The sequence below is a fragment of the Streptomyces sp. NPDC088810 genome (assembly GCF_044750305.1).
GTDB lineage: Bacteria > Actinomycetota > Actinomycetes > Streptomycetales > Streptomycetaceae > Streptomyces.
On sequence record NZ_JBIVJQ010000006.1, the window covers coordinates 280,044 to 336,628 of the forward strand.

The 56,585-nt window shown below is 73.5% G+C and carries 46 protein-coding genes and 2 pseudogenes (2 of these 48 cut by a window edge); 22 read left to right on the forward strand and 26 right to left on the reverse strand.

Annotation, left to right across the window (positions count from 1 at the left end; all coding sequences use genetic code 11):
- Positions 1–160, forward strand: partial view of a hypothetical protein gene (locus ACIP4Y_RS21505; RefSeq protein WP_401395739.1) — the 3' portion only. 101 nt of this gene lie to the left of the window's left edge; 160 of the gene's 261 nt are visible here — the last part of the coding sequence; the start codon falls outside the window, past its left edge; its stop codon occupies positions 158–160.
- 7 nt (positions 161–167) lie between these two features.
- On the opposite strand, the gene ACIP4Y_RS21510 is transcribed toward ACIP4Y_RS21505, so the two are convergent.
- Together ACIP4Y_RS21510 and ACIP4Y_RS21515 are read right to left on the reverse strand one after the other, a co-directional pair.
- The gene (locus ACIP4Y_RS21510; RefSeq protein WP_401395742.1) at positions 168–1,790 is read right to left on the reverse strand and encodes a peroxidase family protein; all 1,623 of its coding nucleotides are present in this window, start codon (positions 1,788–1,790) and stop codon (positions 168–170) included.
- Positions 1,791–1,940: 150 nt separating this feature from the next.
- The gene (locus ACIP4Y_RS21515; protein ID WP_401395745.1) at positions 1,941–3,224 is read right to left on the reverse strand and encodes a cytochrome P450; all 1,284 of its coding nucleotides are present in this window, start codon (positions 3,222–3,224) and stop codon (positions 1,941–1,943) included.
- Positions 3,225–3,359: 135 nt separating this feature from the next.
- Here ACIP4Y_RS21515 and ACIP4Y_RS21520 point away from each other — a divergent pair, with 135 nt between their 5' ends.
- From ACIP4Y_RS21520 to ACIP4Y_RS21530, 3 genes are all read left to right on the forward strand, one after another.
- Positions 3,360–4,025 carry a lysophospholipid acyltransferase family protein gene (locus ACIP4Y_RS21520; RefSeq protein ID WP_401395748.1) on the forward strand — a complete coding sequence of 222 codons (666 nt, stop codon included), beginning with the start codon at positions 3,360–3,362 and terminating at the stop codon, positions 4,023–4,025.
- A 122-nt stretch (positions 4,026–4,147) separates the two neighbouring features.
- Positions 4,148–5,395 (forward strand): beta-ketoacyl-[acyl-carrier-protein] synthase family protein, encoded by a 1,248-nt coding sequence (locus tag ACIP4Y_RS21525; protein WP_401395751.1) that lies wholly within the window; start codon positions 4,148–4,150, stop codon positions 5,393–5,395.
- A gap of 27 nt (positions 5,396–5,422) precedes the next feature.
- Positions 5,423–6,358 (forward strand): acyl-CoA desaturase, encoded by a 936-nt coding sequence (locus ACIP4Y_RS21530; RefSeq protein WP_401395754.1) that lies wholly within the window; start codon positions 5,423–5,425, stop codon positions 6,356–6,358.
- Between the two features lie 163 nt (positions 6,359–6,521).
- On the opposite strand, the gene ACIP4Y_RS21535 is transcribed toward ACIP4Y_RS21530, so the two are convergent.
- Positions 6,522–7,178 carry a GNAT family N-acetyltransferase gene (locus ACIP4Y_RS21535; RefSeq protein ID WP_401395757.1) on the reverse strand — a complete coding sequence of 219 codons (657 nt, stop codon included), beginning with the start codon at positions 7,176–7,178 and terminating at the stop codon, positions 6,522–6,524.
- Between the two features lie 891 nt (positions 7,179–8,069).
- Between ACIP4Y_RS21535 and ACIP4Y_RS21540 the strand changes: the two genes are divergently transcribed.
- The 4 genes from ACIP4Y_RS21540 to ACIP4Y_RS21555 all read left to right on the forward strand — a co-directional run bounded on the left by ACIP4Y_RS21540 (position 8,070) and on the right by ACIP4Y_RS21555 (position 11,007).
- Entirely contained in the window at positions 8,070–8,945 is an 876-nt protein-coding gene (locus tag ACIP4Y_RS21540) for a helix-turn-helix domain-containing protein (RefSeq protein WP_401395760.1), read from the forward strand.
- 62 nt (positions 8,946–9,007) lie between these two features.
- Positions 9,008–9,823: an SAM-dependent methyltransferase gene (locus ACIP4Y_RS21545; protein ID WP_401395763.1), complete on the forward strand. Its 816-nt coding sequence runs from the start codon at positions 9,008–9,010 to the stop codon at positions 9,821–9,823.
- A gap of 97 nt (positions 9,824–9,920) precedes the next feature.
- Positions 9,921–10,397, forward strand: coding sequence for an SRPBCC domain-containing protein (locus ACIP4Y_RS21550; RefSeq protein ID WP_401395766.1), 477 nt, complete (start codon positions 9,921–9,923; stop codon positions 10,395–10,397).
- Between the two features lie 100 nt (positions 10,398–10,497).
- A complete protein-coding gene (locus ACIP4Y_RS21555) occupies positions 10,498–11,007 on the forward strand; it encodes a hypothetical protein (protein ID WP_401395769.1) in 510 nt (169 codons plus the stop codon).
- A 65-nt stretch (positions 11,008–11,072) separates the two neighbouring features.
- Here ACIP4Y_RS21555 and ACIP4Y_RS21560 read toward each other — a convergent pair whose 3' ends face one another.
- The gene (locus ACIP4Y_RS21560; RefSeq protein WP_401395772.1) at positions 11,073–12,140 is read right to left on the reverse strand and encodes a glycerophosphodiester phosphodiesterase family protein; all 1,068 of its coding nucleotides are present in this window, start codon (positions 12,138–12,140) and stop codon (positions 11,073–11,075) included.
- Between the two features lie 380 nt (positions 12,141–12,520).
- Positions 12,521–13,666, reverse strand: coding sequence for a PP2C family protein-serine/threonine phosphatase (locus ACIP4Y_RS21565; RefSeq protein ID WP_401395775.1), 1,146 nt, complete (start codon positions 13,664–13,666; stop codon positions 12,521–12,523).
- A 175-nt stretch (positions 13,667–13,841) separates the two neighbouring features.
- Here ACIP4Y_RS21565 and ACIP4Y_RS21570 point away from each other — a divergent pair, with 175 nt between their 5' ends.
- From ACIP4Y_RS21570 to ACIP4Y_RS21580, 3 genes are read left to right on the forward strand one after another with little or no spacing between them, the layout of a single operon-like run.
- Positions 13,842–14,522, forward strand: coding sequence for a hypothetical protein (locus tag ACIP4Y_RS21570; protein ID WP_358645651.1), 681 nt, complete (start codon positions 13,842–13,844; stop codon positions 14,520–14,522).
- On the forward strand, positions 14,519–14,797 hold the full coding sequence (locus tag ACIP4Y_RS21575; RefSeq protein WP_358645653.1) for a BON domain-containing protein: 279 nt from the start codon (positions 14,519–14,521) through the stop codon (positions 14,795–14,797). The genes ACIP4Y_RS21570 and ACIP4Y_RS21575 overlap by 4 nt, the downstream gene beginning before the upstream one ends.
- Positions 14,794–15,525 carry a metallophosphoesterase gene (locus tag ACIP4Y_RS21580; RefSeq protein ID WP_401395779.1) on the forward strand — a complete coding sequence of 244 codons (732 nt, stop codon included), beginning with the start codon at positions 14,794–14,796 and terminating at the stop codon, positions 15,523–15,525. Before ACIP4Y_RS21575 ends, ACIP4Y_RS21580 begins: the two co-directional genes overlap by 4 nt.
- A 28-nt stretch (positions 15,526–15,553) precedes the next feature.
- Here ACIP4Y_RS21580 and ACIP4Y_RS21585 read toward each other — a convergent pair whose 3' ends face one another.
- Positions 15,554–16,801, reverse strand: a complete 1,248-nt coding sequence (locus ACIP4Y_RS21585) for an MFS transporter (protein WP_401395782.1) — start codon at positions 16,799–16,801, stop codon at positions 15,554–15,556.
- Between the two features lie 401 nt (positions 16,802–17,202).
- Positions 17,203–18,192 carry an aldo/keto reductase gene (locus ACIP4Y_RS21590; RefSeq protein ID WP_401395785.1) on the reverse strand — a complete coding sequence of 330 codons (990 nt, stop codon included), beginning with the start codon at positions 18,190–18,192 and terminating at the stop codon, positions 17,203–17,205.
- A 450-nt stretch (positions 18,193–18,642) separates the two neighbouring features.
- Between ACIP4Y_RS21590 and ACIP4Y_RS21595 the strand changes: the two genes are divergently transcribed.
- Positions 18,643–22,017, forward strand: coding sequence for a pyruvate carboxylase (locus ACIP4Y_RS21595; protein ID WP_401395788.1), 3,375 nt, complete (start codon positions 18,643–18,645; stop codon positions 22,015–22,017).
- A 62-nt stretch (positions 22,018–22,079) separates the two neighbouring features.
- On the opposite strand, the gene ACIP4Y_RS21600 is transcribed toward ACIP4Y_RS21595, so the two are convergent.
- From ACIP4Y_RS21600 to ACIP4Y_RS21630, 7 genes are all read right to left on the reverse strand, one after another.
- Positions 22,080–23,060 (reverse strand): SMP-30/gluconolactonase/LRE family protein, encoded by a 981-nt coding sequence (locus ACIP4Y_RS21600; RefSeq protein ID WP_401395791.1) that lies wholly within the window; start codon positions 23,058–23,060, stop codon positions 22,080–22,082.
- Positions 23,061–23,249: 189 nt separating this feature from the next.
- Complete coding sequence (locus ACIP4Y_RS21605) at positions 23,250–23,714, reverse strand: hypothetical protein (RefSeq protein WP_401395794.1); 465 nt, start codon at positions 23,712–23,714, stop codon at positions 23,250–23,252.
- Positions 23,715–23,808: 94 nt separating this feature from the next.
- Positions 23,809–24,585, reverse strand: a complete 777-nt coding sequence (locus tag ACIP4Y_RS21610) for a polysaccharide lyase family 7 protein (RefSeq protein WP_401395797.1) — start codon at positions 24,583–24,585, stop codon at positions 23,809–23,811.
- A gap of 122 nt (positions 24,586–24,707) precedes the next feature.
- Positions 24,708–25,916: a carbohydrate-binding protein gene (locus ACIP4Y_RS21615; RefSeq protein WP_401395800.1), complete on the reverse strand. Its 1,209-nt coding sequence runs from the start codon at positions 25,914–25,916 to the stop codon at positions 24,708–24,710.
- A gap of 120 nt (positions 25,917–26,036) precedes the next feature.
- Positions 26,037–28,208 carry a TIM-barrel domain-containing protein gene (locus ACIP4Y_RS21620; RefSeq protein ID WP_401396152.1) on the reverse strand — a complete coding sequence of 724 codons (2,172 nt, stop codon included), beginning with the start codon at positions 28,206–28,208 and terminating at the stop codon, positions 26,037–26,039.
- A gap of 626 nt (positions 28,209–28,834) precedes the next feature.
- The gene (locus ACIP4Y_RS21625; protein WP_401395803.1) at positions 28,835–29,743 is read right to left on the reverse strand and encodes an SDR family oxidoreductase; all 909 of its coding nucleotides are present in this window, start codon (positions 29,741–29,743) and stop codon (positions 28,835–28,837) included.
- A gap of 47 nt (positions 29,744–29,790) precedes the next feature.
- Positions 29,791–30,543, reverse strand: coding sequence for an SDR family oxidoreductase (locus ACIP4Y_RS21630; protein ID WP_401395806.1), 753 nt, complete (start codon positions 30,541–30,543; stop codon positions 29,791–29,793).
- Positions 30,544–30,680: 137 nt separating this feature from the next.
- Between ACIP4Y_RS21630 and ACIP4Y_RS21635 the strand changes: the two genes are divergently transcribed.
- From ACIP4Y_RS21635 to ACIP4Y_RS21645, 3 genes and pseudogenes are all read left to right on the forward strand, one after another.
- Positions 30,681–31,550, forward strand: coding sequence for a helix-turn-helix transcriptional regulator (locus tag ACIP4Y_RS21635; RefSeq protein ID WP_401395809.1), 870 nt, complete (start codon positions 30,681–30,683; stop codon positions 31,548–31,550).
- Between the two features lie 81 nt (positions 31,551–31,631).
- Positions 31,632–32,753, forward strand: a complete 1,122-nt coding sequence (locus ACIP4Y_RS21640) for a GNAT family N-acetyltransferase (RefSeq protein ID WP_401395812.1) — start codon at positions 31,632–31,634, stop codon at positions 32,751–32,753.
- Between the two features lie 116 nt (positions 32,754–32,869).
- Positions 32,870–33,208, forward strand: a pseudogene (locus ACIP4Y_RS21645) (SpoIIE family protein phosphatase); the annotation flags it as partial.
- A gap of 60 nt (positions 33,209–33,268) precedes the next feature.
- Here the strand turns inward: ACIP4Y_RS21645 and ACIP4Y_RS21650 are convergent.
- Together ACIP4Y_RS21650 and ACIP4Y_RS21655 are read right to left on the reverse strand one after the other, a co-directional pair.
- Positions 33,269–34,468: an MFS transporter gene (locus ACIP4Y_RS21650; protein WP_401395815.1), complete on the reverse strand. Its 1,200-nt coding sequence runs from the start codon at positions 34,466–34,468 to the stop codon at positions 33,269–33,271.
- Positions 34,469–34,554: 86 nt separating this feature from the next.
- The gene (locus ACIP4Y_RS21655; RefSeq protein WP_401395818.1) at positions 34,555–35,562 is read right to left on the reverse strand and encodes a Ppx/GppA family phosphatase; all 1,008 of its coding nucleotides are present in this window, start codon (positions 35,560–35,562) and stop codon (positions 34,555–34,557) included.
- Positions 35,563–35,872: 310 nt separating this feature from the next.
- Between ACIP4Y_RS21655 and ACIP4Y_RS21660 the strand changes: the two genes are divergently transcribed.
- From ACIP4Y_RS21660 to ACIP4Y_RS21670, 3 genes are all read left to right on the forward strand, one after another.
- The gene (locus ACIP4Y_RS21660) at positions 35,873–37,051 is read left to right on the forward strand and encodes an FAD-dependent oxidoreductase (RefSeq protein ID WP_401395821.1); all 1,179 of its coding nucleotides are present in this window, start codon (positions 35,873–35,875) and stop codon (positions 37,049–37,051) included.
- A 467-nt stretch (positions 37,052–37,518) separates the two neighbouring features.
- Entirely contained in the window at positions 37,519–38,334 is an 816-nt protein-coding gene (locus ACIP4Y_RS21665) for an inositol monophosphatase family protein (RefSeq protein WP_401395824.1), read from the forward strand.
- Positions 38,335–38,551: 217 nt separating this feature from the next.
- Positions 38,552–41,092, forward strand: a complete 2,541-nt coding sequence (locus ACIP4Y_RS21670) for a discoidin domain-containing protein (RefSeq protein WP_401395827.1) — start codon at positions 38,552–38,554, stop codon at positions 41,090–41,092.
- A gap of 19 nt (positions 41,093–41,111) precedes the next feature.
- Here ACIP4Y_RS21670 and ACIP4Y_RS21675 read toward each other — a convergent pair whose 3' ends face one another.
- A complete protein-coding gene (locus ACIP4Y_RS21675; protein WP_401395830.1) occupies positions 41,112–42,062 on the reverse strand; it encodes a helix-turn-helix transcriptional regulator in 951 nt (316 codons plus the stop codon).
- Between the two features lie 134 nt (positions 42,063–42,196).
- Here ACIP4Y_RS21675 and ACIP4Y_RS21680 point away from each other — a divergent pair, with 134 nt between their 5' ends.
- On the forward strand, positions 42,197–42,553 hold the full coding sequence (locus ACIP4Y_RS21680; RefSeq protein ID WP_401395833.1) for an ANTAR domain-containing protein: 357 nt from the start codon (positions 42,197–42,199) through the stop codon (positions 42,551–42,553).
- 21 nt (positions 42,554–42,574) lie between these two features.
- Here the strand turns inward: ACIP4Y_RS21680 and ACIP4Y_RS21685 are convergent, their stop codons facing one another.
- Positions 42,575–43,741 carry an amidohydrolase gene (locus ACIP4Y_RS21685; RefSeq protein WP_401395835.1) on the reverse strand — a complete coding sequence of 389 codons (1,167 nt, stop codon included), beginning with the start codon at positions 43,739–43,741 and terminating at the stop codon, positions 42,575–42,577.
- 142 nt (positions 43,742–43,883) lie between these two features.
- On the opposite strand from ACIP4Y_RS21685, the gene ACIP4Y_RS21690 reads away from it, so the two are divergent.
- On the forward strand, positions 43,884–45,347 hold the full coding sequence (locus ACIP4Y_RS21690; RefSeq protein WP_401395838.1) for an aminotransferase class I/II-fold pyridoxal phosphate-dependent enzyme: 1,464 nt from the start codon (positions 43,884–43,886) through the stop codon (positions 45,345–45,347).
- 447 nt (positions 45,348–45,794) lie between these two features.
- Positions 45,795–48,077, forward strand: coding sequence for a catalase (locus tag ACIP4Y_RS21695; RefSeq protein WP_401395841.1), 2,283 nt, complete (start codon positions 45,795–45,797; stop codon positions 48,075–48,077).
- Between the two features lie 74 nt (positions 48,078–48,151).
- Here the strand turns inward: ACIP4Y_RS21695 and ACIP4Y_RS21700 are convergent, their stop codons facing one another.
- The 7 genes and pseudogenes from ACIP4Y_RS21700 to ACIP4Y_RS21730 form a co-directional block, all read right to left on the reverse strand.
- The gene (locus tag ACIP4Y_RS21700) at positions 48,152–49,819 is read right to left on the reverse strand and encodes a PP2C family protein-serine/threonine phosphatase (RefSeq protein ID WP_401395844.1); all 1,668 of its coding nucleotides are present in this window, start codon (positions 49,817–49,819) and stop codon (positions 48,152–48,154) included.
- On the reverse strand, positions 49,803–50,855 hold the full coding sequence (locus ACIP4Y_RS21705) for a SpoIIE family protein phosphatase (RefSeq protein WP_401396155.1): 1,053 nt from the start codon (positions 50,853–50,855) through the stop codon (positions 49,803–49,805). Before ACIP4Y_RS21705 ends, ACIP4Y_RS21700 begins: the two co-directional genes overlap by 17 nt.
- Positions 50,856–50,860: 5 nt before the next feature.
- Entirely contained in the window at positions 50,861–51,307 is a 447-nt protein-coding gene (locus ACIP4Y_RS21710; protein WP_358648315.1) for an anti-sigma regulatory factor, read from the reverse strand.
- Complete coding sequence (locus ACIP4Y_RS21715; RefSeq protein WP_358648316.1) at positions 51,307–51,687, reverse strand: STAS domain-containing protein; 381 nt, start codon at positions 51,685–51,687, stop codon at positions 51,307–51,309. Before ACIP4Y_RS21715 ends, ACIP4Y_RS21710 begins: the two co-directional genes overlap by 1 nt.
- Complete coding sequence (locus ACIP4Y_RS21720; protein ID WP_401395848.1) at positions 51,684–52,577, reverse strand: STAS domain-containing protein; 894 nt, start codon at positions 52,575–52,577, stop codon at positions 51,684–51,686. Before ACIP4Y_RS21720 ends, ACIP4Y_RS21715 begins: the two co-directional genes overlap by 4 nt.
- A gap of 523 nt (positions 52,578–53,100) precedes the next feature.
- Positions 53,101–54,276, reverse strand: coding sequence for an acyltransferase family protein (locus ACIP4Y_RS21725; RefSeq protein WP_401395851.1), 1,176 nt, complete (start codon positions 54,274–54,276; stop codon positions 53,101–53,103).
- A gap of 267 nt (positions 54,277–54,543) precedes the next feature.
- Positions 54,544–54,684 (reverse strand): annotated as a pseudogene (locus ACIP4Y_RS21730) (HAD-IA family hydrolase); the annotation flags it as partial.
- A 193-nt stretch (positions 54,685–54,877) separates the two neighbouring features.
- Between ACIP4Y_RS21730 and ACIP4Y_RS21735 the strand changes: the two are divergent.
- Positions 54,878–55,588: a hypothetical protein gene (locus tag ACIP4Y_RS21735; protein WP_401395854.1), complete on the forward strand. Its 711-nt coding sequence runs from the start codon at positions 54,878–54,880 to the stop codon at positions 55,586–55,588.
- A gap of 295 nt (positions 55,589–55,883) precedes the next feature.
- On the opposite strand, the gene ACIP4Y_RS21740 is transcribed toward ACIP4Y_RS21735, so the two are convergent.
- A protein-coding gene (locus tag ACIP4Y_RS21740) for a hypothetical protein (RefSeq protein WP_401395857.1) crosses the window boundary here: on the reverse strand, positions 55,884–56,585 show its 3' portion. It continues 18 nt past the right edge of the window; 702 of the gene's 720 nt are visible here — the last part of the coding sequence; the start codon falls outside the window, past its right edge; it ends in the stop codon at positions 55,884–55,886.

A 56,585-nucleotide genomic window follows, 5' to 3' on the forward strand; every position in this document is an offset into this window, starting at 1 on the left:
GCGGCTGCGCGCCACCGCGGTCACCCTGGACCGCTGCCCGGCGGGCCCCGCGTGGAGCCGGCCGGCACTGGAGCGGCAGGCCGCCTCCTGCGTCACGGCGGCGGACCAACTGCGCACCGCCGCCGAGGCGTTGCTCGCCCACGCACGAGCCCAGGACTGAGCCGGGTTCAGCGGGCCGCGGCGGCCCGGGCGTCGGCCGCGCTCCGGCCGAGCGAGACGTCGTAACGCGCCGTGTCCTCCGGCAGGTTGCGGTGCACCAGGTCGGAGAAGCTGCGCGTCTCGCGGACGACGCGCAGACCCTCGGGGGAGAAGGTGGCCGGCCCGAACAGGCGGGGCGAAAGCAGCGGGTTGTTCAGCGCCTCGGAGAAGGCGTCGACGGAGATGATGCGTTCGAGCAGCCGCCCGAAGATCGCGCCGGGCTCCGGCTCCTCCGCGAACAGCCCGACGTACAGGTCGATCGCGTCGACGTCGCCGTACACGTCCAGCAGCGCCTCCTGGACCCGCGGGTCGCCGGAGATCTGCCGCGGGTCGGTCACCCGGGGGAAGCCGTAGTAGGCGCGGTAGTCGTTGTACGAGGCCAGCCGCAGCTCCCGGCCGACGGCGACGCTGTGCGCCTCGATCGGCATCAGCAGCTCGTCGGTGTTGAACAGGCCGGACAGACCGGCGGGCTGACGGGACAGGTCCTCGAAGAGCGGGCCGAGCCCCCGCTCCACGACCAGCTGCCCGTTGGCGATCGTCCGCGCGAGCGGCACCGGACGGCCTGCGATGGTGTACGTCGACGGGATCAGACTGTGCCAGCGGTAGACGAGGCTGAACTCGATCGTCGACCAGTTCTCCCGGTGCCACACCCCCCGGTCGGTGCGCACCGGATCGAGGACGAAACCGAAGTGGTACGGCGTGATGTGGTTGATGTACTCCTCCAGCATCACCCGGATCATCAACACGATCAGCGTGTTGCGGGTGGTCTGGAAGATCCGCTCGTCGTCCCAGTCCGGATGGGCGGCGGCGAGGATGCCGGCGACCCGGTTGTGCTCGCGCAGGAACAGCACGTTCAGCGCCATCGGCCCGATGTGCGCGTGCACGCGTTCCCCGCCGCACGCGAACAGCGTGTCCAGGAACTCCTCGGGCACCTCGTCGAACCGGACCGGCCGGATCGCCCGGAACTCGTCCGTGATCTTCCCGTCCGCGCACAGGCCGGGCGGGAACTCGGCCCCGTCGATGATCCGGCTCTTCAGCCGCCCGCCCTCGAAGGTGCGCAGACAGGCGGTGACCTCCTCGCGGTCGCCGTACAGCTGGCACATGTCCAGGGTGTGCGGCGAGTCGGTGCGGCGCGGGTCGCCGGTGGCCGCGTGGCCGCGCAGGAAACCGTCGGTGAACCACTGCGCGAACGCCGGCAGCAGCGCGCTGGACCGGGTGCAGGAGCGGCCCTCACCCTCCCGGCGGAACAGCTCGGCGACCTTCTCCGGGGCGGGCAGGGCCTTCGGCGGCGCGGCCACCGGCGGCAGATGCCGGCCCACCCAGGAACGGTCGGTCAGCGAGTCCCAGGAGGTGTACGGGGCCTTGGTGCTGAGCGGGTTGGGGCGCGTCGGCGCCTTCAGCACGGCCAGGTCGGTCAGCTTTGAGCTGAGCCTGCGCTGCAGCCACCGGCTGCGCTGGGCCGCCTTCCATGCCGGGCCGTAATGGGTCAGCAGATGCGTCTCGAAGCGGTTGCGCAGGCCGTCCCGGGACCTGTCCCGGGCCCCGGTCCACGGCACGGTCCCGGTCTGGGACGGACGAGTGGTGACGGTCATGGGTCCTCCGGTCGGTTCGCGGTCGGATCCCGGTGCCGCGACGCGGGTCACGGCCGGGCCGCACGCGCAGGCGGGTCGTGGTCGCGCTCGTCGGGGTTCGCGGTCGGGTCGGGGTCTCGGCCGGGCAGCGGTCGCTGTCCTGCCGGGTGGTCAGCTCGTGGCTACGGCGGGACGGCCCGAGCGCACCGCGTAGTGCTGCGGGAACGGGGTGCCCGCGTAGTCCAGGGCGCGTTCGGCGCCGGGCAGCGGGCGCACACCGGGGCGGAGCAGCACGCGCCGCACCAGCTCGGGCACGATCACCTGGGCCGCGTACCTGCCGACGCAGTCGTGGGCGCCGTAGCCGAGGACGAGATTGTGCGCGGGCGGCCGGCCGGGCCGGAACTCGGCCGGCGCGTCGAGCACCTCCTCGTCGAACATCGCCGACGCGAAGCAGGCCAGCACCACGCTCTTGGCCGGGATCACCGTCTGCCGCGGGGTGCCCGCGGCCAGCACGTGGTCGCGCAGGCACAGGCGGGGCGTGACCGGCACGAACGGGTGGAAGCGCAGCGCCTCCCACACATAGGCGTCGAAGCGCGCCGGGTCGCCCTCGCGCGCCGTGCGCACCGCCTCGGCCAGCACCTCGGGACGCACCGCGAGTTCCTTGAGGGCGGTGGCCGTGCACTGGGTGGCATTCTGCTGGTAACCCGTCAGGTACCCCACCAGGTTGGCGTTGATCCGCTCGTCGTCGAAGCCGTACTCGGCGGGCAGCCGGGTGCGCAGCATCCTGCCCAGGACGTCGTCGGGGCCGCCGTCGTGGGCCGTGTCCCGACGGCGTTCGATCAACTCGGCCACCTCGTCGTGCAGTTCACGGCCCGCCGCGACGCCCGCCGCGTGGATCTCCGGGTCGCGGTCGGGGTTGACGGCGAACGCCCACTGCATCCGGCGGGTGCACGAGTGCAGCGTCTCCTCCTCGATGCCGGTGAACCCCAGATAGGCGACGGCGACCCGGGCGGCGGCCACGCGGGCGTAGTCCTGGATGAGGTCGAAGGTGTCGGCACCCCGGCCGGTCACCTCGTCCAGCACCTCGTCGGCGATCCGCCCGGTCAGCTCCCGCACCCGGGGCGCGTCCTCGGCGGCGAGCATCAACTGCCCGTACCCGCGCTCCCGCCAGTGCACGTCGGCGCCGTCCCGGGCCAGGATGAACGGTGCGCCGAGCACGTCCTCCAGCGCAGGACCGAACACCCCCACGGTGAACGTCCCGGGCGCCGACAGCACCTCCAGGACGTCGGGGTGCCGGGTGACGAACACGCCGACGGGCGTGCTGAACACCGGCCGGCGGGCGCGCAGCTCGGCGAAGAGGGCCGCCCTGCCGGCCGCCATGCTCGTGCGCAGCAGGGCCACCCGCTGCGGGACGTCGTCCTCCGGGATCGCGTCGTACGCGGCGAGAAAGTCCATGACGGCCATTCAGCCACCGGCCCGCGGACACCGCACGTCAAACAGGCATCCGGGGCAGAATGGGCGTGCGTGTGTGCGAGCGCGCCGCCGGTGACGACCGGCACCCGGGGCCGACACGGCGGAGAGGAGTGCCCGATGCTGTCCGCATGGGCCGGGGTCCTGGTGCCCGTCTTCAGCGACACGAGCGTGAGCGGCACCGGCCACCTGGCGCAACCGCCCGGCACCGGCTACGTCCTCGCCGCCAACCACACCTCGTTCTTCGACCCGGTGCTGCTCATCGGCACCCTGCACCGGCTCGGCCTGCGCCCCGCCGTGCTCGCCGCCGCCGGGCTGTGGCGGGTGCCCTTGCTGGGCCGGGCCCTGACCCGGGAGGGGTACGTGCCCGTCCACCGGGGCAGCCGCCGTGCCCCGGACGCCCTCCGGCACGCCGCCGACGCCCTCGCCGCCGGGCGCGGTGTGCTCATCTACCCCGAGGGCGGCCTGCCCCGCTACTACGCCTCCCACGACCGCCCGCCCGGGCGCCTGAAGTCGGGCGTGGTCCGGCTCGCCCTGTCCACCGGCGCCCCGGTGATCCCGGTCGGCCACGCGGGCGCCCGCCGGGTCTCCTCCGGCAGCCGCGCCAAGCAGCTCGCCGGCTGGGCCACCGCCCCCGTGCGCCGCCCCCGCGTCCACGTGCACATCGGCCCCGCCCTCAGGCTGGACACCTCCGACCGGCCGCTGGACGACCTGGAGGCCGCGCTCGCGGGAGCCTGGTCCAGCGCGGTCCACGCGCTGGAGGACAGGCCCGACGGGCGGCACTGACCTCCTCCGGTCCGCATGCACGCGTCCCGATTCACGCATCCGGGTGGTAGCACCCGCCGACCTGGGCCGAATGAGTTGCGGCGGCCCGGAACCGCTCCCTGCGGCCCGGATAATCACGCCTCATGCAGCAGGTGAGAGCAGGCGCGCGGCGGGCCCCGGTCGCGGTCACCGGACTGGGCATGGTCACCCCGGCCGGCGTCGGCCGGGACGCGGCCTGGGCGGGCCTGTGCGCCGGGCGGTCCACCGCCACCGCCGACCCCGCCCTGGACGGGCTGCCCGTGGCCTTCTCCTGCCAGGTGCCCGGCCTGGACGCGGTCGGCCGGCTCGGGCACCGGCTGGCCCGCCGGCTCGACCGGTTCACGACCTTCGCGCTGCTCGCCGCCCGCGAGGCCGTCGCCGGCGCCCGACTCGCCCCCGACGGCTGGGACGGCGCCCGGGTCGGCGTGGTGATGGGCGTCGGCACCGGGTCCATGCAGGGCTGGCAGGCCGAGTTCGACCGGCTCGCCGCCCACACCCCCGACCGCGTCTCCCCGCTCGCGCTGCCCCGCAGCGTGCCCAACATGGCCGCCGCCGAGATCGCCCTGGACCTCGGCGCGCTCGGCCCCAACATGGTGGTCAGCACAGCCTGCGCCTCCGGCACCAGCGCGCTCGGCCTGGCCCGGGACTGGCTGTTGTCCGGCCGCTGCGACCTGGTCCTGGCCGGCGGCAGCGAGTCGGCGCGGCTGCGCATGACCGCCGCCTGCTTCGCCCAGATGCGCGCCCTGTCCCGCCGCGCGGACACCCCGGACGCGGCCTCCCGCCCGTTCGACCGGGACCGTGACGGCTTCGTCCTCGGCGAGGGCGCCGCCGTCCTCGTCCTGGAACGCACCGAGGACGCCCGCGCCCGGGGCGTACGGCCCGAGGCCCTGCTCGCCGGTTTCGGCGCCTCCTGCGACGCCCACCACTTCACCGCCCCGCACCCCGACGGCGACGGCGCCGCCCGCGCGCTGAGCGGCGCCCTTGCCGACGCCGGCCTGGCCCCCGAGGACATCGACCACGTCAACGCGCACGGCACCGCCACCCCGCAGGGCGATGCCGCCGAGCACAACGCCCTGCACCGGGTCTTCCGCCGGCCGCCGCCCGTCACCGCGGTCAAGGGCACCATCGGGCACGCCATCGGCGGCGCCGGGGCCATCGAGGCGGCCTGCACGGTGCTCACCCTGCGCCACCAGCTGATCCCGCCCACCGCCAACCTGGACACCCTCGATCCGGCGATGGACCTGGACGTCGTCACCAAGGTGCCCCGTTCGCACCGGATACGGGCCGCCGTCAGCAACTCCTTCGGCTTCGGCGGCCAGAACGCCGTGCTCGCCTTCACCGCCGTCGGCTAGCCCGGCCCCGGCCGAGAAAGGGTCGCCATGTCCTCCGACTTCTCCGGATCCACCCCGCTGGCGGCCGGCAGGCGGTTCTGGCCCACCGGCGAGCAGCTGATGACCGGAGTCTTCGTCGCCGTACCGTTCCTCGCCCTGCTCGCCGCCGTGCCACTGGCCTGGCGGCACGGGCTCAGCCCCACGGACCTCGCGCTGGCCGTCGCCTTCTACCTGGTCAGCGGACTCGGCATCACGGTCGGCTTCCACCGGCACTTCACCCACGGCTCGTTCAAGGCCAGGAGGCCGCTGCGGATCGCCCTCGCACTGGCCGGCAGCCTCGCCGTGCAGGGCCCGCTCCTCACCTGGGTGGCCGACCACCGCAAGCACCACAAGTACTCCGACCGGGACGGCGACCCGCACTCGCCCTGGCGGTACGGCCACTCGGCCCGCGCCCTCGCCAAGGGCATGCTCTACGCCCACCTGGGCTGGCTCTTCGACACCGAGCACGCCTCGCCGCGGACGTACGCGCCCGACCTCGTCCGCGACCGCACCCTGATGGTGATCTCCCGACGCTTCGGCGTCCTGGTCCTCGCCTCCCTCGCCCTGCCCGCCCTGCTGGGCGCGGCACTGACCCGGTCCTGGCAGGGCGCGCTCACCGCGTTCTTCTGGGCCGGACTGGTCCGCATCTGCCTGGTCCACCACGTGACCTGGTCCATCAACTCCATCTGCCACTCGGCCGGTTCCCGCCCCTTCCGCAGCCGCGACCGTTCGGGCAACGTGTGGTGGCTGGCCCCGCTCTCCTTCGGCGAGTCCTGGCACAACCTCCACCACGCCGACCCCACCAGCGCCCGACACGGCGTGCTCACCGGCCAACTCGACGCCAGCGCCCGCCTGATCCGCTGGTTCGAACACCTCGGCTGGGTCTACGACGTCCGCTGGCCGGCCCACCACCGGGTGACCGGCCGCCGCAGTAACGCCGACTGACACGCAGTGGCGCCCAGACGAGGCCGCGCGTCGGCAACCGGCACCGGGCGGCCGCACGTGGAGGGGGTGTCGGCGGATCGGGTGGGAGTCCCACGCCGGTGGCCGGCGCCGAGGCCGACGCTGGCGTGCACCCCAGGGGTGAGGTGTCGGCAGCCGCGCCGCGTCAGTCGCAGCGGGTGGTTGTCGGGGTGTCGTGGCGGTGCCAGACCGCGTCGATCACGCGGCCGTCGGGCAGGGTGTGCCGCAGCGGGCCCCGGTCGGGGAGGAAGCCCGCGCGGGCCAGGGACCGCCGGCTCGCGGTGTTGGCGGGCTCGGCCCCGGCGCGGATCGTGGACAGGCCGAGATGGGTGTGGGCCAGCTCCACGCCCGCGCGGAACAGCTCGGCGCCCAGGCCCTGACCGCGGCAGTCCGGCGCCAGCCAGCCGCCCATCTCGCCCAGCCGGTGCTGCAGTTCGAGGGCGCCGGCGTAACTGAGGTCGGACCTGCGCACGCAGACCAGCAGGAGCGGGTCGTCGGGGCCGGGGGTGAACGGCTCGGCCAGGCCGGGCGGGATCCGGCGGCCGTCGTCGCCCGCGGGCCGCCAGGCCAGCAGGGCCCGGCGGGTGCGGGGGTCGGGCAGCACCTCGTCCGCCTTGGTGCCGAGCCACCGCTGGGCCTCGGCGTCCGCGCTCGCGGCCAGCGCCGCCACCACGTCCAGCCGGGTCCGCGGGGTGAACAGCAGCAGCCGTTCGGTGGCCAGCACATGCCGGCCGGGCGCGCACCGCCCCGGCACCGGAAGTCCGGACGCGGACCGGCCGCGGCGGAACAGCGACCAGACCATGGCACCCCCGGCGGGAACGGCAGGCGCGGCGGACACGGTGTCCGCACGAGAGCCGGGCCGCCGACGGGTGCGGACGCTCCGCACCGGCGGTGAATCTAGCGCGTCGCGGGCCGGATGCCGTAACGCTGCACGGCCGGGCTCAGCCGGGCTGTGGCCGCGAGCCGGGCTTGGGGTGGGTGCGGGTCCAGGACGGGTCGGCGGCGGGAGCGGGGGTGGGGGTGGTGTGGTGCATGGCTGTCCTTCGGACGAGTGGGGTGGTCCGGGGTGTGACGGTGGGGGAGCCGAGGCGGGCGAGGCCTCTCCCGTGTCGCTGTGGAAGAGGCCTCACCCGTACCGGAGTTCTTCAGGCCGCAGCACCGTCCGGGCCCGCCGGCCGCCTGCGGCCCGGGTCCCCGGAGGCGAGCCGGTCGGGGCCGTGGGGCCCAGGGAGTCGACCGGGACGCTCGCCTCCGGGTGGTCCGGAAACGCCGGCCGGAGCCGGCACTGCAGCCCGGAACAACCCGCCCCGCATCAGGCGCGGTCGGTCCGGTCCGTTGTCGTGGGGCGGTCGGGGGAGGGAGGGCGGAGCCATCGCCGTGCGCCTTTCGTCCGGCCTCGCGGGTGGGGCTGCGGGCATCGGGCCGGCCGCTCGGGCAGCAGACGTCACACCGTCCGACAGCAGGCCGTGCCGGCGGCTGTCGCCCCCGAACCGGCCGCGCCGCCTGCTCCGGGGTGGGCCGGAGCAGTGAGTCCACTTTGGCACCAGCCAACCACGCATCGCAACCAGCAAGTTGAAATTTGCAAGTGGCGAAGTGCATGCTGCATCCGCCAGAACGTGATCGAATGGGCTCGCAAGCCCGATCGCGTGCGAGGGTGACGTGCGGGACCTGGGATCTGACGAGGGGGTGGGGCGTGACCGCGGAGACCGACTGGGGCGGCGCCCCTTCCGTGCTGCGCATGATCCTCGGCCGTCAGCTGGAGGAACTGCGCACCCGCGCCGGCCTCAGCTACGCCGAGGCGGGCGCCGCCATCGGCGTCAGCCACTCCACGATCCGGCGTATGGAGGCCGCCAAGGTGGCCCGGCTGCGGCTCGCGGACGCCGAGAAACTCCTGCAGGTCTACGGCGTCACCGACCGGCAGGAGATCGACACCTTCCTGCAGTCCGTTCGCGAGGCCAACAAACGCGGCTGGTGGCACAGCTACCGCGACGTCATGCCCGACTGGTTCGCCGCCTACCTCAGCCTGGAGCAGGCGGCCCTGCAGATCCGCGCCTACGAGGACCAGTTCGTGCACGGCCTGCTGCAGACCGAGGACTACGCCCGCGCCCTGCTCACCGCGGACAACCCGCACGCCTCCGCCGAGGCCACCGAACGCCGCGTCGCGCTGCGCATGCGCCGCCAGGAACTGCTGTCCCGGCCGGCACCGCCACGCCTGTGGGTGGTGATGGACGAGACCGCGCTGCGCTGGCCGGTCGGCGGCCCGGAGGTGATGCGGGCGCAGATCGACCACCTCATCGAGGTCAACCGGCTTCCCCAGGTCACCGTGCAGCTCATGCCGTTCGCCAACGGGCCGCACCCCGCCCTGCGGGCCGGCGCCTTCCACCTCTTCCGGTTCCAGGCTCGCGAACTGCCCGACATCGCCTACCTCAGCGGCCTCGTCGGTGCCGTCTACCTCGACAAGGCGGAGGACGTCGTGGTCTACCGGGAGGCCCTGGACCGGCTGAGCGCCCAGGCCGCCTCCCCCCGAAGAACCGAGACCCTGCTCGGCACGCTGCGCAAGGAGTTGTGACCCGCACCCGCCCCCCTGTGACGCGAAGCCCCCGACCCCTCGACCGAATGGGAGACACGGCGTTGCCCGACAACGGATGGCCGGCCGACCGGATCGACACCGAGAACGCCCACTCCGCCCGCATCTACGACTACATACTCGGCGGCAAGGACTACTACCCCGCCGACAAGGAGGCGGGCGACGCGATGGCGAGGGAGTGGCCCGCGCTCCCGGTGCACATGCGCGCCAACCGCGACTTCATGAACCGTGCCGTGCGCTGGCTCGCCGAGGAGGCGGGCATGCGCCAGTTCCTGGACATCGGCACCGGCATCCCGACCTCGCCCAACCTGCACGAGATCGCCCAGGCCGTGGCCCCCGAGTCCCGGGTCGTCTACGTCGACAACGACCCGATCGTGCTCACCCTCTCCCAGGGCCTGCTGGCCAGCGCCCCCGAGGGCCGCACCGCCTACCTCGAGGCCGACTTCCGGGACCCCGCGGCCATCCTGGACGCCCCCGAGCTGCGCGAGACCCTGGACCTGAGCCGGCCCGTCGCGCTCACCGTCATCGCGATCGTCCACTTCATGCTGGACGCGGACGACGCGGTGGGCGTCGTACGGAGGCTGCTGGAGCCGCTGCCCTCCGGCAGCCACCTGGCGATGTCCATCGGCACCGCCGAGTTCGCGCCGGAGGAGGTGGGCCGGGTCGCCCGCGAGTACGCGGCCCGCAACATGCCGATGCGGCTGCGCACCCTGGACGAGGCCCACGCGTTCTTCACGGGCCTTGACCTGGTCGAGCCCGGCATCGTCCAGGTGCACAAGTGGCGCCCCGACGGCAGCGGCGAGCAGGGCATCCGCGACGAGGACATCGCGATGTACGGCGCGGTCGCCCGCAAGCCGTGACAGACCCGGGGCCGGGGTCCGACCCACCTCCCGGACCCCGGCCCCGCCTCCCGTCGTACGACGGCCGGGGCGGTCGCCGGGCGGCTACCGTGAGCCCATGTACACCACCCGAGTCACCCGGCACGTGGAGGCGCCGCCGCACGCCGTCTACCGGGCCCTGACCGACCCGGAAGCGGTCGCGGCCTGGCGGGTCCCGGCCGGCATGACCGCCCGCGTGCACACCTTCGACGCCCGCGAGGGCGGAGCCTTCAGGATCTCCCTCACCCACGACGATCCGGCCGGCGCCGGGAAGTCACGCGGGCGCACCGACACCTACCAGGGCCACTTCGCCCGGCTCGTGCCCGACGCCCTCGTCGTCGAGGTCTTCGCCTTCGAGACCGGTGACGACGCCCTGCGCTCCACGATGACCATGACGACGGCGCTCGCCGAGGCCGACGGCGGCACGGACGTGGAGATCCGGCACGAGGGTGTCCCCGACGCGATTCCGCCCCGGGACAACGAACGAGGCACCCGGATGGCCCTGGACAACCTCGCCCGACTCGTCGAAGGGCGGGAGCGGTCCGCTCCGGAATGACCGAAAAGAACAGGAGCGGAGGCGGAACCAGGCCGAGGGAAACGCGGTCTTAAGGTCCGTCGACGGCCGGGATCGGACCGGTCGCGAAGAAACCGGGGGAATGACACATATGCCCGTCCGCAAGCGCAAGGCCCTGCTCACCGCAACGGCCCTCACCGTCGGCCTCACCCTGGCCGCCGTCACGCCCGCCCTGGCGGGTGTCTCCGCGAGCCACACCACCCGCGCCGCCGCCGTGTCGTCCGCCCAGGGCGACCCGCGCAACGCCACCCAGCACGTGGCCGACTTCTACGGCGCCTACATCGACGCCACCTGGGCCACCGACGACGCCACGGCCGCGCCCGCCGCCAAGGCGCTGCGCGGTTTCTACCTCTCGGCCGCCGCCCGGAAGCAGGTAGCCGCCTACGAGAAGAAGGAGCACGCCGACGGCATCCTGTTCGCGCAGAACGTGCCGGTGAAGTGGAAGGTGACCTACACCGGTTCCGGGATGGGCCACGCCACCAGCCGGGTCACGCTCACCTGGGGCGACGGCCCGCACCCGCAGGTCAGCCGGATCGACGTCCAGTCCGACCTGAAGACCCTGAAGATCACCGGCCTGAAGCCGGCCGGCTGACGAAGGGCCCGGACGTGGGTCCCGCCCCGCCCCATTCGGAGCGGGGCTCACGCCCGCCGAGCCGGTCAGCCGCGGCCGTGCGGGCGGTAGGGCCGGGGCAGCGGCATACCGCGGTCGGCCATGATCCGCCGGACGCGGTCGGGATAGTCGGTGATGATCCCGTCGACGCCCAGCTCCATCAGCGCCGCCACGGTCGCCGGGTCGTCACAGGTCCACGGCACCACCTTCAGCCCCCGGGCGTGTGCCTGAGCGACCATCGCCGCGTCGGAGTAGAAGCGGAACCCGGGGTCGCCGACCTTGCCGCTCTGCGGGAAGCCGTAGTTGGGGGAGAGGGTGGCGACCCCGGGCAGGATCGCGGCCGCCCGGACGAAGTCCCCGTCGTAGTCGTCGGCGTCGATCCCGCCCAGCCACGGGGACGCGCCTGGCTTGCCGACCTCCAGGAAGTCGTAGTTCGTCAGCGCCACCAGCGGCCACCTCGGCGCCAGCCGGTGCATCGCCCTGAGCGCGCCCCAGTCGAAGGACTGGATGGTGACCTGCCGCTCGATGCCCGACCGGTGGATCTCCTCGTAGACGCGTCGGACGAACACCTCGCGCGGCGCGGTCTGTTCGGGCGCGGCCGCCTCCACCTTGGTCTCGATGTTCAGCCTCACGCCCCGGGCGTGGTAGCTCTTGACCAGGTTCAGGACGTCCTTCAGCTCCACCATCCGGAAGCCCCTGACGACCTCCTGCTCGGGGAAGCCGGGCAGCTGCCGGTAGCCGCAGTCGAGGGTCCTGACCTGAGCGAACGTCAGGTCCTTGATGTACTTGCCGACGTACGGGTACACCGGATCGCCGGGCGTGACGGGGCCGGTGTCCCGGCACTTGACGGCGCTGACCTGCCGGTCGTGGTTGACGACCACCCGCAGGTCCTTGGTGACCTGGGTGTCCAGCTCCAGCGTGGACACCCCGAGCCGCAGCGCCTTGCCGAACCCCTCCAGGGACTCCTCGGTCGTCAGGCCGAGGCCGCCGCGGTGTGCCTGGAGGTCGAAGCGGCCCTTCACGGGACCGCCGGGCGCCGCCTGCGCGGCCACGGGGGACAGCAGCGCCGGCAGCAGGGCCAGACCGGCGAGCAGACGTCGTACGGGTGCAGACATCGGGAACCTCTCGGGTCGGAGCGGGCGCACGCGCGAGTAGGGGTTGGCGTTGGCGGGCTGCGCGGAGTCGTGGCAGTGACCGTTGACGTCACCGCCCGGCCTGAGGCCGGGGTCGATCGCGCGGGCGGGAAGGTCTGTTCCGGGCCGTCGGCGCTCCGCGGCAGCATCAGCCGCAGCACGCTCGCGCCGGCGCTACCGGGCGCGGGGAGGACGAGGGCGAGCGCGGAGGCCGACTGACGCACGGGGGCTCCCAGTTGTCGAGGCGCCGCAGATTCTCGCAACGCCCCGGCGGGAGGGGCCACCCTCTGAACTGAACTTTGCCGCACAGACAGTCGAACACGAGCACGGGAGCGGGCGCGGGGGCGCCTCCGGCCGCTCGCTCAGCCGCCGCGGCCCAGGTCCCCGCGGCCGAGGTGCCGGCGGCGTTCGACGTGGGTGCGGTGGACCGCGATCAGCGCGGCGTCGTCGCCGAGCCGGCCGCCGGCGTGGGCGAGCAGATCGCGCCGCAGGTGGTGCATGAGCGCCTCGGGGCTGTCCTCGGCCCACCGCAGGACCCGGTCCGGCAGCGGATAGAACCGGCCGCGCTCGTCCCGGGCCTCCACGACCCCGTCCGTGTAGAGAAGCAGCGTGTCACCCGGTTCGAAGGAGAACACGTCCAGCGTGTGCTCGCTGCTGTCGTGCACCCCGAGCGGCGGCGAGGGGTGCAGGCTCGGGACCGTCACGCCGTGCTCGGGGCTCAGCAGCAGCGGCGGTGGATGACCGCAGCTGGTCATCCGGGTGACCGGGTCGCGGTCCGGGATCTCCACGAGGAGGGCGGTGGCGAACCGCTCGCCCTCCTCCTCCGGGGTCTCCAGATCGGCCGCGTAGCGGGTGACGCTCTGGTTCAGCCGGTTCGCCAGCTCGGCCAGCGGGATGTGCCGGTGGGCGCTCTCGCGGAAGGCGCCGAGCAGCAGCGCCGCCTCGCCGATGGCGGGCAGCCCCTTGCCGCGGACGTCACCGATCAGGAGACGGATCGCGCCGTCGCTCACGGTCGCCGCGTACAGGTCGCCGCCGATCTGCGCCTCGTCCTCCGCGGCCAGGTACAGCGAGGCGATCCGCAGCGGGCCGATCTGCTCGGGCAGCGGCCACATCAGGACGTGCTGAGCGGCCTCGGCGACGGTGCGGACCTGGGCCAGCTGGGCCTGCCGGCGCTGCCGCAGCGCGCTGTAGACGACGGTGAGCACCACGAGGATGCTGAGGGTGATGATCTGCACGATGTGGTTGGTGGTGCCGATCCCGCCGTGGTGGAAGCCGATGAGGGTCTGGGCGGCCACCGCGAGCGCCCCGATGCCGGCCGTGGTCCGGGGCCCGGCGAAGGAGGGGGTGAGCGCGGGCGCGATCACCAGGGCCGGCCCGAGATGGACGTCGGTCGGGGACCGCAGGTCCACCACCGTGATCACCGCGATGAGCGCGACCGGAAGCACCAGCAGCGCGTGCGCCGACTGCCACGGCTGCCGCGGGCCCGGGCGCCCGAGCGGGGGTGCCATGCCTCCCAGCGTGCGCCCCGGGCGGGTGCCGCGCACGTCACACCCGACCGGCGATGCGCGGTGGCGGACTGAACCTTTCCGGCGACGCCGTGTCGCGGGCGGCGCGCCGGGTACCCGTACGACCCCCGGGACCGACCCGCCACCCCGGGGTGCAAGGGTGCCGAATGGAGAGGTCATGACGCACAACGGGGAGGACACCGCGCCCCTGACGCGACCGGAGGTCACCGAACTCCGTCTCGCCTCGGGGCCGGACCCGCTCACGCCCACGCCCGAGCCGTCGGAACTGCCGCAGGACCGCAGCCAGGCGATTCTGGAGGCCACCAAGGCGATCGGTGCGCTGCTCAAACGCGCCGGCCATCCCTTCGCGCTGGCCGGCAGCGTGGCCGTCTACGCCCACGGCGGCAGCCGCTACCTCCAGCACGACGCCGACTTCGCCATCCTGCCCGAGGACGCGGAAGCGGTGGCCGCCACGCTGCGCGAGGCAGGTCTCGGCGTGCGGATCCCGCCGGAGGACTGGCTGCTGAAGACCACCTGCCACGGGCAGAACATCGACATCATCTTCGCGCTGGCACACCAGCCCGTCACCCGGGACATGCTCGACCGGGCGCACGTCCTGCCGGTCGACTCGGTACTCATGCCCGTGCTCTCCCCGACCGACCTGATCCGCAGCCTGATCAGCGCGTTCTCCGAGCACTACTGCGACTTCGGGTCGGTGCTGCCGGTGGCCCGCGCGGTCCGCGAGAAGGTCGACTGGGACACGGTCCGCGCGTCCTGCGGTGACCAGCCCATGCCCGCCGCATTCCTCTTCCTGCTCGAACGGCTGAGCGTGATCGACCCCCAGGAGGGGCAGCCATGACCGACACCAGCCCGCCGCCCCCGCCGGCGGCAGGGAGCCTGGACTACCGCGTCGCCCACCTCGCCGAGCACCTGGCCTGCGGAGACCTCGCCGAACTCGGCGTACGGCTCGAACTGCGCGGCGACGCCGTCCTGCTCACCGGCACGGTGCCGTCCACCCAGTGCCGGGACGACATCCTGCGCATGGCCCGCGAGGAACTGGCGGGGCACCCGGTCCACAGTGACCTGCTCGTCGCCGGGACTTCCTCGCCCGACCACGGAGAGGACCTGACATGATCCGCGTCGCGGCCGTCGGGGACATCCACATGGGCCCCGAGAGCCAGGGCACGCTGCGGCCCTCCTTCGAGACCCTGCCCGGGTGTGCCGACGTCCTGCTGCTCGCCGGCGACCTCACCCGGCACGGCACACCGGAGGAGGCCGCGATCGTCGCCCGGGAGATCAAGGACCTCGGGGTGCCCGTCGTCGCCGTACTCGGCAACCACGACCACCACGACGAGCGGCCCGAGGAGGTGACCGCGATCCTCCGGGACGCCGGCGCGCACGTTCTCGAAGGACAGGCCGCCGTCGTCACCGCCGACGGCGCCCGGATCGGGGTCGCCGGGACGAAGGGCTTCGGCGGCGGTTTCGTCGGCCGCTGCGCCGGTGAGTTCGGCGAACCGCTCATGAAAGAGTTCGTGCGCTACACCCGCCGGTGCGCCGACGGCCTGCACAGCGCCCTGAAGGAGCTGGACGAGCAGGACTGCGACGCACGGATCGCGCTGACCCACTTCTCGCCGGTGCCGGACACGCTGGCAGGGGAGCCGCCGGAGATCTATCCGTTCCTCGGCAGCTATCTGCTCGCGGAGGCCATCGACACCGGCGGCGCCGACCTCGCGGTGCACGGCCACGCCCACGCCGGCACCGAGCACGGCATGACCAGCGGGGGCGTCCGCGTGCGCAATGTGGCCCAGCCGGTGATCGGGCAGGCCTTCCACGTGTACCACCTGCCCGGCCGGCACGGCTGACGCCGGCCGACCTCGGGGCCGGGGGGTGTCAGGCCGCTGTCTGGAGGGCCTCGCGGCCGGTCACGTCGCCGTCCTTCGCGCGCACCGTCAGCGGTACCGGTCCGCCGCGGCGGCGCACCAGCAGGCCCGCGCCGACCGACCCGGCGATGAGCAGCCCGCCGGCCACCAGGGCGCCGCGCGCCCCGGCCCACTCCATCAGCAGGCCCAGCAGCGGCGGCCCGCCGAGGCTCCACACCGTGCCGACACTGCTCCACACCCCGAGCACCCGGCCCCGCAGGTGCGGCGGCGGGTCGGTCTGCAGGACGGCCGTACCGGCGGTGTCGGAGACGGACTCCACGATCGCCATCGGCAGGACCAGCACCAGCAGCACGGCCAGCGACGGGGACAGACCCGCCACCACCTGCAGCAGCGCGCCCGCCGCCGCGAGCAGACCCACGGTCCGCACGGACGGCCTGCGCAGCCGGGCGCCGAGGACCGCGCCGAGGATGCCGCCGACGGCCAGCACCGTGGAGACCGTGCCGAACGCTCCGGCGCCACCGGCCAGCGGCCCGGTGACGAGGACGGCGAGGGTCAGGCCGTAGTTGCGGCCGAAGACGGAGCTGAGCCCGGTGATGCCCGCGAGCGCGACCAGGCGGGGCCGGCGGGCGAAGAAGGACAGACCCTCCCGCACGGTCATCCGCGCCGGAGCCGGAACCGCCCGCGGCCCGGCCGCCGGATCCGTGGCGGCCCCGGGAGCCGGCCGCAGGAACGGCACCACCGCGGCCACGAACAGGAACGACAGCCCGTTGGCGGCGTAGGCGGCACCCGTGCCGAGGAAGCCGACGGTCACGCCGGCCAGGGCGGTGCCCGCCAGCCGGCCGGCGCTGTGCACGAGTGCGCCCACGCCGATCGCGGACGGCACGTCCGCCACCGGCACCAGGTCGTTGCCGAGCAGCGCGCAGGCGGGCCCGTCGACGGTGGCGATGACGCCGGTCACCGCGGCCAGCACCAGCAGGGCCGGCATGTCGATCCGGTCCAGGGCCACCAGCAGCGCCGTCGTGAAGGCGACCGCGCCGAGCAGGGCCTGGCTCACGGTGACCGTCAGCTTCCGGGGCCAGCGGTCCACGGCCGCGCCGCCGAGCAGGCTCACGAACAGTGCCGGAGCCGCCTGGACCGACATGGACAGACCGGTCGCCGCCGCAGAGCCCGTGATGTGCAGGACCAGCAGGTTCTGCACCGTGAGCTGCATCCAGGTACCGGCGTTGGAGACGAAGTTCGCGGCCGACCACCAGCGCATGCTCCGGTACCGCAGGGAACGCCACGGCGAACGGGAGGCCGGAGCGGTGGAGGTGGACACGGGCAGGGCAGACGCAGAGGGCACGGCGGGGTACTCGACAACCAGGCGGCGGGACAGACCGGCGGTTCCCGTCGGTCCGGCGGCGTTGCACGGCCGGGCCGCCTGGTCAGGGCGCCGACCATCGTGGCAGACGGGACACCGGGGTCGACGCCGCCCCGACCGCCCGCCCCGGCCGATGTCCTCCAACCGCCCATGTGTGTCGGCGATTTGGACCCCGCGTGGGGTTCCTCACAGCCGTGCCGCCGACCCTGCCCGATCCGAACCTGCTGTGCCCTCGGCCACACCGGACCAGAACCTGCCGTGCCCTCGGGCACAGCGGACCCGCCCCTCCCACGCGCCGGCTAGCGATTGACCGTCCGCATCCCCGCCTCGTCGTACCGCTCACCCGACGCCTGCGGCAGCTCGGCGTCGATGCGGGCCAGGTCGTCCGCGGTCAGCTCGATGGTGGCCGCGGCGGCGTTCTGCTCCAGGTAGGTGCGGCGCTTGGTGCCGGGGATCGGCACCAGGTCCTCGCCCCGCGCCAGCACCCAGGCGATCGCCAGCTGGGCCGGGGTCACGTCCTTCTCGGCGGCGATCTCCTTCACCTTCTCCGCCAGCCGCAGGTTGGCCTGCAGATGGGCGTCCGTGAAGCGGGGGTTCTCGCGACGCCAGTCGTTCGCGTCCAGCTCGTCCGGGGAGCTGAACCGGCCCGCGAGGAAGCCGCGGCCGAGCGGCGAGTACGGTACGAAGCCGATGCCCAGCTCCCGGCAGACGGGCAGCACCTCGGCCTCCACGTCCCGGGACCACAGCGAGTACTCGCTCTGCACCGCGGTCACCGGGTGCACGGCATGGGCCCGCCGGATGGTCTCCGCGCTGGCCTCGCTCAGCCCGATGTACCGCACCTTGCCCTCGGCGACCAGCTCGCCCAGCGCGCCGACCGTCTCCTCGATGGGCACGTCCGGGTCGACCCGGTGCTGGTAGTACAGGTCGATGCGGTCGGTGCCGAGCCGCTGGAGCGAGCCGTGCACCGAGGCGCGCACATGCTCGGCCGAGCCGTCCTGCCGGCCGACCGTGCTCATGTCGCCGGGTACGGCGTCGTCCATCCGGTAGTTGAACTTCGTCGCGATCACGTACTCGTCGCGATGCCCCTTGATCGCCTCGCCCACCAGAGACTCGTTGGTGAGCGGCCCGTAGACCTGCGCGGTGTCGAGGAAGTCGATGCCGAGTTCGAGGGCGCGCCGGATGGTCGCGATGCCCTCGCCCTGGTCGGCGGAGCCGTAGAAGGCGGACATCCCCATGCATCCGAGCCCGATGGCCGATACCTGGAGGTCCCGCAGCCTGCGCTTCTGCATGGGGAATCCCTTCCTGCGTACTCGATCGTCGTTCCGGCGCGGCACATGGCCTCTCTCCATCTAGCGACGGATCGCGGCACCCGGCATCCCGTGGGGAAGGCCGTGCGCGCCGTCCGGAACGCTATGAGTTGGAGCGCTCTCGAAGTCAAGGCGTGCCAGGGCCCGCGACCCCGGCATGATCCAAACGACATCTCCAGCCGGGACAGCGGGGTCGGCGGAGGGGGCGCGGGATCAGCGCGACCACCTCGATGCCGGTCCGCGCGATCACCTCGGCGGGTCCCCGCGCCCGCCCATCGGATCGGCGTGCCCCTGTGGCGCTGCCCACCTCGTCAATGTGATGGTTTTCGCACCTCGACCCGTGCGGGCACCCCCTAAGGTGGCCGCGAGTACGGCAGGGCGTGGCTGACACCAGGGTGTTCGTCGCCGGCAGGCAGCTGAAGGGAATCCAGGATGTTCCGCAAGGTGCTGGTCGCCAACCGTGGAGAGATCGCGATCCGCGCGTTCCGGGCGGGCTACGAACTCGGCGCGCGTACCGTCGCCGTGTTCCCGCACGAGGACCGCAACTCGCTGCACCGGCTGAAGGCCGACGAGGCGTACGAGATCGGGGAGCCGGGGCACCCGGTGCGGGCCTACCTCTCCGTCGAGGAGATCGTGGGCGCCGCCCGCAGGGCGGGCGCCGACGCCGTCTACCCGGGCTACGGCTTCCTGTCGGAGAACCCGGAACTGGCCCGCGCCTGCGAGGAGGCGGGCATCACCTTCGTCGGGCCGAGCGCGGCCACGCTGGAGCTGACCGGCAACAAGGCCCGCGCGGTCGCCGCCGCCCGCGCCGCCGGCGTACCCGTGCTCGGCTCCTCCCAGCCCTCGACGGACGTGGACGAACTGGTGCGGGCCGCCGAGGAGATCGGTTTCCCCGTCTTCGTCAAGGCGGTCGCGGGCGGCGGCGGGCGCGGCATGCGCCGCGTGGAGGACCCCGCCCAGCTGCGCGAGTCCATCGAGGCCGCCTCCCGCGAGGCCGCGTCCGCGTTCGGCGACCCGACCGTCTTCCTGGAGAAGGCCGTCGTCGAGCCCCGCCACATCGAGGTGCAGATCCTCGCCGACGGCGAGGGCAACGTCATCCACCTCTTCGAGCGCGACTGCTCGGTGCAGCGCCGCCACCAGAAGGTCATCGAGCTGGCCCCCGCGCCCAACCTGGACCCGGAGCTGCGCGACCGGATCTGCGCCGACGCCGTCCGCTTCGCCCGCGAGATCGGCTACCGCAACGCCGGCACCGTGGAGTTCCTGCTCGACCGCGACGGCAACCACGTGTTCATCGAGATGAACCCGCGCATCCAGGTCGAGCACACCGTGACCGAGGAGGTCACCGACGTCGACCTGGTCCAGGCCCAGATGCGGATCGCCTCCGGCGAGACCCTCGCCGACCTCGGCCTGTCCCAGGACACGGTCACCCTGCGCGGCGCCGCCCTCCAGTGCCGGATCACCACCGAAGACCCCGCCAACGGCTTCCGCCCGGACACCGGCCGGATCAGCGCCTACCGCTCCCCGGGCGGCTCCGGCATCCGGCTCGACGGCGGCACCACCCACGCCGGAACGGAGATCAGCGCCCACTTCGACTCCATGCTGGTCAAGCTCACCTGCCGGGGCCGCGACTTCCACGCCGCGATCGGCCGGGCCCGGCGTGCCGTGGCCGAGTTCCGCATCCGCGGTGTCGCCACCAACATCCCGTTCCTCCAGGCGGTCCTGGACGACCCCGACTTCCAGGCCGGCCGGGTCACCACCTCCTTCATCGAGCAGCGCCCGCACCTGCTGACCGCCCGCTCCTCCGCCGACCGCGGCACCAAGCTGCTCACCTTCCTCGCCGACGTCACCGTCAACAAGCCGCACGGTCAGCGGCCCGACCTGCTCGACCCACTGACCAAGCTGCCGCCGCTGCCCGCCGGCGAGCCGCCCGCCGGCTCCCGTCAGCTCCTCGTCGACCTCGGCCCCGAGGGCTTCGCCCGGCACCTGCGCGAGTCGCCGACCATCGGCGTCACCGACACCACCTTCCGCGACGCCCACCAGTCCCTGCTCGCCACCCGGGTGCGCACCAAGGACCTGCTCGCCGTCGCCCCGGTCGTCGCCCGCACCCTGCCGCAGCTGCTGTCCCTGGAGTGCTGGGGCGGCGCCACCTACGACGTCGCCCTGCGCTTCCTCGCCGAGGACCCCTGGGAGCGGCTGGCCGCCCTGCGCGAGGCGGTCCCCAACATCTGTCTGCAGATGCTGCTGCGCGGCCGCAACACCGTCGGCTACACCCCGTACCCGACCGAGGTGACCGACGCCTTCGTGCAGGAGGCCGCCGCCACCGGCATCGACATCTTCCGCATCTTCGACGCCCTCAACGACGTCGGCCAGATGCGGCCCGCCATCGAGGCCGTACGCGAGACCGGCACGGCGATCGCCGAGGTCGCCCTCTGCTACACCGCCGACCTCAACGACCCGAACGAGCGGCTCTACACCCTCGACTACTACCTGCGCCTGGCCGAACAGATCGTGGAGGCCGGCGCGCACGTCCTCGCGATCAAGGACATGGCCGGCCTGCTGCGCGCCCCGGCCGCCGCCAGGCTGGTCTCCGCGCTGCGCCGCGAGTTCGACCTGCCCGTGCATCTGCACACGCACGACACGGCCGGCGGCCAGCTCGCCACCTACCTCGCCGCGATCCAGGCCGGCGCCGACGCGGTCGACGGCGCGGTGGCCTCCATGGCCGGTACGACCTCCCAGCCGTCGCTGTCCGCGATCGTCGCCGCCACCGACCACTCCGAGCGGCCCACCGGCCTCGACCTCCAGGCGGTCGGCGACCTGGAGCCGTACTGGGAGGGCGTCCGCAAGATCTACGCCCCGTTCGAGGCGGGCCTCGCCTCGCCGACCGGCCGGGTCTACCACCACGAGATCCCCGGCGGCCAGCTGTCCAACCTGCGCACCCAGGCCGTCGCCCTCGGCCTCGGCGACCGCTTCGAGGACATCGAGGCGATGTACGCCGCCGCCGACCGCATCCTCGGCCGGCTGGTCAAGGTCACCCCGTCCTCCAAGGTGGTGGGCGACCTGGCCCTGCACCTCGTCGGCGCCGGTGTCTCCCCGGAGGCCTTCGAGGCGACGCCCGACAAGTTCGACCTCCCGGACTCGGTGATCGGCTTCCTGCGGGGCGAGCTGGGCACCCCGCCCGGCGGCTGGCCGGAGCCGTTCCGCACCAAGGCGCTCCAGGGCCGCGCGGCGTCCAAGCCCGCGCCCGAGCTGTCCGCCGAGGACCGCGAGGGACTGGCCAAGGAACGGCGGGCCACCCTCAACCGGCTGCTGTTCCCCGGCCCGACCCGCGAGTTCGACACGCACCGGCAGAGCTTCGGCGACACCAGCGTGCTGGACAGCAAGGCCTTCTTCTACGGCCTGCGCCCGGGCAAGGAGTACGCCGTCGACCTGGAGCCCGGCGTCCGGCTGCTGATCGAGCTGCAGGCCATCGGCGAGGCCGACGAGCGCGGCATGCGCACCGTGATGTCCACGCTCAACGGCCAGCTCCGCCCGATCCAGGTCCGTGACCGCGCGGCGGCCTCGGACATCCCGGTGACGGAGAAGGCCGACCGGTCCAACCCCGGTCATGTCGCGGCTCCCTTCGCCGGTGTGGTGACCCTCGCCGTCGCCGAGGGCGACGAGGTGGCGGCCGGCGCCACGATCGCCACCATCGAGGCGATGAAGATGGAAGCCACGATCACCGCTCCCAAGGCGGGCCGCGTCTCCCGGCTGGCCATCACCCGCATCCAGCAGGTGGAGGGCGGCGACCTCCTGGCGGAACTCGTCTGACGGCCGGACGCGCGCTGCCGGCCGGTCCGTCCGGCCGGCAGCGCGCGTCCGGTGCAGGACGCCTACCCCCGGCCGATGAGGTGGCGCAGGCGGGCGAGCAGGAGGTTGGGGTCGCGCCGGGTGGTGAAGGCGGCGCTCGGCACGTACACGGTCCGGCCGCGGGCGGCCACGGAGGTCGGGTTGGACAGGCCGTCCCGCGCGGTGAGCACGTCCGTGACGGTGCCGTCCGGTTGGATCAGGACGACCTTGCCGGCGGAGTTGAGCGCGGCCAGCACGCTCTTGCCGTACCCGGGGAAGCTGAAATCGTCGATGCCGGTGAGCGCGTCGGCCCGGGTCTCGACGGGGCCGGCGGAGCCGTCCGGGCCGACGGGGATGCGCAGCAGCGTGCCCCGGTCGCTGTTGGACACCCACACGGAGTCCCGGCGGACCTTGATGCCGTTGGCGCCGAAGCCGTGCGCGGGCGGCGCCGGGAGCGGGGCGAGTGCCCGGCCCGTCGCCCACGCCGTGGCCGTGCCGCCCGTCTGCGGGACGCGCCAGATCGTGCCGCGCACCGAGTCGGCCGCGTAGAGCACGCCCCGCCGCTCGTCGAGGGCCAGCCCGTTGGGCAGCCCGTCGGCCGGCAGTGCGGCGATCCGCTGCGGTGCGCCGCCGTCGGGGGAGAGGCGCCAGATGCCGGTCGCGTCGGTGCCGGTGGCGTACCCGACGTACAGCGTGCCGTCGTGGGCGCGGGCGATGCCGGTGACGGCGGCGCTGTGCAGGAGCGGGGTGGCCGGGTGCGCCACGGCGGGCAGGGTCGCGCGGATGCCGATGTGGCCGTCGGGGGTGACGTGGGCGACCTGCCGGGCGAAGGCGAAGGTCAGGTCGGCGGAGCCGTCGCGGTCGACCACGATGTTCTCGGGTGTCTGCCCGGCGGCCAGGTCGAAGTGGGCGAGGACGCGTGCGTCCGTGACGAGCGGCTCATGGCCGGTGGCGGGCGCGGCGGCGACGAGGCCGAGCGCGAGCGCGGCCGTTGCGGCGCCGGTCAGGCGGGGGAGTCGGGGCATGTGACCTCTTTCCGGTCGGCGCGCGAGGCGCCGGCGTGCGGGGCCACACCAAGATGACGGGGGACGGGTCGCCGGTGGCGGGAGCCGGGCCGCGGAATCGCCCGCGCGGCCCACCGCCGCGCACCCCACCGGGCGCGCCCGGGTGACACCCGGGCCCGGACCACCGGCCCCAGCCGTCGAACCCCGCCGTCAGTCCCAGAGCGGATACGTCATGACCTGCTGGAAGCCCTCCGGACGGTCCTGGTCGTAGGTCAGGCTCATCCGGGTGTAGTGCTGGACGCCCGGATGCTTCTTCCAGGGCTTGGCGTCCTCGAGCCGGACGGTCACCGGATACGCGTGGAAGCTGCCGGCCGCACAGTACGGCTTGCAGTCGTTGACCATGTTCACGCCCACGGCGGTCGCGCCGCCCGGACCCCACTGCGACCAGTGGAGTCCGGTCAGCCGGCTGTTGCCGTCGCCGCAGGCCAAGATGAAGTCGCCGGGACGGACCGTGCGGTGCCAGAAGCAGTCGACCAGGACGGGCTGCGTCGCGTCGGCGCGGGCGGGAGGTGCGGTGGCGGTGGCCGGCGGACTGGCCGTGGCCGTGGTCATGGCCGCTGTGAGCAGGGCTCCGGCCGCGAGGGTGACCGCCGTTCCCACCACTGATCCGCGCATGGTCGCTCCCACCCGTCGTACTGTGTCCGACCGCGTGCACCCGACGCTACGACCGTCCCGCCGATTGCACCAGTCGCGCAGGTCGGGCCGCGTGTTAGCCGTGGGAGACGGTCAGCCCGTAGAACGCCACGCGGGCGCCGTCGGTGGTGCTGTCGGAGGAGGACTGGTTGTAGGAGCCGGCCTTGAAGTACTGCTTGTACGGCTTGAAGGCGGACGGGATGGCGTAGCGGCTGGTGGTGCCGTTCACGGTCAGCTCGACGGTGTTCCCGCCGGAGACGGCGATGGTGTAGTTCCAGGTCTTGCCGAGGGGGACGTGCCCGACGGGGTGCTGGGTCTGGCCGCCGGACGGCGAGTCCTCGGTGCCGAGAACGACGTCCCCGTTCGCGTGGTAGTACAGCTCCACCAGCGGCTTGGTGGAGGAGCCGCCCGAGCCGAGGTGGATCTGGCCGACGCACACGTTCCTGGTCACGGACACCACCCGCAGGGTCGCGCTCATCCGGTGGCTGCCGGCGAGCGCCCAGTCGGCGGGGGAGCCGTTGCGGTTCATCTCGCGCAGCTCGGAGCGGGCGTACTTGGAGTTCGGCGTGGTGACGCCCTTCTCCGGCGCCCAGAAGGTCATCGCGCCGTCGCGGGTGTCGGTGTAGAAGTACGCGTCCTGGTAGCCGTCGGGGCCCTGGAGCCGGGACGAGGGGATGGTGGTGGGCTTGCCGGGGGAGCCGACGGGCTCCTGGAGCTGCCAGACGGACAGGTCGAAGTTGCCGCCGGGCGCGACACGCGGATCGGCCGCGTCCGCGCCGCCGGTGCCGAGCGCGGTGAGGGCGAGGGCGAGGGCCGCCGGGGCCGTCGCCGTGACAAGCCGTGATCGGGTCATGTGGGGGGTCCCTCCGTCGGACCGGGATGCGTTCAGCATGGTGAACGCCGAACGCATCCTTGGTCGTCGATGACCCGAGAAGCTAAAGGTCTGAACCAGGCACGTCAAGAGGGGCGGCAGCGTCAGCAGGCGCCCTCGTCCTGCCAGGGCCCCCACTCCGAGGCGCCGGGCACCTCGTTCTGGGTCCACCACTTGGCCTTCCAGTTGTGCCGGTTGTACGAGACCTCGTTGCCCTGGGTGTACACCGCGCTCGCACTCCAGGCCGGCTTGCAGGAGGCCGGCGTGGGCGTCGGCGTCGGCGTGGGCGTCGTGCTCGGCGGGGTGGCTCCGGCGAACTTCACCGAGTACTTGGCGAAGTCCCACGCGTTCTGGGCCACGCTCGAACAGGTGCCGGAGGTGCGGCCGCCGTTGTCGGCCGGCGTGCACTGCCGGTCGCGGTTCAGCGACCAGAAGGTGAACCGGTCCATGTGGTGGCTCGTGGCGTAGTCGAGCACGGTCTGGAAGTCGGCCTGCGTGAAGTACTCGCCGGTGTCGCTGCGGCCGTTCATGCCGGAGAAGCCTTCGTGGGCGTAGGCGGTCGCCTGGTCCCAGCCGAACGTGGACTGGAGGACGGAGTTGAAGTTGGTGAGCGCGCCGGTCTGGCTCGCCGCGCTGTTGAAGCCGCCGTCGAACGGCATGATGGAGAAGTTGTTCGGGGTGAAGCCCTGCGACTTGGCCTCCAGCAGCATCTGCTTGCCGAACCAGCCCGTGCCGTCCGCCGTGCCGGCCGTGGTCACGGAAACGTACAGCCCCGGGTTGTTCCGCTGGAGGATCTTGGCGGCGCCGATCTCGTTCCGGATCGCCGCGCTGTTCTCGTACTCCGGTTCCTCCAGGTCGAAGTCGATGGCGTGCAGCCCGTACTTGGTGATGACCTGCTGGTAGGCCGCCGCCGTGGACGCCGGGTCGGCGCAGGCCTGGCCGAGCTTGGTGCCGCCGTAGCCGCCGATGGAGACGGAGACGTCGCCACCCTTGGCACGGATGGCGCCGATCGCCGACTGGACCGCGGTGTCCGAGGCGACCGGCGCCGTGCCGCCCCAGGTCGGCGTGCAGCCGCCGCCGTTGGGGGCCAGGACGAACGCCAGCTGGAACGCCTTCAGGCCGGTGGCGTCCATGATGGCGGCCGGGTCCGGCGGGTCGTTGTCCAGCGGCATCAGATAAGGGGCGGCGGCGTACCAGCGGTCGCTCAGCGCGGTGGTCGCGCCCGAGGCGTTGCCCGCGACGAGCGCGGTGCTGCCGGCGGCGGCGAGGGTGACGGCCGCCGCCGCGCCCAGGCATGCCCGAAGACGTCTCACGTGTGCCTCCAGAGGGTGGGGACCCCAGAGCGGGGAACCCCACCCTCCGAGAGCTGTTGCGGTCACGTCAATAACTTGGACTAGACCAAATCCCACTTTGGACTAGACCATGCGATTCCTTTACCTGGGATCGGCCAGCCGCACGGTGAATTCGCGGTCGAGCGGCAGACTCCGCGTGCTGACGGTGGTCACCCGCGTGCCGGCGTCGTACGACCATGCACGGTCCGGCAGTCGGTGGCCGTCGAGCAGGACCCGCGCGGGGGCGGTGCCGCCGTGCACGGTGAACCGGTAGGTCCGGGCGTCCGGCTTGCCCGCGTAGTCACCCCTGCTCGCGCCGACCGTCACGGTCGTACCCCGGGCGTCGGCCCGCACCGACACCCGCTGCGTGGCCGCCGCGCCCTTGGCGAAGTCACGGGTCACGCCGTCGTCCTCGTACAGCGTGTAACGACCGGTGCCGTGCGCCGCCGGGTACAGGTCCCAGTCCAGCTCGTGCCGGTCGCGGGTCTGCCAACTCGTCGTACCCTTCGGCCACATGGGCACGATCGCGCCCTCGCGCACGAACAACGGCAGGGTGTCCAGCGGGGCCTGGTAGCCGTTCAGCGTGGTCGGGCCCTGGTAGGTGCGACCGGTCCAGTAGTCCGTCCAGGTGCCCTTGGGCAGATAGATGCCGTCGCGGGTGTCCGAGTCCTGGTAGACCGGGGCGACGAGGAAGTCGGGACCGGACAGGAACTCGTACTTCGCCTGCGCCCCCAGGGTGTCGGGGTCGTCCGGGTACTCCAGCCACAGCGGGCGCACCGCGCCCACGCCCGTCTGCGCGGCCCGAGCGGACAGGGTGTACATGTACGGCAGCAGCCGCTCCTTCAGCTGGAGGTACCTGCGGTTGACCGAGGTGTACGGCTCACCGTCCCGCCACGGCTGCTGGTCGGCGGGCTTGCCGGTGGTGAGGTCGGTGGCCCAGCCGTCCATCGTCATGACGGCCGGCAGGAACGCCTTCCACTGGAGGTCGCGGGTGTACATCTCGGCGTCGTGGCGGTAGATGCTGCCGACGTCACCGGTGTTGTAGGCGATGCCGGACATCGTCGCCCCGGCGTACGTCGGGATCTGCCAGCGGACGTAGTCCCAGGACAGCTTCTGGTCGCCGCTCCACAGCACCCCGCAGCGCTGGGCGCCCGCCCAGGACACCGGCAGCCACACGAAACCGCGGGCGTCGCTGTTGTCCTCGATCCCCTTCTTGGCGGCGTCGCAGGCGTCCAGCGCGAACTTGTAGCCGTTGCCGACCCAGGCCACGTCCAGCTTGGCCACCCGCTGACCGGCCTTGACCTGGTCGGCGAGCTTGCCGATGCCGTCCTGGGTCCACAGACCGAGCTGGGCGTGGTGGTCCTGGAGGCCCTTGGCGGCCTGCTCCAGGTTCTCGTACCCGCAGCCGTACCCGTCGTTGACCAGCATCCAGCCGAGCGGCATCTGGTGCTCGGTGTAGCCGTCGGCGATCTTCAGCGCGTCCAGGGTGTGCCGCTCGCCCCGGTTGGCGTTGTGCAGGTAGCAGTCGGAGTCGCCCGGTTCGAGGCCGTACACCGGCGGCATGAAGGGCCGGCCCACCAACGCGGTGTACTTGCCTATCACTTGCTTGGCGTCGCCGATGAAGTAGTAGGCGTCCAGGCGCCGTTCCTGCTGCCCGGTGGTCACCGGCGAGCCGAAGGTGTACACGCCCGGCGCGAAGGTGTTGCGGAAGACGCCGTAACCCGCGCTGGAGAGGTAGAACGGCTGCGAGTTGTTGTAGCCGCCCTCGTTCCAGTCGAAGCTGTTGGCCACGTACATGGTCCGGCCGCGGTGCGAGAAGCTGCCGTTCTGCTCGCCCCCGCCGAAGAACTGCTCGTCCGCGCCCCGCGTGAGGCTCTGCCGCATCCCGCCGGTCGACCAGCGCAGCGGCTTGTCCTCCTGCCAGATCCGGGTGCGGTTGTCGGGCCGGTACAGGCCGAACCGCAGCGGCTTCTTGTACACCCGCAGCACGGCCTCCGGGGACCGGATGCCGTAGTAGTCCCCGGCGTCGAAGGACGAAGTGTGCCGCTGGAGCGCGGGCTGCTCGCGCACGATGGCGGTGCCCGCCGGATCGCTCGGCGCACCGGACGGATCGGCCCGGAGCCGCAGCTGACCGCCCTTCAGGAAGTCGGCCCGTGCGGTCAGTCGCCCGGCGGCGACGGTGTAGCTGCCGTCGCCCCCGGAGAACGACGTGAGGTCGCCTGCGTCCGTTGTCGCGGGCAGGTAGGCGGTGCCGGTGAAGGAGTTGTCGTGCACGTCGTACGGCACCACGAGCACGTGGTAGCTGCCCGAGGCCCGCGGGATCACCGTGGCCTCGGGGTCCGCGGTGCCCGCGCTGGAGGCCACCTGCTTGCCGTGGTCGTCGTAGACGTACAGGTCGAAGTCGTCCGAGGGGCGCTCCCACTTGACGGACAGCGGGATGCCGCCCTCGGGGTTGTCGTCCCAGTAGCCGTCCGGCACCGAGACCGTCAGGTCGAAGCGGGCGCAGACCGCGCCGCCGGGGTCGGTGGCGGCGTCCGGGCAGGTCTCGGGGCCGCCGCCGGTGCCCTTGGCGTAGACCGGGCTCTGCCAGCTCACGCTGCTGTGTGCCGGGTCCAGTACGGCGCCGGCCGCGGGGGCGGCGGCCCTGGCCGGGGCGGCGAGCGCGGTCCCGGCCAGGATGCTCGCCAGCCCCAGCGGTATCCAGGCCGGCCACGGCACACGGTGTCGGAGTCTTCGCACGGCGGAACAGCTCCCCTCGCACCTTCGCGGACTGACTGTTCTTACGGCTGCATTGCTCGGAAACGCTTGAAACGAGCGCCAATCAAGCAACTTCACGCACGAAGCCTCGGGGTTGATGCAGGTTCATGTCAATACCGTGCTCGCCGCCGACCGGCCCCGGCTCAGAGCGAACTACCTGCCGTGAGCAGGTCGTCCAGCCCCGCCCGGCGGAAGAAGTCGGCCCGGATGCGGTCGGCGACCACGGAGACCACCTCGCTGCCGTCGCGGCTCGGGTCGACGTGCGTGCGCAGCGGGCGGGCACCGGCGGGCAGGTCCACCAGGCGTACGACGGCCTCGGCGACCTCGGCCACGTCCGCCTCGGGCGGGACGAGCGCCGCCAGCCGCTGGTCGAGACCGGCGAGCAGCCCGCCGTAGCGCTCGTCGTAGGCGGCCGCCCGCCCGGTGTCCGCGGGGGCGCCCGCGTGCGCGAAGTGCCGGGTGCCGGAGGTGAACGCGCCGGGCACCACGATCGCGGTGTCGATGCCGAACCGGATCAGCTCGGCGGCGTAACTCACCGCCAATGCGTCCATCGCGGCCTTCGCGGCGAAGTACGGTGCCAGGAACGGCGGGCAGCCGCCGCGGGTGCTGGAACTGCCGATCCACACCAGCAGCCCCTCGCCCCGCTCCCGCAGGTGGGGCAGCGCGGCCCGGTTGACCCGCTGGGTGCCGAGCACGTTGACGTCGTACAGCTCGGCCAGCTGTTCGGGAGTGAACGCCTCGGCGGGGCCGGTGACCATGTGGCCCGCGTTGTGCACCACCACGTCCAGGCGGCCCTCCGCGGCCAGCACCCGGGCGACGGCCGCGTCCGCGGAGTCCTGGCTCTGCACGTCGAGCTCCACCGCGTGCAGGGACACACCGTGCTCGGCCGCGTAACGGTCGAGGCCGGCCACGGCGGGCGCGTTGCGGGCGGCCGGCTGCCGGATGCCCGCGTAGACGGTGTGACCGGCGTCGGCGAGCGCGCGCACGGTCAGCGCGCCGAAACCGCTGGAGGCACCGGTGACCAGGACGGTCCTGGGGGTGTCGGTAGGCATGGTTCCTCGCAGAAGGGGAGTGGGCGGAAGGTTTCTCGCGGCGGAGGTCAGACGATGCCGCCGTTGGCGCGGACCACCTGGCCGTTGACCCAGTGACCGGCCGGGGAGGCGAGGAACGCCACCACCTCGGCGATGTCGGCCGGCGTGCCGAGGCGCTCCAACGGCGGCTGGGCGGCCAGGCGGGCGACGGTCTCCTCGTCCTTGCCCTCCAGGAACAGCTCGGTGGCCGTCGGACCGGGCGCCACGGCGTTCACGGTGACGTCCCGGCCGCGCAGCTCGCGCGCCAGCACCAGGGTCAGCGCCTCGACCGCGCCCTTGCTCGCGCTGTAGGCGCCGTAGCCCGGGAACGCCAGGCCCACCACGGACGTGGAGAAGGTGATCAGCGCTCCGCCCCGGCGCAGCCTCCGGGCGGCCTCCCGGGCCACCACGAAGGTGCCGCGGACGTTGGTGCGGTGCAGGGCGTCCAGTTCCGCGAGGTCCAGCTCGGCGATCGGCGCCAGGTGCATCCGGCCCGCCGTGTGCACGACGACGTCGACACCGCCGTACTCGGCCGTCGCGGCCTCGAACAGCGCGGCGACCTGCTGCTCGTCGGCCACGTCGGCGCGCACGGCGAGCGTGCGGCCGCCCGCCGCGGTGACCTCCTCGACGGCGGCCCCGGCCCCTTCGCGGTTGCCCGCGTAGCCGACCACCAGGGCGTAGCCGTCGGCGGCGAGCCGCGTCACCGTCTCGCGGCCGATCCCGCGGGAACCGCCGGTGACGACGGCGACGCGGGGCTGTGCGGGGTGTGCCTGAGCGGACATGGAAGCTCCTGTGATCAGAGGCAGCGGGAAGTCGTGCCTTCAGCCTCGCCCCCGGCCCGGGCGCCGACCAGGGCTGTCCTCACCCTGGGGTCGGCAACCCCTGGCTCCGCACGGCCGCAGGCGTGACCATGGAGGGCGTGAACCACTCGGAGCTGGCTGCATTCCTGAGGTCCCGGCGCGACCGGGTCCGCCCCGCCGACGTCGGCCTGACCGCGGGCCCCCGCCGCCGGGTGCCGGGCCTCAGGCGCGAGGAGGTCGCCCAGCTGGCCGGGCTGTCCGCCGACTACTACACGGAACTCGAACGCGGACGGGGCGCCCAGCCCTCCGCGCAGGTCCTGGCCGCCCTCGCCCGCGCGCTCCGGCTGAGCGGCGACGAACGCGACCACCTCTTCCACCTCGCCGAGCGCCCGCTCCCGGCCGTCGCCCACGGCCCCGCCGCGCACGCCCAGCCCGCCCTGGCCGGCCTGCTGGACCGGCTCGTCACCACCCCGGCCCAGATCATCACCGACCTGCACGAACCCCTCGCGCAGAACCCCCTCGCCATCGCGCTCCTGGGCCCGGCACCGGTCGGGCGCGGACTCGAAACGAGCTTCGCCTACCGCTGGTTCACCGACCCCGCCGCCCGCGCGCTGTACCCGGCCGAGGACCACCCCCACCACTCCCGGGTGTTCACCGCCGATCTCCGGGCCGTCGCCGCCCGGCGCGCCAAGGATCCCGACGTCACCAGGATGGTGGCCACGCTGCGCCGGCGCAGCGAGGAGTTCGCCGCGCTGTGGGAGCAGCGGGACGTGGCCCTGCGCCGCAGCGACCACAAGCGGATCGTCCACCCCTCGCTCGGCGTCATCGAACTCGACTGCCACAACCTGTTCAGCGAGGACGGCCGGCAGCGCCTGCTGTGGTTCAGCGCCCCGCCGGGTACCGAGGGAGCCGCCCAGCTGGAACTGCTGTCGGTGATCGGCACCCAGGACCTCGCACCGGGCACGGACCGGCTGGGGCGGCACCCTTGACAGGGTGCGTGCTGTTTCGCGAGTTTTGAGCCTTGTTCTACGGTTCGGGGCGCGCCCGGCGCGTCATGGGGGGAGACTGGTGTGGAGATCACCGTCCACAGACCGGATGAACTGACGCCGGCGCTCCGCGCGGCCTGGCACGGCGCGATGGACGAGTCGCCCGAGTACGCCAACCCCTTCCTGGCACCGGAGTTCGCGTCCGGCGTCGGCCGGTTCCGGGGCGGGGCGCGGGTGGCGGTCCTCAGGGAGGGCGGGGAACCGGTGGGCTTCCTCCCGTACGAGCGGGGGCCGTTCGGCACCGGTCGGGCCATCGGGCTCGGCCTGTCCGACTGCCAGGCACTCGTGCACCGGCCCGGGGTCACCTGGAACACGCGGGAACTGCTGCGGGCCTGCGGGCTGAGCGTCTTCGAGTTCGACCATCTGGTGTGCGAGCAGCGGCCGTTCGGCCCCCATGTCACCGGCACCTTCGCCTCACCGGTCATCGATGTGAAACCCGGCGACGGCACGTACGCGGAGTGGCTGCGCAGCACCTACCCGGGGCTGGCCAAGACGACGCTGAAGAAGGAGCGCCGGCTCGGCCGGGACATCGGCGAGGTGCGGTTCGTGTTCGACGAGCGCGACCCGCGGGCGCTGCGCACCCTCATGCGGTGGAAGTCCGCGCAGTACCGCAGGACCGGCCGCATGGACCGGTTCTCCCGGCCGTGGATCGTCGGCCTCGTCGACCATCTCTTCGGCGTCCGCGAGGAGCACTGCACCGGGGTGCTCTCCGTGCTGTACGCGGGCGACCGCCCGGTCGCTGCCCACTTCGGCCCCCGGTCGAGGACGGTGCTGGCGGCCTGGTTCACCGCCTACGACCCCGAACTCCCCTCGTACTCGCCCGGGTTGATGATGCACCTGCGGACCGCCGAGGCCGCCGCCCGGCACGGGGTGACCCTGGTGGACCTCGGACGCGGCGACAAGGAGTACAAGGACTGGCTGAAGACCCGCGAACTCCGGGTCGCCGAGGGCTTCGCGGCCCGCCCGCACCCGGTGGCACTGGCCCACCGGCTGTGGCGGCGGCCGGTGCGCGGCCTGCGGAACACGGTGCTGGCCCACCCAGGGCTGCGCGAGCCGGCCGACCGGCTGCTGCGGACGGCGGGCACCTTGCGCACACGCGGCCGCGACTCCGCCGCCACCGTCCGGCCGGGGCCGCGAGCGGGCTGAGGTCCCGGCGACCGGCCGTCCATGTGCCGTGGCGGCTGTGCCCGGGTGCGCGGCCTCCGCCGACCCGTACATTGAGAGGTGGGACTTCCCAGGGGCCCGGGACGGCGGGCAGCAGCCTGCTGCACGCCGACGGCACGTACGAGCTGCTCGACCGGGCCACCGATCCGCCGCTCGGGGCACACGCCGAACACGTCCCCCGGAGCGAGGCACGGCTGCCCTACGCCGTCGGCGACACCCTCGTGCTGTACAGCGACGGGCTCATCGAGCGCCGGGGCGAGGACATCGACGCGGGCCTGCGCCACCTGTGCGACGCCCTCTCCCACTCCGCCCACCTCGGCCCCGAGCGCCTCACGGACGCGCTGCTGGCCCGCCTGGGGGTCAGCGGCGGCGCGCGGGACGACATCGCGCTGATCGCCGTCCGGCTCGACGAGCGCGCTCCTGCCGCAGGCGGATGAGACGTCAGGTGCCGGCGGTGACGTCGGGGGGAGTTCCGCACCGGTGGGGGAGGCTCGTCCTCACGGCCGTTGCTTCTCCCCGCGGCTGCGGGCCGGCCGGCCGCGGGCGACCAGGCACGCCGGTACCGCCACACCGGCGCCGAGGTAGAGCAGCGCGGGATAGCCCAGGGCGTGCACGATCTGCCCGCCGACCGCGCCGGCCAGGGACAGGCCCACGAACAGGGCGCTGTTGTTCCACGACAGCAGGGCGGTCGTCCGCTCGGGGAACAGGTCGACCAGGTGGCGCTGCTGGGCGGGGAAGAAGGCGTAGGCGGCCAGCGCGAACAGGGTCAGGGCGCCGGCCAGCGCCCCGGTGAGCGGGAAGACCAGGGCCACGACGGCTTCCAGCACCGCCGTCAGCGCCAGCGCCGACCTGGTGACCCGCACGGGATCGGCCCGGTCCGCGCACCGGCCGCCCACCTGCCCGCCGACGACGGCGCCGATGCCGTAGGCGACCAGCAGCCACGGCACGGTGGCGGCCCTGCCGTCGGAGTGCAGCGCGACGGCCAGGAAGGTGTAGAGGCTGTACACGGAGAAGGCCCACAGGGTCGTCACCGCCACGGCGGACACCGCGACGCCCGTACCGGGCCGCCCGGCCCGCTCCGGAGCCGCGGCGGCCACCTGTTCCGGACGGGCCCGCCAGACGAACGCGTGGGGGAGGGCCAGCAGGAACGTGCCCGCGGCCAGGATGACGAAGGCGGGCCGCCAGCCCACGTACCGCCCCAGCAGCGACCCGGCCGGCGCGCCCACCCACAGGGCGGTGAGCAGGCCCGACCCCACCACGGCCAGCAGCTGCGCCCGGGCCTGGGACCGGGCGCGCGTGCTGACCAGGGCGTACACCGTGGGGCCGGTCGCGGCGGCCGCGAGGCCGGCCACCACGCGGGCCACCAGCAGCACACCGAAACCCGGCGCCAGAGCGGTGCCGACGTTGGCCGCGGAGAACAGCACCAGCGCCACCACCAGCACCGACGCGCGGTCCCAGCGGTCGCAGACCCAGCCGGCGAACGGCGACGCCACCACGTACGCGATCGAGAAGGCCGTGACGAGCAGGCCGGTGCCGGCCACGGAGACGGCGAACGACGCCGCGATGTGGGGGAGCAGCGGCGCCACCACGAAGAGGTCGGTTCCCACCAGGAACTGCGTCAGCCAGGCCAGCGCGACGGGCCCGGCGGACAGGCCGGGCACCGTGTCCACGGCCGGCTCGCCGCGGGGCGACTGCATGGTCCGACGCTAGGGCCTCCGCCGGGGCGCGGCCATCGGGGACGGACAGCGGGCGGAAAGCGGGGCGGCCGCCCGGGCCGTCCCGGTCAGGCGGGCGGACCGGCGACGCGCAGGGCGGCCGCCAGGGCCGGTGCGGGGGTGCCGGTCTCGCCCGTGGCGTCCGTCCACCAGTCGCTGCCGTCCTCGGCATAGCGCAAGAGCACGCCCTCGCGGATCGCCCAGGGGCAGACGACGGCCCGGCGCAGGCCCATCAGCTTCAGTGCCGTGTGCCCGACGACCGCTCCGGCCAGGCTCTGGGCGGCGCGCGGTGCGGAGATCCCGGGCAGCCGGGCGCGTTCGGCGGCGGGCAGTCCGGCGAGGGAGCGCATCGCCTCGCGCAGGTCCCGGCAGGCCAGCTGCCGCTCCACGAAGGGGCCGTACCGCCCCGGTGCGGCCCCGCACAACCGGGCCAGCTGCTGGAACGTCCGGGAGGTGACGGCGGCGGTACGCGGACGCTCCCAGCGGATCCGCGAGGCCACGTCCCGCAGTTCGTGGCGGATACGGCGGCGCAGCTCCTTCAGCTCGCCCGGCGCGGGCGGGTCCTGGACGCCCAGGTACTCCCGGGTCAGCCGGTTCGCGCCCAGCGGCAGCGACGCGGCGAAGTCGGGCAGCCGGCCCCGGCCGAAGGCCACCTCCAGCGAGCCGCCGCCGATGTCGAGCAGCGCGAGGGGGCCCGCCTTCCAGCCGAGCCAGCGGCGGGCCGCCAGGAAGGTCAGCTCGGCCTCCGTCTCGCCGGGCAGGGTGCACATGCGGATCCCGGTACCGGACGCCACCCGCTGCAGCACCTCGTGGCGGTTCGGGGCGCTGCGGACGACGGCGGTCGCGAAGGCCAGCGGGCCCGCCGCATGCCACCGCCGGGCCGTGGCGCCCGCCGCTGCCACCGCCTTCACCAGCTGTTCCACCGCCTCGTCGGCGATGGTGCCGTCCGGGCCGACCTGCTCGGACAGGCGGAGCTTCCACTTGACGGTGTGCACCGGCAGCGGAACACCCCCCTCCACGTCTGCGATCACCAGCCGGACCGTGTTCGAACCCGCATCCACCACGCTCACCCGCATGAGCTGGGGAGTACCCACTCCACCGGCGGCGACCCGTGACACAGGGGGCGTGCCGGTGCACGCCGCGCCGTCGCCGCGCCTCAGCACAGGCTCGCGCGGCAGCCCGACGCGGACCGGTAGCGCGAGGCGCACGGACCCGGGGGCCGGCGGACGCCCGCCGCGCGGCAGTCCCTCCCACCGGTCCGCAGCCTCTCCGCCGCCCCTGTCCGAATCCCGCCCCCCACCAGCACCGGCACGCGCCGCGCTGCCCTTAGATGATGGTCGTGACCACTGTCGGTACGGGAAGCGGCAGGTGACCGGAGCGGGTGCGATGAGGGTACTGGTGATCGGCGGTGGCATCGCGGGGACCGCGACCGCCCTGGGCCTGCACAAGGCCGGAATCGACGTGACCGTGTTCGAGGCACACCCGGACACGGCGGAGGACATCGGCGCCTTCCTCACCCTGGCGAGCAACGGCATGCGGGCGCTGGCCGAGCTGGGCGCCACCCACGCCGTCACGGCCGTCGGTTTTCCGCTGACTTCGCTGCGGCTCCTCGACAGCCGGGGCACCGAGGTCGCCCACCAGCCGCTGGGCGAGGCCGACGACCCCGCCCTGCGCTACCGCTGTCTGCGCCGCGGCGAACTGAACGCGGCCCTCCAGGGCGAGGCGGTCCGGCGCGGCATCCGGCTGCGCCACGGCGCCCGCCTGGTGGCCGTGGCGGACGGACCGGACGCCGTCACCGCCGGCTTCGCCGACGGCACCACCGCCACCGGGGACCTGCTCGTCGGCGCCGATGGACTGAACTCGACCGTACGCCGGCTGCTCCGGCCCGAGGTGCGCCCCGGGTACGCCGGCCAGCGGGTCTACTACGGCTACACCGGCGCCGCACCCGCCCCCGGCCCGGAGGGCGCCATCACCATGGTGCGGGGCAGCGCCACCGCGTTCGGCTACGCGGTGTCCCCGGCGGGGGAGACGTACTGGTTCGCCCGCGCGGGCGGCGACCCGCTGCCCGCCGGGGCGTCCGCCGCGACCTCCGCCGCGTCCTCCGCCGAACTGCGCGCCCGGCTGCTGCCGCTGCTGCGCGAGGACGCGACGCCCGCCGCCGGTCTGGTCGAGGCCGCCGACGGAGCGATCATGGTCACGAACGCCACGGAGCTGCCGCTCGGCACCGCCTGGCACACCGGACGGGTCCTGCTCGTCGGGGACGCGGCCCACGCCGCCTCCCCGGCGACCGGCCAGGGCGCCTCGATGGCCCTGGAGGACGCCGTCGTCCTGGCCAAGGCGCTGCGCGACCTGCCCGACACGGAGACCGCGTTCACCGCGTACCAGCGGTACCGCCGCCCGCGGGTCGAGCACAACATCACGGTCAGCGGCGGCCTCTCCCGCGGCACCCGCACGCCGTCCGGCCCGGCACCCGTCACGGCCCGTCCCGCCGGGCCGGACGAGCGGCTGCTGCGCCAACTGGCCTGGGACACCCCGCTGTCCGCGGTCCCGCCCGAGCCGCACTGAATCACGCCCCGTGCGCGAATGCGGTCACAGCGACCGCCCCGCGCGCACGAAAGTGTCAAGAGGCGGAGCGCGGGAGTCCATTGCCGGGGCGTCGCCGGGGCCGGATCGTTCCGTGCAACCGGCCCTTCGGCAACAAGGAGCGCTCGTGCGACGATTGAGCAGAGCAGGCGGCACCGTCGCCGCGGCCGTCCCCCTCGTGACGCCGGCTACACCGTGACCGTCGGGACCCCGGTGCCGTTCCCCCACCCCACGGACGCCCCCGCCACCCCCTGCCTCGACAAGGACGGCACCTTCCACTCCCAGCAGTCCGCCGCCCTCCACGGCGCCGACGGCCCCCAGCGCCTGCCCCGTGGGCGGCGGACGCACCGCGGCCGAACAGATTCTGACCTTCACCGCGACCACCGCCTGACCCGACGGCCGCGCCCCCGCACCCCCCGCCGGTGCGGGGACCGCCTATCGTGCACACCGTGACGATTACCAACGGGGAGTACGACGGCCGACTGGCCGTGGCGGCGGCCCAGGCGGGCGCGGCGGTGGTGCGCGACCTGTACGGCCGGCACCTGGACCGCTACGAGAAGTCCGCCGGCGACTTCGCCACGGCAGCGGACCTGGCCGCCGAGCGGGCCGTCCTGGACGTCCTGCGTGCCGCCCGCCCCGAGGACGCGGTGACGGCCGAGGAGAGCGGCCGCACCGGCGCTGCCGGCGCCCGCCGCCGCTGGCTGGTCGACCCGCTGTGCGGCACCCTCAACTACGCCGTGCAGACCATGCTCGTCGGCGTGAACGTCGCGCTGTGGGCGGACTCGGAGGTGACCGCGGCCGCGACGGCCGATCCGTTCGCCGGTGAGGTGTTCTGGACCGACGGCGAGCGGGCGTGGGTCCGCCGGGACGGCGACGACACGGAGCTGACGCCCGCTGCCGGGTCAGCGCTGGTGGACGTCAACCTCGACCCCCCGTTCCCGAACGCGCCCGGCTTCCGGGCGGCCCGCCTGCTCGCCGACCCGGGCTTCACCGAACGGTTCCGGCCCCGGGTGATCTCCAGCACCCTCGCGGTGGCCTGGGTCGCCGCCGGGCGCCGGGCCGCGTACGTCACCGACGGCGACCTGACCGACAGCGTGCACTTCGCCGCCGGCATCGCCCTGTGCCGGGCGGCCGGCTGCACGGTGACCGGCCTGTACGGCGAGCCGCTGCACACCGGCGCGGGCGGACTGATCGCGGCGGCCGACGCCGACACGCACGCCGCCCTGCTGAAGATGGTCGAGAACCAGACCTCACCGGCGAGTTGACCCGGCCGGAGGCGTCTCGGCACTTCCGCCGGGCTGCCCCGAGACGGCCGCCCGGATGGTTGCCGCTGACATCTGAGCGAAGTCGGCGCCACAGCGGGGTGGTTGAAGGATCTGGTGTCCGAAGTCTTGTGGCCCGCTTGGTTCATCACTTAAATCAAAACATGAACTAAGCCGTGGGGTCAGGTCCGCCGACCCCGCCCTCGTCTGGAGCCGCCGAATGAGACTGAGATCCCTGGGTGTCGCGCTGGCCGCCACGGCAGCGCTGGTCGCCCTGCCCACCGCACACCCGTCGGCCACCGCGGCCGAAACCCCCTTGTCCCAGGGGAAGACGGCCACCGCGTCGTCCGAGGAGAACAACGGCACCACCGCCGCCCTCGCCGTCGACGGCGACACCGGGACCCGCTGGTCCTCGGCCGCGGGCGACGACCAGTGGATCCGCCTCGACCTCGGGAGCACCGCCACCGTCAACCGCGTCGTCGTGGACTGGGAGGCCGCCTACGGCAAGGACTACCGGGTCCAGATATCCGCGGACGGCACCACCTGGACCGACCTGAAGTCCGTCACCGGCTCCGACGGCGGCGTCGACACGCTCGACGTGTCCGGCCAAGGCCGCTACGTACGGATGCTCGGCGTGCACCGGGCCACCCCATGGGGCTACTCCCTCTGGGAGTTCCAGGTGTTCGGCAGCTCCGACGGCGGCCAGGCGGGCTGCGGCACCGCCAACGCCGCCCAGGGCAGGCCCGCCACGGCCTCCTCCACCGAGAACGCTGGCACACCCGCCTCCGCCGCCGTCGACGGCAACACCGCGACCCGCTGGTCCAGCCAGGCCGCCGACCCGCAGTGGCTCCGGGTCGACCTCGGCTCCGTCCAGGACCTGTGCAGGGTCGACCTGAACTGGGAGGCCGCCTACGGCAAGGACTTCCAGATCCAGGCCTCCTCCGACGGCCAGAGCTGGAACACCCTCAAGAGCGTCACCGGGGCGACCGGCGGCACGGCGTCCTACGACGTCGGCGGCTCCGGCCGGTACGTGCGCATCCACGGCACCGCCCGCGGCACCGGCTACGGCTACTCCCTGTGGGAGCTCGCGGTCCACACCGGCACCACCGGCGTCCCACCCGTCCAGGGCGGCGGCGACCTCGGCCCGAACGTCATCGTCGTCGACCCCTCGACCCCGAACCTCCAGCAGAAGTTCGACGACGTCTTCGCCAAGCAGGAGTCGGCCCAGTTCGGCACCGGCCGCTACCAGTTCCTGCTCAAGCCCGGCACCTACAACGGCATCAACGCCCAACTCGGCTTCTACACCTCGATCTCCGGTCTCGGCCTGAACCCCGACGACACCCGGATCAACGGTGACATCACGGTCGACGCCGGCTGGTTCAACGGCAACGCCACCCAGAACTTCTGGCGTTCGGCCGAGAACCTCTCCCTGAAGCCGGTCAACGGCACCGACCGCTGGGCCGTCGCCCAGGCCGCGCCCTTCCGCCGGATCCACGTCCAGGGCGGCCTCAACCTCGCCCCCAACGGCTACGGCTGGGCCTCCGGCGGCTACATCGCGGACTCGAAGATCGACGGTACGGTGGGACCGTACTCCCAGCAGCAGTGGTACACCCGGGACAGCTCGGTCGGCGGCTGGACCAACGGCGTGTGGAACATGACGTTCTCCGGCGTCCAGGGCGCCCCCGCCACCAACTTCGACAGCGGCCCGTACACCACCCTGGACACCACCCCGGTCTCCCGCGAGAAGCCCTTCCTCTACCTGGACGGCTCCGCCTACAAGGTGTTCGTCCCGGCCAAGCGCACGAACGCCCGGGGCGTCTCCTGGCCCGCGAACGCGGGCACGTCCCTCCCGCTCGACCAGTTCTACGTCGTCAAGCCGGGCGCCACGGCCGCCACCATCAACGCGGCCCTCGCCCAGGGCCTCAACCTCCTGTTCACGCCCGGTGTCTACCACCTCGACCGGACCATCGAGGTCACCCGCCCCGACACCGTCGTCCTCGGCCTCGGCCTCGCCACCCTGGTCCCGGACAACGGCGTCGACGCGATGCACGTCGCCGACGTCGACGGCGTGCGGCTCGCCGGATTCCTGATCGACGCGGGCCCGGTCAACTCCGACACCCTGCTGCGCATCGGCACCCCGGGAGCGAGCGCCGACCACTCCGCCGACCCCACCACCATGCAGGACGTGTTCATCCGCGTCGGCGGCGCGGGACCCGGACTCGCCACCAACTCCGTGGTGGTCGACAGCGACGACGTCGTCATCGACCACACCTGGCTCTGGCGCGCCGACCACGGCGACGGTGTCGGCTGGAACACCAACCGCGCCGACTACGGCCTGCGCGTGAACGGCGACGACGTCCTCGCCACCGGCCTGTTCGTGGAGCACTTCAACAAGTACGACGTCTACTGGAGCGGAGAACGCGGCCGGACGATCTTCTTCCAGAACGAGAAGGCGTACGACGCCCCGAACGCCGCCGCCATCACCCACGACGGCATCACCGGCTACGCGGCCTACAAGGTCGCCGACTCCGTCACCACCCACGAGGCGTGGGGCCTGGGCAGCTACTGCAACTACACGGCCGATCCGTCGATCGTCCAGGCGCACGGCTTCCAGGTGCCCGTGGCCCCGGGCATCAGGATGCACGACCTGCTGGTGATCTCCCTGGGCGGCAAGGGCCAGTACGCGCACGTCGTCAACAGCACCGGCGCACCCACCTCGGGCACCGACACGGTCCCGTCCAAGGTGACGTCGTTCCCCTAGGACGCGCCCAGGGCTCCGGTCAGCCGCTGGTCAGGGTCTCGTGCGGGGCCCGCCGGTAGGTGTCCCGGTACAGGGAGGCGAAGCGGCCCGGGTGGTGGAAACCCCACCGGGCCGCGATCTCCGTGACCGTGGCCCCGGTGCCGGGGTCGGCGGCCACCAGGTCGTGATGGGCGTGCGCGAGCCGCACCCGGCGCAGCTGGGCGAGCGGAGTGGTGTCCAGATGGCGGCGGAAGACGTACTGGAGCGCACGGACCGTCACATGGGCCGCGGCGGCGATGTCCGCGACCGTGACCGGCTGGTCCGCGTGGTCGTCGATGTAGGCGAGCGCGCGGCGCAGCACCGCCGGGTTGGCGTCGGCGCGATCGGCGGCGGGCTCGTCCAGCGCCGTGTTCGGGAACGCGGCCAGCACACTCGCCGCCAGGTGCTGGGCGGCCGTGGCCGCGACCAGCGGCTGGTCCGCCGTCTCGGGATCGGAGAGCACCGTGTCGCGCAGATGGGCGATCGTGCGGTACAGCTGCCGCGCCGACGCCGCCGAGCGCGGCCGGTGCCCGGTCAGCCGTACCGGCCGCGAACCGTCCGCGTCCCCGGCCACCTGGGCGAGCAGCGCCGGTTCCAGCATCGTGATGTTGTAGCGGGCGTTGCAGATCCGGCCCGTGTACGGCAGGTCCGGCGGCGCGAACAGCACCACGTCACCCGGGCCGAAGGAGTCCTCGACGCCCTGGAAGGCGTGGTCCCGCACGGTTCCCTCGTGCACGACGCACAGACAGATCCGGCCCAGCGGGGTCACCGAGTAGTCCATCTCGAAGTCCAGCGCGAGTTCGTCGACACTCACCGAGTCGATACCGGTACGGCGGATCCGGGCGCGGTTGGAGCCAGGGCTGCCGCTGCCGATGCGCATCCGGGCGTAGGCGCGGCTGAGGAAGTCCTCCGTCACATTCAGGTCGTCGCTGTCGAAGGTGAGTGTCTCCATGGCCCCCCGCTGCCCCTGAACACCGCTCGTATGGGGCCCTCTACCAGCCATTTTTCGTTTTCTGTACGGAGGCTTGCCCAGGTGTTCGCCTGGCGGCTGGCGGGGGGCGGCCGGGCCGCCCCAGGGTGAATCGCATGATCGGACCCGACGAGCAGACGGACCACGAGCAGGTGAAGGCACTCCAGGACGAGGTGGACCAGCTGCGCCAGGCGCTGGTCTCGCACGCCCTGGTCGACCAGGCGATCGGCGTGGTCATCACCGTGGGCGGTCTGCGGCCGGAGCAGGGCTGGGAGGCCCTGAAGCACATGTCGCAGCACACCAACGTCAAACTGCGGGAGGTCGCGCGCTGCCTGGTCGAGTGGCCGGCCCGGCGCAACCTCCCCGAGGCGATCCGCCGGGCGTTGCCCGCCGCCGTGGAACACGCGCGGACCCAGGCCGACGCCGACGCCCGGAAGGCCGGGCAGGAGGTCCGGTGCGGCCGGCCGGGGTGAGCCAGGCCGCGGGCGGCGCGATCAGGCCGGGGCCCGGCGCAGGTCCTCCCACGCGCGCCCGCGCAGCTCCGCCTCCCGCAGGACGTCCGCCGCCGTGCAGGCCAGCGCCTCCACCACCGCCAGGAGCACACCGCGCGCCCGCTCCGAGGCCGCGGCCTGGGCGAACTCCGGCGTGTGATCGGAGCCGTCGGCGCCCATGATCGCGACGAACGGGTGGATGGCGGGCACCCGGCCGCTGACGTTGCCGATGTCGGAGGAGCCCAGGTAGACGCCGGGAGCGGGCGGGGTGAGGGTGATCCCTGCGCGGTCCAGGTGCCCGGCGAACCGCTCGGACAGCACCGTGCTGTCCCGGAAGTGCTCGTACCGCACGCTCGCGCGTTCCACCGTCACGCTCGTCCCGGTCGCCAGCGCGACGCCCTCGGCGGCCGTGCGCACCTGTGCGGCCAGCTCGTCCAAGGCGGCGGTGGTGAGCGCGCGCAGCCCGAAGCGGCCCTCGGCGTACTCCGGGACGATGTTCGTGGCCGTACCTCCGTGGGTGATGATCCCCTGCACATGGGACCCTTCCGGCAGCCGCCGCCCTAGCGCCGAGACCACGTTGAACAGCTCGATCAGCGCCGCGAGCGCGTCGATGCCCTCCGTCGGATTCCCCGTGGGGTGCGCGGCCCGCCCCCGGAAGGCGACCCGGTACTGCTCCTGCGCGGTCAGCGGCGCCCGCATCCAGTCGTACACCCCGGGGTGGAACATCAGGGCGGCGTCCACCCCGTCGAAGACCCCGGCCTCCACCTCGAGGGCCTTGCCGCCACCACCCTCCTCGGCCGGCGTCCCCACCGCGAGGACCGTGCCCGGGGCGCCGTCCCGTACGGCGTCCACGACCAGGGCGGCCCCGAGTCCGGCCGCCGCGATCAGGTTGTGCCCGCAGGCGTGCCCGAGCCCGGGCAGGGCGTCGTACTCCAGCGGGAACGCCACCACCGGCCGCCCCTCGCCCGAGCGGGCCGTGAACGCGGTCGGCAGGCCCGCGACCTCGCGCCGCACCTCGAAGCCGGCACCCTCCAGCTCGCCGCTGAGCAGCGCCGCCGCCCGGTGTTCGGCGAACGCGGTCTCCGGCTCCGCGTGCAGGGCCGAGGCCACGGCCCACAGCGCGTCGGCGCGCCGTGCGGCCTCCTCCCGGATCCGCTGGTACAGCGACACGAGACCTCCTCCGGTTCGGCGGGCGTGGTGCGTGCCGGGCCGGGTTCCACCCGGACGGCCCCCTGACACCGGCCGGAGGGTTTGGGGCGCCCGGCCGGTGCAACACGGTGGATGCGGCACCGACCAGCTCAGGAGGACTGCCATGGACCATTCGCGCGTACCCGTCCTGGAGGCATTGCAGGAGTTCCGGCGCCGGGGAGACGTGGCATACGGGCCGCCGGGGCACAAGCAGGGCCGCGGGGCCGATCCGCGCGTCGCCGAGATCGTCGGCATGGACGTCTTCCGCTCGGACGTGCTCTCCCTGAACGGCCTGGACGACCGCCGTCAGTCGCAGGGCGTGCTGCAACAGGCCGAGGAGCTGATGGCCGACGCGGTCGGCGCCGAGCACGCCTTCTTCTCCACCTGCGGCAGTTCCCTGTCCGTGAAGACCGCGATGTGTTCGGTGGCCGGGCCGGGGGAGAAGCTGCTGCTGTCCCGCAACGCCCACAAGTCGGTCATCTCGGCGGTGATCATCAACGGTGTGGAGCCGATCTGGGTCCACCCGAAGTTCGACACGGAACGGCACATCGCCCACCCGCCGGAGCCCGACGACGTCCGCGCCCGGCTGCGCGAGCACCCGGACGCCAAGGGCATGCTGCTGATCACCCCCACCGACTGGGGAACCTGCGCCGACATCCGGGGCGTGGCCGACGCCTGCCACGCCTTCGACGTACCGCTCATCGTGGACGAGGCCTGGGGCGCTCACCTGCCCTTCCACCCCGGGCTGCCGGCCTGGGGCATGGACGCGGACGCCGACCTCGTCGTCACCAGCGTCCACAAGATGGGTGGCGCGATCGAGCAGAGTTCGGTGTTCCACCTCCAGCACGACCGGATCTCACCCGACGTGCTCAAGCAGCGTGAGGACCTGCTCGGCACCACCAGCGCCTCCTCCCTGGTCTACGCGACCCTCGACGGCTGGCGGCGGCAGATGGTGGAGCAGGGCCACGGGCTGCTGGACGCGGCCCTGCAGCGCGCCGAGCGCATCCGGGCCCGGCTCCGGGAGCTGCCGGGGCTGCGGGTGATGGGCGGCGAGATCATCGAGGAGGGCCTGGCCGCCGAGTTCGACCCGCTGAAGATCGTCGTCGACGTACGGGAACTCGGCATCAGCGGCATGCAGGCGGCCGAGTGGCTGCGCGCCAACTGCCACATCGACGTGGGCGGCTCCGACACCTGCCGGATCAGTGCCTCCATCACCCACGCCGACGACGAGGAGACCGAGAAACTGCTGCTGGAGTCCGTGCGCACGCTGGTCGAGCGGGCGGACACCATCGAGCGGCAGCCCGCCGTGCACCTGCCCGAGCCCCACGTCCTCGAACTCGAACAGGCCGTCCTGCCCCGCGACGCCTTCTTCGGACCGGCCGAACAGCTGCCCGCCGAGCGGGCCGTGGGCCGTGTCGCCGCCGAGATGATCTGCCCCTACCCGCCCGGCGTTCCGGTCGTCGCGCCCGGCGAGGTGATCACCGCCGAGGTCCTCGACTACCTGCGCAGCGGTGTCGCGCACGGCTTCCTCATCGCGGGCGCGGCGGACCCGGACCTGGAGACCGTGCGGGTGACGGCCCGCCCGTGACCGGCCCGGTCCGGCCCACGCGACCGGCCGCTCCCGGACTGCGCCGGCCGCCGTCAGCGCCTAGGGTGGCGCGTGTGGGCGGCCGGGTGTCCGTCTGCCCCGGGTCAAGAAGCCGGCCCTGCGGACGAACACGTCTTCGGCAGGGGGCGCTTGGCCCTGCCGGCGGTTCCCGGGTCCGGACCAGCGCGTCCGGCGGGCCTGCCGTCCCGGCAACTCCCTATGAGACGGCCCGACTTCACCCCGACCGGAAATCATCTGTGATTCCCGGTTTCGGACGCCCCGGCCCGGGGACCTCGGTACCAGGGCCGCCGTCGACCCTTTCCTTATGGATTCACCCGATATGCCCTTGGTGTCGGCCGCATGCCCCGGCGTGGCCACCGCGCATCGGACACCCCCATCCCGCCATGCCGGGCCCGCCCCCGTGACCCTGCGAAGGAATAGGTACTGATGAGCGAGACGAACCCCCTGAAGCGAGCGGCGGACAAGGTGGCGGACGCCCTCCACGGTGGACCCGCGGGCCCGGAGGACGGCATCCCCGGCAAGCCGGGACCTCAGTCGCCGCCGGTCGCCGAACCCACCGAACCCCGTGAGCCGCTTCCCCCCAAGCCCGACCAGAGCGGCCCGGACACCGTCTCGCCCACCGGGCAGCCGACCGGTGCCGACCAGGCGCGGATGGCCCAGAGCGGCAGCCATCTGACCAACGCCCAGGGCACCCGGCTGTACGACACCGACCACTCCCTCAAGGCCGGCCCCCGCGGACCGGTGCTCCTGCAGGACCACCACCTGCGGGAGAAGGTCATGCACTTCGACCACGAGCGCATCCCCGAGCGCGTGGTCCACGCCCGCGGCGCCGGGGCGCACGGCGTGTTCCGCAGCTACGGCACCGCGGCCGACGTCACCAAGGCGGCCTTCCTCGCCGAGGACGTCGAGACACCGGTGTTCGTGCGCTTCTCCACCGTGCTCGGCTCCCGGGGCTCCTCCGACACCGTCCGCGACACCCGGGGCTTCGCGACGAAGTTCTACACCAGCGAGGGCGTCTTCGACCTGGTCGGCAACAACATCCCCGTCTTCTTCATCCAGGACGCCATCAAGTTCCCGGACGTCATCCACGCCGGCAAGCCGCACCCGGACCGGGAGATCCCGCAGGCGCAGAGCGCCCACGACACCTTCTGGGACTTCGTCACCCTGCACACCGAGGCCACCCACCACACCCTGTGGAACATGTCCGACCGGGGCATCCCGCGCTCGTACCGCACCATGGAGGGCTTCGGCGTCCACACCTTCCGCCTGGTCAACGCCGAGGGCCGGACGACCCTGGTGAAGTTCCACTGGAAGCCCAAGCTGGGCGTGCACTCGCTGGTGTGGGAGGAGGCGCAGATCATCAACGGCGTCGACCCCGACTTCCACCGCCGGGACCTCGCCGACGCCATCGAGGCGGGCGCCTACCCCGAGTGGGAGTTCGGCATCCAGACCTTCCCCGACACCCCCGACCAGACCTTCGAGGGCATCGACCTGCTGGACCCGACGAACATCGTCCCCGAGGAACTGGCCCCCGTGCAGCCGATCGGGCTGCTCACCCTCAACCGCAACCCGTCGAACTTCTTCGCCGAGACCGAGCAGGTCGCCTTCCACGTAGGCCACCTCGTCCCCGGCATCGACATCACCGACGACCCGCTGCTCGCCGGCCGGCTCTTCTCCTACCTGGACACCCAGATCACCCGGCTGGGCGGCCCCAACTTCCCGCAGCTGCCCATCAACCGGCCGCACGCACCCGTCAACGACATGCTGCGCGACGGCATGCACCAGACCGCCGTGCACCGGGGCGCGGCCCCCTACCGCCCCAACTCCCTCGACGGGGGCTGCCCGTTCACCCCGGGCGCGGCCCTCGACGACGCGTACGTCGAGACGCCCGTCCGGGTCCCCGAGGCGACCAAGGTGCGCGAGGCGCCCGAGACGTTCGACGACCACTTCAGCCAGCCGCGCCGGTTCTGGCTCAGCATGAGCCCGCCCGAGCGCGAGCACATCATCGGCGCCTACACCTTCGAACTCGGCAAGTGCTACGAACAGGCCATCCGGGAACGGGCGTTGCAGGTGCTCGCCAACATCGACCCGGAGCTGTGCGCGGGCGTCGCCGCCGGTCTCGGCCTGCCCGCGCCCGAGCCCACGGTGCCCCTGGCCGACGTCGAGCCCAGCCCCGCGCTCTCCCAGATCGGGCACACCTGGCCCACGGACGGCCGGATCATCGGCATCATCACCGGCCCCGACGGCGACCTCGACGGCGTGCGGACCGTACGCCAGGAGGTCCTGGACAGCGGCATGGTCCCGCTGATCGTCGCACCGGCGGGCGGCACCCTCGGCGACGGCACGGACGCCCTGACCGTCCAGCGGACCTATGCCACCGCGCGGTCCGTGGAGTTCGACGCGCTGCTGGTCGCCGGCACCCCGGGGGTGGGGGCCGACGCCTACGGCGCCCGGGACGCCAAGGCGGGCCAGCCGAGCCTGCGGGAGGCCACGCCCGACCCGCGGGTGGGGCTGCTGCTGGCGGAGGCGTACCGGCACGGGAAGGCCATCGGTGCCGCCAAGGGCGGGGAGGTCGCGCTGGAGGCGGTCGGCATCCCGCTCGACGCGCCCGGCGTGGTCGACGGCGACACCGCCACAGCGGTGCTCCAGCAGCTCACCGGACTGCTGGCCGCCCACCGGGTCTGGGAACGCTTCCCGTCCGCCGCCTGACCCGGGGGGCCGGGGCGGGGGCACCGCCCGGACGGCGCAGCGCCGGCCCCGTCACGGGGCCGGCGCACGGCTGGTCACTCCTGTGTGGTGCGGCACAGCAACAGACAGATGTCGTCGTCGTGTTCGGAGTCGTGCAGCATCGGCTTGAGCAGCGCGTCGGCCGCCGCGTCCAGATCCACCAGATCCGCCCCGCCGAGCGCCCCCATCGCCTGGGCCAGCCGGTCGATGCCCGCGTCGATCCCGGCGGCCCGGCGCTCCACCAGACCGTCCGTGTACAGCGCGAGCGTGGACCCCGCCGGCAACTCCAGGGTGTGCTCCTCGTACGTGTACGGCACCGGAACCCCGAGCATGATCCCCGGTTTGGCCTCCAGCACCCGCACCTCGCCCCGCGGACCGCGCGCGACGGCCGGCGGATGCCCGGCCGCGGCCCACACCACCCCGGGCTCCCCGGGCGTGAACCGGGCGATCGCACAGGTCGCGTACAGTTCCGGCTGCTGGTGGCGGAGCATCCGGTGCAGCAGGGTGAGGATCCGCGCCGGGCCGTTGCCCTCGACGGCGTAGGCGCGCAGCGCGGTGCGCAGCTGTCCCATGATGACCGCCGCGCGCAGCCCGTGCCCGGTGACGTCCCCTATCACCGCCAGCACACTGCCGTCCGGCTGCGGGAAGGCGTCGTACCAGTCGCCGCCGATGTTCAGACCGTGCGTCGCCGGCAGATAGCGGGCGGCCAGGTCGAGACCCCGGGTGGCGGGCAGGTCGGTGAGCTGCGCCCGCTGCAGGGCCTCGGCGACGTCCCGGTGCTGCTCGTACCGGCGGGCGTTGTCCAGGGCGATGCCCGCCCGCCGGGCCAGCTCCAGCAGCATCACGGTGGTGTCCGGGTCGAAACGGTCGCCGGGCGCGGCCAGCGTGAGCACGCCCTGCACGGTACGCGCGCCCAGCGGCAGACACAGCAGCGGCCGGTCCGGGCACAGCGCCGACGCCGGCAGGTCGTCCACGCCCGGCAGTTCACCGGGGTGCGGGCCCGCGTGCTGCGGGCGGCCGGTACGGGCGGCCGTCACCGTGGCCGCCGCCCGCTCGCCCGGCGGGGTCCGCTCGTCGTCCACGAGCCAGATGTCGACGTGCCGCGCGTACTCCGGGACCAGCAGCTCGGGCAGCCGGCGCAGGATGTCCTCGTGCTCCAGGGAGGCGTGCAGGACCGCGCTCGCGTTGGCCAGGAAGGTCAGCAGACGGCGGGCGTTCTCCGCCTCCGCGCGCGCCGCCCGCTCGGCGTCGAGGAGTTCGCGCTGCGCCAGCGCCGCCGCCTCCAGCTCGGCGTGCAGCGCCAGCACACCCTGGTTGGTCTGGTGCAACTCCTCCCGGTGGAACCCGAGAAGCTCCTCCGTCTCGGTCAGGCGTGCCAGCAGGGCGTCGGCGTCCGCGTCGGCGTCCAGCAGCGCCTCGGCGAGCGGGGCGTCGTCCAGGCCGGGCGGCGGACCGGCCACCGGTGCGGGGCAGACGAGGGTGTGCTGCCAGGGCTCCGGGCCGCCCAGGGCGACCCGCAGCTCGCCGCCCGCGCCGGCGGTCACGGTCAAATCCGTGCCGCCCGTGGCGAGGCCACTGCGCAGCCGGGCACCGAGCGCGGCGAGGAAGCGGACACGGTCGAGAGCGGACACTCCGGCGTCCGCGAGGAGCCGGGCCAGCACGGCACGGGCACGGGCCGCGTCGGCGGCGGAGGCGATGGTCCAGTTCTCAGAGGCGGCTGTCATGGGCGCTGGTCCGGCGGTCGGGGGCCAGTACGGCCACGCTGGTGTCGTCGCGTACGGGGCGGGCGGGGCTGCCGGCGTCCCGCAGGATGGCCGCGGCCACCACCGACGGGTCGTGGGCGAGCAGCAGGGGGTCCTCCGGAGGCCTCCAGCGGCTGGGCAGTCCGTCGCTGTGCAGCACCAGCAGACTGTCCCCGCGCCACGGCACCCGGCGCACCGGGACGTGCGCCGGGAAGTACGCCCCGACGATCCCCGGGTGGGAGACGAGGGACGTCCAGGAGTCCCCGGTGCGCATCCGGGCGCCGACGTTGCCGACCCCGGCGAAACTCAGTTCCGCCCGCTCCTCGTCCACCTGGGCCACCGTGACCGCAGCGCCCCGGGTGGGCCGCAGCACCCCGTGCAGCCGGCGCAGCAGCTCCCCCGGCGGCAGATGCGCGGCGCGGCGCAGCTCCTCCACCGCGGCGCCGGAGGCGTGCGCGGCCTTCGCGCCGTGCCCGAGACCGTCCGCGAGCAGCACCGTCAGCAGACTCCCCGAGCGCGCCCAGGTCCAGGCGTCACCGCACTGTTCGGCCTGCGCGAGGGCGACCGTGATCCCGCCCGCGGGCACCGGCGCCGCGGACCCCCCGCGCCGGCCTGGCTCGCGGTCTATCCGGGCCGTCGCCACCGTCCCGCGGCCCGGCAGGCTGTACAGATGGAAGGAGTTGGCGCTGCGCAGGCAGCTGCCCAGGCCCGCGCCGAGCGAGCCGGCGGCGGTGGACCAGCCGTCCCGCAGCGCGGCGCCGACGTCGGTGATGCCCGGCCCGTGGTCGAGCGAGCAGAGCTGCACCGACGTGCCCGCCCCACCGGTCGGCGGCACCACGAGGTTCACCACCATGAGGCCCCCGCCGGCGTGCTTGAGCAGATTGGTGGCCAGCTCGGTGGCGACCAGCTCCGCGTCCGCCGTGCGCACGGGGGCCAGGCCCGCCTGTACGCACGCCTCACGGGCCGCGATCCGGGCGTCCCGGACCCGCGTGGAGTCGTGCACCGGGACCTCCCACACCCGGCTCATCCCACCCCCGGACGGGAGGAGGGAACCTGGGCGACCCAGGCGACGGCCGTGACGGTCGTGCCCCGGCCGGGCTCGGTGTCGACGCTGAACTCGTGCACCAGCCGTTTCGCTCCGCTCAGCCCGAGTCCGAGGCCGCCGCCGGAGGTGTATCCGTCGGTCATGGCCAGCTCCAGGTCGCGGATGCCCGGACCGTCGTCGATGAAACACATCCGCAGGCCCCTGGTACGGCCGTTGTCCAGCGGGGTGATCTCCGCCCGCCCGCCGCCGCCGTGCACCAGCGTGTTGCGGGCCAGCTCGCTCGCCGCCGTGACCAGCTTGGTCTGCTGCACCAGGCCGAAACCGAGCTGCGCCGCGCACTGCCGCACGTGCTGCCGGACCCAGGCCAGATCCGCGTCCGAGCCGATGGGCAGGCTCGTCGCGGTCGCCTGGCCGGACGGCTGCATCAGCTCCCCCTCTGGGTGAGCAGTTCCATGGCACGGTCGACGTCCAGGGCGGTGACCAGACCGGGCAGGGTGAGCCCCAGTTCGACCAGGGTGATCGCCACGGCGGGCCGCATTCCGGCCAGGACCGTACGGGCCGCCAGCAGGCTGGCCGTGGAGGCGATCTCCGCGAGCACCCGGCCGAGGAAGGAGTCGACGATGTCCACGCCCGAGATGTCGAGCACCACACCGGTCACCCGGCTGGTGGCGATACGGCTGGTGATGTCGTGCTGCAACTGTTCGGCCATGCCGTCGTGCAGCTCGCCCTGCAAAGAGACCAGCAGGACGTCACCCAGGGCGAGCACCGGGACCTGGGCGGGCTGACCGGGAGTGGGCTGGTTCACCGGGCGCTCGCACCCGCGTCCGAACGGGAGACCTCGATGCCCTGCTTGCCCAGCGCGTAGGCCAGCGCGTCGGACAGCGAGGCACGGGTGAGCACGGTGCCCAGGTCGATGCCGAGCTGCACGATGGTCTGCGCGATGGCCGGGCGGATCCCGGAGACGATGCACTCGGCACCCATCAGGCGGGCCGCGGCCACCGTCTTCATCAGGTGCTGCGCGACGAGCGAGTCGACCGTCGGCACACCGGTGATGTCCAGGATGGCGTACCGCGCCCGCTGGTCGACGATGGCCTCCAGCAGCGACTCCATCACGACCTGGCTGCGCGCGCTGTCCAGCGTCCCGATCAGCGGTACGGCGACCGTGCCCTCCCACAGCTTGATCACCGGGGTGGCCACTTCGAGCAGCTGCTGCCGCTGCCGCTCGATCAGCTCCGCGTTCGCGTCCAGCGCCGTCTCCATCACCACGAGGCGCAGGGTGCACAACAGCAGGGTCAGCGCCAGCACGGACTCCTGGGCCTGCGGGGCGGCGGGGTCGAGGAACTCCCCGCGCAGCAACTCGACCGCGGAGTCGCGCAGTCCGCCCACCTCGTCGGCGATCTGGGCCGGGGTGGATCCGGCGCGGGCGCGGGTCTGGGTCATCCGCCCCAACTGGTCACGCACCGGCGCGAAGCCGGGCGCCCCGATGTCCTCCAGCCGTCCGCTGACGGCCACCTCGGACAGCGCCTCCAGCACGGCCTTGCACGCCTCGACCGCCTCGTCTCGGGAGACGGTGAAGACCGACCGGAACAGGGGGGCGTCGGCCCAGCGCTGGGCGATCTGTTCCTTGCGCTGTTCCAGGAAGGAACTCACCACCTGTGGTGCCGATTCGACCGCGTCCTGCTCGGGCACGCTCATCCTCTCCTCTCGCACGGCCAGGTCTGCCGGTCCGCCGGCTCCCGACGCCGATCATTGCCGACCGCCCACCGTAGCTCTCGGTGTCCGGCACGGCCAAACCCGCTCCCGGAACCGCGCTCACACGAAATTCCCCCAGGTCACAGGCCCTTTGTCCGGAACGGCGGGCGGCGTACCGGGCGGGCGGACGGGCGGCTGGGGGTGTGGTCGCGCCGGTGGCCGGGCGGCCGGGGCGCCGGGTGCCGTCCCGGGCCGGCAGGCCGCGGTGACGGAGGCGCACGGCATGCGCGAGCGTGGGTCGTACGACCCCGCTGCTCCGCTTCCCGCGCACGTCGACTCGGCTCCTTCGGTGCGTTCGACTGGTGCCGGCCCGTCGGCGGGCGCCGCCGGGCCGGTGTCGGGAGCCGCCTACCCCGAATGGCGCGGGACTCTCCTGACTGTTGCGGACGTCACCCGCGCGTGCGACCGGCCGGGAACCGCCGCGCGGGGTGGCGACGGGGCGCCGCGCTCGCCGTGCCGGTGATGCTCAGTCGCGCGCCGGTGCCGGGGCCTCCCGGCGGGCCGGCACCAGGTCCGGCCGCGGGGCCGGCCGGCGGCGGCGCAGCAGCAGGCGCCGTGCCGGGCACTCCACGGCCTCGTACAGCAGCCAGGACAGGCCGAGCGAGACACCGAACGCGGCCGCGGTGACCGCCAGCCCCGCCGGGGCGCCGAAATGCGGCTTCTTGCCCAGCACCTCCGTCGCGGCGCGCAGCACCAGCAGGTGGATCATGTAGAAGGCGAACGACAGCTCCCCGAGCCGCACCAGCCGCCGGCGCCGCCACAGGGACGGCAGCCCTTGCAGGTCGGCGACCGCCGCCGCGGGGATGAGCAGGGTGAAGCCGGCCAGGGTGCACACGGTGGCGGAGTAGCCGGGCGTGACCTGCGGCACCATGAAGTAGCCGATGACGGCCAGGGCGAGCGAGGCCTCCAGACCGGGTCCGCGCCAGCGGCCGAGCAGCACCAGCCGCGCGGTGACCGCGCCGAGCACGAACTCGGGCAGCCGCGCGGCGGGGAACGAGTAGATCGGGTGGGTCCACCAGTGGTGGGCGTCCGACCAGGCCAGCACCAGGACCGCCGCCACGGACAGCCCGCCCAGCGCGATCGCACCGCGCACCCCGAGCCGGCGCAGCAGCAGGAACAGCAGCGGGAAGGCGGCGTAGAAGAACGCCTCGCACGCCAGGGACCAGCTCACGGGGTTGAGGGTCTGCCACCACGGCTGCCACCAGGAGTGCAGCAGCAGCACGTTCGCCAGCGCCTGCTTCACCGTCGGCCGGGGCTGGTGGGCCAGCGTGTACGCCATGACGAGCGCGACGGCGAGGGTGGCCAGGTGCACCGGGTAGATCCGCGCGATGCGCCGCCGCCAGAAGGCGAGCGCGCGGTCGCGGGGCCGCGCCGACCAGGTCAGCACGAATCCGGACAGCACGAAGAAGAACGACACTCCGGTGGCGCCGGCGCCGAAGGCCCAGTTCACGAGGCGGCCACCGGTGCCGCCGAAGTAGCCGAAGTTGTTCACGTGCAGGCCGAACACCAGCAGCGCCGCCATCCAGCGCAGCCCGGTGAGCGACGGCAGGGAGGCCGGGGCGGCCGGTGCGGGAGGCCCGGCGCCGGCCGCGCCGGTCCGGGCGGGCGGCGTCCGGAGCGCCCGGGGCGTCGCCGTGGTCATCACATCACCTGCCGCTGGGGGTTCGCGTGGGGCATGAAGGGGAACGTTGCCCGTTCACGCCCGGTCCATCACGTCACATGGCAAACATCACACTGCTGCCGAACGACCGGCCACCGCGGTTGCCACGGACGGCGGGACCGGGTGCACCCACACGAGTGAGGACGCCCGGCACGGGACGGCGGCACCGGCCCACCAGGCTGCCGATTCCGTCGGCGGCGAGCCCCGGTCAGCCGCGTTCCCGGTAGTTCAGTGAAGCGCACGGCACTGACCCTCCACTGCGACCGTGGCGTTCACACCCCACACCGTCATCCCGGCGCCTGGTCCGGACCGTACTCCGGGCGGCGTGTCCTCGATGACCAGGCACTGACCCGGCTCGGCTCCGAGCTGCTCGGCGGCCAGCAGATGCGGAGTGGACGGGATCCGGCGTCGAGGGTCGCTTCGTCGAGCCGATGGACACCCCCTGCGGCCTGCGGGAGTTCGCTTACGTGGACGCCGATGGCAGCGCTCACCGCGTGGCGTCGCCACCGGCGCACGATGGGCGCCGCGTGTGAACCCGGGAAACCGTTCGACACACCCCCCGGAAACGGACCATGATCCGCTCGTGACGACGTCGAAGCAGTTCATGGTCCGGGCCGCCGCCCGTAACAACGCCGAGTGGTGCGCGGCGATGAGCCGAGCGCACGGCCTGGTGAGCGAGTTCGGACCGGAGGCTTGGGCGGCCCCCGCCCGGACGCCGCGGTACTACCCCGACGCGGTGACGCTGGCGCCGGGTGCCGGCCCGGCCGTGCTGGCGGCGCGCATCGACACCACCGCGCCGGGCGCCTCCGTCAAGGACAGTTTCGCCGACCTCGACCTGACCGCGGCCGGCTTCCAGGTCCTGTTCGAGGCGCAGTGGATCCATCGCGCGGCGAGTGCGCCCGCCGCCGCATCCGATCTCGCGTGGGGCGTGGCCGACGCGCCGGACACCTTGCGTGCCTGGGCACTCGCCTGGGACGACGGTGACGGTGACGCCGACCTCTTCCGCCCCGAACTGCTCGACGACCCGGCCACCTCCGTGCTCTGTGGGCGGGACGCGGGCGGTCGGGTGGTCGCCGGAGCGGTGGCGAGCCGCAGCGACCAAGTGGTCGGCATCTCCAACGTCTTCGCCTCGGACGGCGGACCTCACGCGGCCTGGCCGGGCGTACTGGAAGCGGTACACCGGCTGTTCCCGGGCTTGCCGGTGGTCGGCTACGAGCACGGTGCCGGCCTGGAGGCCGCCGTACGCCACGGCTTCGAGCCGGTCGGTCCCCTGCGGATCTGGCTCCACGGGTAGCGCCGCTCCGAAGCAGCCCGAGCCCGGCCGCCCCAGCCTTGATCACCATCCGGGGCTCCCTGTGCCGTCCTCTTCCTCCGCTCCATTCGATTCCGGCCCGCCAAGCCTGTGGCGGGACGGCGACTTCCGCCGGCTCTGGCTGGGCCAGACGGCCTCCCAACTGGGCGAGCGTGCCGGCCTATGATGGCCCTGTCCCCTCTCGCCCACCTGGGACGGACGCTTCCCGCCCCGCCGGAGGCCCCGGTCACGTCCGCGTGAGGGCTTCTACGCCGTGGACAGCCGACACCCGTCGGAGTCAGGTCTCCGGCAGGACGAGCCAGATCTCGGAGAAGGCGAGACCGTGCTCGCGACTCACCGCCCCACAGGCGCAGCCCAACGTGGCCTGGCGCCAGTCGCAGGTCACCGTCCACGGGCCGTCCTTGCCCCCGCACTCCGGGCAGCCCCCGGTTTCGGCCGCCCATACCCCCGGCGCGGGTCTGGTGTAGCGACGGAACCTGCCCTGGTAGCGGGCCTGCCACGGCTCGACCGGCGGTGTGAGCGGGACGGCGCCGGGCGCACTCGTCGCGGCGAGGGCGGTGAACAGGGCGGCCAGGTCGGGGAGCAGGGCCTCGCCCGCTTCGGTCGGCGGTGCCGCGCGTTCCGTCGGCTCCGGCGCGATGCCGTACTGCGGAGCCGCGGCCGCACGGGGTGGATTCGGAGCCCCGTGCCAGGGCATCAGGGCACGGGCTACGGCGGCCAGCAGAGCGGCGGCGGGCGGGCTGACAGCACCGGCGTCGAGGTGGTGGACGGCGGTCCTGAAGATGCGTTGCAGCCGTCTGTCCCGGTCCGTCGCCCGGATCCGTACCGCCGCGGCCCGCCGGGTCGGGAGCGGGGCGAGGAGACGGGTGCGGACAGCCGTCACCGCCTGGGCGTCCGCCGAGGACAGCCGCCACTCGCCAGCGGCGAGCAGCTGCCGGGCTCTCTCGGACTCGCGGGTGAGAGCGCGCGCGGCGCCGGA

Bases quoted from the DNA above. Each gene is read 5' to 3' on its own strand.
- ACIP4Y_RS21510 (WP_401395742.1), bottom strand. From the start codon at position 1,790: ATGACCGTCACCACTCGTCCGTCCCAGACCGGGACCGTGCCGTGGACC.
- ACIP4Y_RS21710 (WP_358648315.1), bottom strand. From the start codon at position 51,307: ATGCAGCCGTCCGGCCAGGCGACCGCGACGAGCCTGCCCATCGGCTCG.
- ACIP4Y_RS21590 (WP_401395785.1), bottom strand. From the start codon at position 18,192: ATGCAGAAGCGCAGGCTGCGGGACCTCCAGGTATCGGCCATCGGGCTC.
- ACIP4Y_RS21680 (WP_401395833.1), top strand. From the start codon at position 42,197: ATGATCGGACCCGACGAGCAGACGGACCACGAGCAGGTGAAGGCACTC.
- ACIP4Y_RS21555 (WP_401395769.1), top strand. From the start codon at position 10,498: ATGACACATATGCCCGTCCGCAAGCGCAAGGCCCTGCTCACCGCAACG.
- ACIP4Y_RS21520 (WP_401395748.1), top strand. From the start codon at position 3,360: ATGCTGTCCGCATGGGCCGGGGTCCTGGTGCCCGTCTTCAGCGACACG.
- ACIP4Y_RS21600 (WP_401395791.1), bottom strand. From the start codon at position 23,060: ATGCCCCGACTCCCCCGCCTGACCGGCGCCGCAACGGCCGCGCTCGCG.
- ACIP4Y_RS21580 (WP_401395779.1), top strand. From the start codon at position 14,794: ATGATCCGCGTCGCGGCCGTCGGGGACATCCACATGGGCCCCGAGAGC.
- ACIP4Y_RS21525 (WP_401395751.1), top strand. From the start codon at position 4,148: ATGCAGCAGGTGAGAGCAGGCGCGCGGCGGGCCCCGGTCGCGGTCACC.
- ACIP4Y_RS21690 (WP_401395838.1), top strand. From the start codon at position 43,884: ATGGACCATTCGCGCGTACCCGTCCTGGAGGCATTGCAGGAGTTCCGG.
- ACIP4Y_RS21630 (WP_401395806.1), bottom strand. From the start codon at position 30,543: ATGTCCGCTCAGGCACACCCCGCACAGCCCCGCGTCGCCGTCGTCACC.
- ACIP4Y_RS21720 (WP_401395848.1), bottom strand. From the start codon at position 52,577: ATGAGCGTGCCCGAGCAGGACGCGGTCGAATCGGCACCACAGGTGGTG.
- ACIP4Y_RS21570 (WP_358645651.1), top strand. From the start codon at position 13,842: ATGACGCACAACGGGGAGGACACCGCGCCCCTGACGCGACCGGAGGTC.
- ACIP4Y_RS21670 (WP_401395827.1), top strand. From the start codon at position 38,552: ATGAGACTGAGATCCCTGGGTGTCGCGCTGGCCGCCACGGCAGCGCTG.
- ACIP4Y_RS21515 (WP_401395745.1), bottom strand. From the start codon at position 3,224: ATGGACTTTCTCGCCGCGTACGACGCGATCCCGGAGGACGACGTCCCG.
- ACIP4Y_RS21550 (WP_401395766.1), top strand. From the start codon at position 9,921: ATGTACACCACCCGAGTCACCCGGCACGTGGAGGCGCCGCCGCACGCC.
- ACIP4Y_RS21660 (WP_401395821.1), top strand. From the start codon at position 35,873: ATGAGGGTACTGGTGATCGGCGGTGGCATCGCGGGGACCGCGACCGCC.
- ACIP4Y_RS21695 (WP_401395841.1), top strand. From the start codon at position 45,795: ATGAGCGAGACGAACCCCCTGAAGCGAGCGGCGGACAAGGTGGCGGAC.
- ACIP4Y_RS21560 (WP_401395772.1), bottom strand. From the start codon at position 12,140: ATGTCTGCACCCGTACGACGTCTGCTCGCCGGTCTGGCCCTGCTGCCG.
- ACIP4Y_RS21725 (WP_401395851.1), bottom strand. From the start codon at position 54,276: ATGACCACGGCGACGCCCCGGGCGCTCCGGACGCCGCCCGCCCGGACC.
- ACIP4Y_RS21675 (WP_401395830.1), bottom strand. From the start codon at position 42,062: ATGGAGACACTCACCTTCGACAGCGACGACCTGAATGTGACGGAGGAC.
- ACIP4Y_RS21650 (WP_401395815.1), bottom strand. From the start codon at position 34,468: ATGCAGTCGCCCCGCGGCGAGCCGGCCGTGGACACGGTGCCCGGCCTG.
- ACIP4Y_RS21530 (WP_401395754.1), top strand. From the start codon at position 5,423: ATGTCCTCCGACTTCTCCGGATCCACCCCGCTGGCGGCCGGCAGGCGG.
- ACIP4Y_RS21625 (WP_401395803.1), bottom strand. From the start codon at position 29,743: ATGCCTACCGACACCCCCAGGACCGTCCTGGTCACCGGTGCCTCCAGC.
- ACIP4Y_RS21585 (WP_401395782.1), bottom strand. From the start codon at position 16,801: ATGCGCTGGTGGTCGGCCGCGAACTTCGTCTCCAACGCCGGTACCTGG.
- ACIP4Y_RS21610 (WP_401395797.1), bottom strand. From the start codon at position 24,585: ATGACCCGATCACGGCTTGTCACGGCGACGGCCCCGGCGGCCCTCGCC.
- ACIP4Y_RS21700 (WP_401395844.1), bottom strand. From the start codon at position 49,819: ATGACAGCCGCCTCTGAGAACTGGACCATCGCCTCCGCCGCCGACGCG.
- ACIP4Y_RS21535 (WP_401395757.1), bottom strand. From the start codon at position 7,178: ATGGTCTGGTCGCTGTTCCGCCGCGGCCGGTCCGCGTCCGGACTTCCG.
- ACIP4Y_RS21565 (WP_401395775.1), bottom strand. From the start codon at position 13,666: ATGGCACCCCCGCTCGGGCGCCCGGGCCCGCGGCAGCCGTGGCAGTCG.
- ACIP4Y_RS21655 (WP_401395818.1), bottom strand. From the start codon at position 35,562: ATGCGGGTGAGCGTGGTGGATGCGGGTTCGAACACGGTCCGGCTGGTG.
- ACIP4Y_RS21595 (WP_401395788.1), top strand. From the start codon at position 18,643: ATGTTCCGCAAGGTGCTGGTCGCCAACCGTGGAGAGATCGCGATCCGC.
- ACIP4Y_RS21605 (WP_401395794.1), bottom strand. From the start codon at position 23,714: ATGCGCGGATCAGTGGTGGGAACGGCGGTCACCCTCGCGGCCGGAGCC.
- ACIP4Y_RS21575 (WP_358645653.1), top strand. From the start codon at position 14,519: ATGACCGACACCAGCCCGCCGCCCCCGCCGGCGGCAGGGAGCCTGGAC.